Here is a 56,956-nt window from a genome sequence, read left to right as displayed (position 1 = left end):
GAACAGCGCCCCGATGTTGAGGGTGCCGAGGACGGCCGCCTTCCACCACCACGCGCCGCGCGGCAGCACCCGGGTGATCGCCAGGGCGAGGAGTCCGGCGGGCAGGGCGCGCATCAGCCCGGCGAACAGCGGGTGCCCGGAGGGCAGCAGTTCCGTCGTCACCGCGTAGGTGGTGCCCCAGGACGCGGGGGCGAGAGCGGTCAGCGCGACGGTCGCCGCGTGCCGCGCGTACGAGTTCTGCATGTGCGGCAGTCTCGGACCCCAACAGCCATGCATCCAAAGCATGGTTGCGATAGCAGCGATGAACGACAACGATGAATGAGTGGACCTTCAGCAGATGCGCTACGTCGTCGCCGTCGCCGAGACCCGCAACTTCACGCGGGCGGCGGAGCGGTGCTCCGTGGTGCAGTCGTCACTGAGCCACCGGATCGCCGGTCTGGAACGGGAGTTGGGCGTCAGGCTGTTCGCCCGGTCGAGTCGGCGGGTCGAACTCACCAGCGCCGGGGAGGCGTTCGTCGCGCGGGCCCGTGAGTGCCTGGCCGCCGCCGACCGCGCGGCCACCGACGCCGCCGCCGCGGCCGGGGTGGTGCGCGGGCGGCTCGCGGTCGGGGTGATCGTGACCGCCGCCGCGGTCGACGTACCGGAGCTGTTGCAGCGCTACCGCGCACGGCACCCCGAGGTCCGGGTGGTGCTGCGCTCCGGGCGCAGCGACGATCTGGTGACCGCGATCCGGGCCGGTGAACTGGACATCGCCTTCCTCGGACTGCCCGAGGACCAGCGCCCCGCCGAGGTGGAGACGCTGGTGCTCGATCACGACGAGCACGTCCTGGTCGTGCCCGCCGGGCACCGGCTCGCGGGCGCCGACCGGGTCGCCCTGGCGGACCTCACCGGGGAGACCTTCGTGGACTTCATGCCCGGTACCCCGGCCCGCGCCCAGTCCGACCAGGCGTTCGGCACGGCGGGTCTGGTGCGGGACGTGGCGTACGAGGTGGGGGTCGTCGAGCTGATCACCCGGCTCACCGCGCGCGGACTCGGGGTCGCGCTGCTGCCGTCGGCCTTCGTACGGCCGCTGGCGGCGCGCGACCCCGAGCTGGCGCTGGTCCCGGTGACGGACGGGCCGCGCCGGATCGAGGTGCTCGCGTGGAGCCGGTTCAACCCGAGCCCGGCCACCCGCGCCCTGCTGGAGGTGCTCGGGGTGCCCGCCGCGCGGCCGGTCAACGGCCCTGGAGCGCCTTGACGTTGTCGCCGAAGGTCCAGTTCCGCGAGCCGTCCCAGTTGATCGACCAGGTCATCAGGCCCTTGAGTGAGCCGTTGTAGTGCCGCCAGGCCTGGGACACCAGGGACGGTGACATGTAGCCGCCGCCCGCGCCGGACTGGGCGGGCAGGCCCGGGACCTGCTTGTCGTACGGGACCTTGATCGTCGTGCCCTGGATGACGAGGCCCTTGTTGAGGCAGTCGGTCTGGGCGACGAACCCGGCGACGGTGCCGGCGGAGTAGGAATCGCCGGAGCAGCCGTACATGCTGCCGTTGTAGTACTGCATGTTCAGCCACCACAGGCGGCCGTTGTCGGCGTACTTCTTGATGATCGGCAGATACGCGCCCCAGATCGAGCCGTAGACCACGCTGCCGCCGGTGACGTAGGCCGTCTCCGGGGCCATCGTCAGGCCGAAGTTGGCCGGCATCTGCGCCAGCACACCGTCGATGATGCGGATCAAGTTGGCCTGGGACGTGGACGGTTGGCTGATGTTGCCGCTGCCGATCAGGCCCGTCTCGATGTCGATGTCGATCCCGTCGAAGTTGTACTTCTTCAGGATCGGCACGATCGTCGCGACGAACCGGTCGGCCACCGCGGTGGAGTTGAGGTCGATCCCGGCCGTCGCGCCGCCGATCGAGAGCAGGATGGTGCGGCCCGCGGCCTTCGCCGCGCACATCTCCGCGGGGGTGGCCACCTTCACGCCGGTGTCCATGCCGTCCTCCCACAGCGCGGTGCCGTCGGAGCGGATGACCGGGAAGGCCGCGTTGATCACGTTGTAGCCGTGCGCGGCGATCCGGGAGTCGGTGATCGGGGTCCAGCCGAACGGCGGGTGGACTCCGTTGGCGGCCCCGTCCCAGTTCTCCCAGTAGCCCTGGAGGACCTTCCCGGCGGGCTTGGACTTCACGGCGCAGGTGTCGGCGGCGGTGGCGGTGGGGGCGGCGGGCAACTGGACGAGACAGGCGGTCGCGACCGCTGCGGTGAGCAGGCCGATGACTCGGCGGATCATGCGGGGCCTCCCGGTGGGGGTGCGGTGAGGTGACATGAGTGTCGTAGGCATGACAGTGCGCGTGGTCCAGACCTCCAGTCAATAGGTCTGGACCAAAGTCCGGTCAGGCGCGTCTGGCGCGTGACAGATATGGAATGACAGATATTGAAATCTGTCAGCTGTCATGTCATGCTGAATCCATGACCACCACCACACAGACCCGCACCCTCGGAACCACCGGCCCCCAGGTCTCCGCCCTCGGCCTCGGCTGCATGGGCATGTCCGCGCTGTACGGCGACGCCGACCGCGCCGAGTCCATCGCGACGATCCACGCCGCCCTGGACGCGGGCGTGACCCTCCTCGACACCGGCGACTTCTACGCCATGGGTCATAACGAGATGCTGATCGGCGAGGCCCTGCGCACGGCCCCCGCCGAACGGCGCGAACAGGCGCTGGTCAGCGTGAAGTTCGGCGCGCTCCGCGCCCCGGACGGCGGCTGGAGCGGCTACGACGGCCGGCCCGCCGCGGTGCGGAACTTCGCCGCGTACTCCCTCCAGCGCCTCGGCGTCGACCACATCGACGTCTACCGGATCGCCCGGCTCGACCCGCAGGTCCCGATCGAGGAGACCGTCGGCGCCATCGCCGAACTCGTCGAGAAGGGGTACGTCCGTCACATCGGCCTGAGCGAGGTCGGCGCCGACACCATCCGCCGGGCCGCCGCCACCGCCCCGGTCGCCGACCTCCAGATCGAGTACTCGCTGATCTCCCGGGGCATCGAGGAGGAGATCCTGCCGACCACCCGCGAACTGGGCATCGGCATCACCGCCTACGGAGTCCTCTCCCGCGGCCTGATCTCCGGCCACTTCACCCGCGACCGGCAGCTCGCGGCCAACGACTTCCGGTCCCTCTCGCCCCGATTCCAGGGCGAGAACCTCCAGCACAACCTGAACCTGGTCGACGCCCTGCGCAAGATCGCCGAGCAGAAGGGCGTGACCGTCGCGCAGACCGCCATCGCCTGGGTGCTCTCCCGCGGCACCGACATCGTGCCGCTGGTCGGCGCCCGCACCCGGCAACGGCTGACCGAGTCGCTCGGCGCCCTCGACATCACCCTGGACGCCGCCGACCTCGCCGCGATCGAGCGGGCCGTCCCGGCGGACGCGGCGGCGGGCGACCGCTACCCGGCCGCGCAGATGGCCCACCTCGGCAGCAAGTAGCACCCGAAGGTACGGTCTCCTCCATGGCACCGACCTCCGAAGCCCTGACCGCCGAGCGCATCCTCGAAGCCACCGAGGAGGTGCTGCGCCGCCACGGCCCGGCCAAGGCCACCGTGGTCGACGTGGCCCGCGCGCTCGGCGTCAGCCACGGCAGCGTCTACCGCCACTTCCGGACCAAGGCGGCGCTGCGCGAGGCGGTGACCAAGCGCTGGCTGGACCGTACGTCCGAGGCGCTGGCCGGGATCGCCGCCGAGGCCGCGCGGGGCCCGGAGGGCCGCTTGCGGGCCTGGCTGCTGGCCCTGTTCGACGCCAAGCGGCACAAGGCCGGGGACGACCCCGAACTGTTCGCCACCTACACCACGCTGGCCGCGGAGAACAGCGACGCGGTCGACGAGCACCTGGCCGACCTCACCGGTCAGCTCGCCGGCATCGTCCGCGCCGGAGTGGAGTCGGGCGACTTCAGCTCCGCCGACCCCGTCACCACCGCCCGTGCCGTCTTCCAGGCCACCGCCCGCTTCCACGACCCCGGCTATCACCGGGAATGGGAACTCCCGGGGGTGCAGGACGAGTTCGAGGCCGTGGTGGACCTGCTGACGCGCGGGCTGCGCTCGGCCTGACGGCTCAGTCCTCCTCGGTCGCCCGCCCCAGGTAGGCGACCGACCCCGGCTCCGGCACGTCGAGCTCATGGAAGCCCATACAGTCGTAGAAGGCCCGGGCCCGGGTGTTGGCCCTCGACATGACCAGGTGGACGGCCGGAACCCCGCTCGTGTGCAGGGCCCGGAGGAAGGTCCGCATCAGGGCCCGCCCGTACCCCCGGCCCTGCCACTCGGGCAGCAGATCGATGTGCAGATGGGCCGGATGGGCGATCAGCTCGGGCACGACCATCCGCTCGGGGCGGTGGAGGAGATCGGCGATCGTCTCGTCGGGGGTCGAGGGCCGGCCCTCCGGCGCCGGGTACCGCTCGGCAACGGTCGGCAGCCACTTCGTACGGAAGTCGGCGGCGAAGCGAGGGGTGTCGGCGGTACCGACGATGTACCCCACGGCCTGCCCGTGCCCGTCGTCGAGCACGAAGGCGAACTCCGGCTCCAACTCGACGTAGGGACTGGCGAAGGCGGCCGGGAAGACGGCGGGATCCGAGTAATGGGGGCGACTGTCACCGCCGTTGTGGGCGGTGCGGATGCAGATGTCTTCCACCGCAGGGAGGTCGGCGGGGCGGTAGCCGCGTACGGCGGGTGGCTGGGTCACTCATGCATACTGAGCCTCTGGGAGCGCTCCCACAAGTATGCCTCAGGGGCGCGGGGAACTGCGCGACCAGCCCCCACCGGCCGACAGACATCAAGTGACGGACGGATCCACTGTCGCCTGATGCGCCTCGGCCAAATGCTCCTCCGCCTTCAGCCACGGCAGGAACTGCACCGAGATGCGCCACCCGCAGGTGTCGCATCTCACCGTCCGCTGCACCCCCGTTCGCCGTACCTGGACGACATGTTCGCGTCCGTGCTGGTCCCAGCGGGTGACCTTGCTCGTGTTGAGCTGCGGCATGACGCCTCCAGAGTCCTGGGAAAGCCCGAGGAGGAGTGTGCAGCAAGACCAACATCAACAGGGGATCCTTCACAGCGAGTTGTCCAAGCTGTGCCCTGTCCGAACCGCTGGACGCGGGCCGTTTCCGAGGTCGCTGACGTCGATGCCTGTACTGGCGAGGTCACTTCTTCACTGCTCGAACGAGTGAGGGTGCGGCGACCGAGCCACCCACGGACTCCAGCCGCTCGGCCGTCCGCTCGGCGGTCCGGCGCGCCCACGGCCCGCTCGTCACGACCCCCAGCACCAGCACCGCCGCCCCGCAGCCCGTGAGGATCCACCACCCGGGCACGGCGGCGGAGACGAAGGCGTCGCCGTACGACGAGGAGCCGATGCCCGCCGCGAGTACGGCGCCCACCACGGCGACGCCGAGGGTCTGGCCCAGTTGGCGGCTGGTGGAGGCGACCGCCGCCGCGACGCCGGCCTGTGCTCGGGGCATTCCGGACACCGCCGTGTTGGTGATGGGCGCGTTGACGAAGCCGAAGCCGATGCCGAACAGGACGTATCCGAGGAACAGGGTGGTGTTGGAGGTCTCCGCGTCGAGGGCGGCGAAGAGGAGGGCGCTTGTCGTCATGGTCACACCCGCGATCAGGAGCGGGATTCGGGGGCCGCGGGTGCCGATCAGGCGGCCGGACAGCGGGGCGCAGAGGAACGTCGGTACGGCCAGTGGCAGCATCCACAGGCCGGCCTGCAGGGCGCTGAGGCCCCGGACGTTCTGGAGGTACAGCGTCGACAGGAACAGGAAGCCGCCCAGTGCGGCGAACGCACTGATCGCGATCACCGTGGCGCCGCTGAAGGGCGCTGAGCGGAAGAAGCGCAGGTCGATGAGGGGGTCGGCGCGGCGCGGTTCGTAGCGGAGCAGACCCGCCAGGGCGGCCGCCGCCAGTACCGCGAAGGGGATCACCGAGGTCAGGGACGTCGGCGCCTCGATGATCGCGTATGTCAGGGAACCGAACAGCGTGATCACCAGCACCTGTCCGACCGGATCCACCCGGCGGGGCTGGGGGGCCCGGGACTCCGGCACGTACCGCAGGGTCAGGGCCAGTGCGGCCATGCCCACCGGCAGGTTGAGCCAGAAGATCGAGCGCCAGCCGACCGTGTCCACGAGCAGCCCGCCGACCAGCGGTCCCGCGGCCATCGAGATGCCGACCACCGCACCCCACACGCCGATCGCCCGGGCGCGTTCCCGGGAGTCCGTGAAGGTGTTGGTGATGATCGACATGGCGACCGGGTTGAGCATGGACCCGCCCACCGCCTGCACCATCCGAGCCGCGATCAGCAGGTTCAGGTCGGGGGCGAGGGAGCAGAGCAGGGAGCCGAGCGAGAACACGACCAGGCCCGCCATGAAGACCCGCTTGCGGCCGATCCGGTCGGCGGTGGAGCCCGCGAGCATCAGCAGGGACGCCAGGACCAGGGTGTAGGCGTCGATCGTCCACTGGAGACCGGCGGTGTCGGCGTGCAGATCGCGCTGCATCGACGGCAGGGCCACGTTCAGGACAGTGTTGTCCAGACTCACGATCAGCAGGCTCAGGCAGCAGATCGCGAGCACCAGCGTGCGGCGGCGTGGACTGAGCTCGGGCATGGGTTCATCGTACGCAGATTTCGATAGTGTGGCTAACTAATGAATTTTGCCAACTCATTGCACGGCACAATGGAGGAATGCCCACGACCCCCTCGCCCCTGCGGATCGGCCCGCACACCGTCCAGCCGCCCGTCGTCCTCGCGCCCATGGCCGGGATCACCAACGCGCCCTTCCGCACGCTGTGCCGGGAGTTCAGTGGTGGCAAGGGGCTGTTCGTGAGCGAGATGATCACGACTCGGGCGCTGGTCGAGCGCAACGAGAAGACCATGCAGCTGATCCACTTCGACGAGAGTGAGAAGCCGCGGTCCATCCAGCTCTACGGCGTTGATCCCGCCACCGTAGGCAAGGCCGTGCGCATGATCGCCGAGGAGGGGCTCGCCGATCACATCGACCTGAACTTCGGGTGCCCGGTACCGAAGGTGACCCGGAAGGGCGGCGGGTCCGCGCTGCCGTTCAAGCGGAACCTGCTGCGGGCGATCCTGCGGGAGGCGGTCAGCGGGGCGGGCGAGCTGCCGGTCACGATGAAGATGCGCAAGGGCATCGACGACGACCACATCACCTACCTCGACGCCGGACGGATCGCGGTGGAGGAGGGCGTGACGGCGATCGCGCTGCACGGCCGCACCGCCGCCCAGCACTACGGCGGCACCGCCGACTGGGACGCCATCGCCCGGCTCAAGGAGCATGTGCCGGAGATCCCGGTGCTCGGCAACGGCGACATCTGGTCGGCCGAGGACGCGGTGCGGATGGTGCGGGAGACGGGCTGCGACGGTGTGGTCGTGGGGCGCGGGTGCCTGGGGCGGCCGTGGCTGTTCGCGGATCTGGTGGCGGCGTTCGAGGGGCGGGACGACTTCCGGCGCCCTGTGCTGCGTGAGGTCGCCGAGGTCATGGTCCGGCACGCCACGCTCCTCGGTGAGTGGATCGGCGACGAGGCCCGCGGGGTCATCGACTTCCGCAAGCACGTCGCCTGGTACCTGAAGGGCTTCGCCGTCGGCTCCGAGATGCGCAAGCGCCTCGCCATCACCTCGTCCCTGGACGAACTCCGTTCCGGCCTCGACGAGTTGGACCTCGACCAGGCCTGGCCGGTCGGGGCGGACGGTCCGCGTGGGCGTACGTCGGGGAACAACCGGGTGGTTCTTCCGGACGGTTGGCTGAAGGACCCGTACGACTGCGCGGGCATCAGCGAGGACGCGGAGCTGGACACCTCCGGCGGTTAGGGCCTGTCCCTAATCCTTGGTGGGGTGCGGGGTGGAGCCGTAGGCCGTCAGGAAGCGGTCTCGGAAGGTGTCCATCTTCCAGACGGGGGCGTCGGGAGCGGGCTGTAGACCGTCGGTCCAGTTCCAGCCGGTGATGTTGTCCAGGACCTTCGGGTCCTTCGCCACGATGGAGACCGGGACGTCCCGGCTCGCCTTGTCGCCGCTGACCCGGGCGATCGGCTGGTGGTCGCCGAGGAAGACCAGGACCGTGTCCTCGGTGCCGTAGCGCTCCAGCCACTGGGTCAGGGACGTGACCGAGTACTCGATCGACTTGCCGTATTCCTCGCGGGACTTGGTGGTGTCCGTGATGATGTCCTGCGGCTTCTTGCCCGCCTTCTGGATGGGGCCGAAGAAGGAGCCGTCGCCGAGGTCGTCCCAGTCGACCAGTTCCGGGATGGGGGCCCAGGGCTGGTGGCTGGAGGTCAGGATGATCTCCGACATCAGGGGCTTGTCGCGCTTCTTGCCGTGGACTTGGCGCTGGAAGGCTTCGAGCGCGTACTGGTCGGGCATGGTCGACCAGCTGAACTTCGGTCCTTGGTATCCGAGTTGGAAAGCGTCGTAGACCTTGTCCAGGCCGTAGAAGCCGGCCTCCGGCCAGCCCTTCTGGATGCCCGGCATGATGCCCACCGTGTCCCAGGCGCCGGTCTTCTGGAACGCCTTGGTGAGGGTCAGGTGGTCGCCCGAGGTCACCGTGCGGTAGCGCTGCTGGTTGTCGATCCACAGGCCGGAGAGGAACGTGGAGTGGCCGAGCCAGCTGCTGCCGCCGTAGGTCGCCGAGGTCAGCCAGCCGCTCTTGGCCTTGTAGCCCGCCTGGTCGAGGGACTCGGTGCTCGCTTCCAGGGTGCTGGTCACTCCGGGGGCCATGACCGGGTCCTCGATCGCGCTGCGGCCGTAGCTCTCGATGAAGGTGAAGATGACGTCCTTGCCGCGCAGGTCGGGGAGAAGCTGGGCCGCGGGGGTCGCGCCGAAGCTGTCCTCCTTGGCCTCCTTCGCGAAGGCCGCCTCGTCCCTGAGGGTGTCCTGTACGCGCTTCGCCTGGATGGCCAGTGCGGAGACCGCCCGGTCCGAGGCGATGGGCAGTCCGGCGAGCTGGAGGCCGAGGGCGGAGCAGGTGATCCAGACGGTGCCGGCTATGAGGGTGGCCTTGGCCGCCCTTTCCTTGTGGTCGGCCAGGACGTTTCCGAGTCGGACCGTGGCCAGGGCGGTGACCACGAGGAGGAGTACGGCGAGGAGTACCGCGGCGATGGTGGCGGTGAGGGTGGTGGCCTCGCCCATCGAGTCCTTCATGTACGACTGGGCGTCGTCCAGGAGGGACCAGTCGAGGACGAGGTTGAAGCCTCGGCCGAGGTACTCGCGGAAGCCCATGTCCAGGAAGTTGAGGATGGTCAGGGTGCCGAGGAGGGTGCCGGCGAGGGCCGCGGCGATGGTTCTTGGGCGGCGGGGGAGGGAGAGCAGGATCGCGGCGCCGACGATCGCTTCCGCGGGGATGCGGGTGAAGCGGTTGGGGCGTAGGGCGGCGAGGCTGTTGGGGAGGAGGAGGGTGGCAAGGACCAGGGCGGCGGAGAGGGCGGTGACGGTCCAGCGGAGGGTTCGTCGGCTTCCGGCCTCGGCTTCGCCTTCGGCCAGATCTTCGTTTCCAACCGCACCACCGGTGCTGCTCTCGTCGTCGGGTGCGGGTGGCCCCGGTGGCGGGTTCTCGCCGTCGGCGGCTGCGGGATCGTCTTCCTGCGCCTCCGGCTCGGCTGCGGGTTCGTCTTCCTGCGCCTCCGGCTCGGCTGCGGGTTCGTCCCGCTCGGCCTTTGTCGGTTCGTCGGGTGTCGGCTCTTGGGGTGGTGTGCCCTCGGGGTGGCTTAGGCGCGTGGAGACAGGCACCCGGTGGTCCTTCCGTGCGGCCCTGGCGGGGTGGGCTGGGGGTTCGGGCCCGCCGTAGGTTCGTACGGGCCCGTTCCCGTCGCTGTTCAGCCCTGCCGGACCAGCGCTCGGCAAACACCGGGCAAACGGTCGGCCAACCGGGTCTTCACGCCCCGCCCACAGCCGTCAGCAGCGCCAACGGGGCCGTCGCAGAGCGGGACTCGCGGACGCAGGCGTGGGGGTACGGGACCGGCTCGGAGTGCGATTCGCGGCCGTAGCCCGCCAGGACCTCCGGCAGGCGGTGGCCCGTGGTCGTCGCCGCGTCCACCAGCGCGTGTGCCACCGTGCGGGCCTCGTCGTGCAGGCCGTAGCGGGCCAGGCCCAGGGTGATCAGGGCGTTGTCGTGCGGCCAGACCGAGCCTCGGTGGTACGAGAGGGGGTGGTACGCCGGTTGGCCGGCGGCCAGGGTCCGGACGCCCCAGCCCGAGAAGAAGTCCGGCTCCAATAGGCGGCGGCCCACCTGTTCGCCGTACTCCTTGTCCAGCAGGCCGGACCAGAGCAGGTGGCCCGCGTCCGACGCCAGCGCGTCCACCTGGCGGCCCTCGCCGTCCAGCGCCAGCGCGGGGAAGGAGCGCTCCGGCATCCAGAAGTCCCGTTGGAAGCGGTCCCGCAGGTCGCCCGCCGCTTGCTCCAGCAGGGCCGCGTATGTCTCGTCCTCCCACACCGTCCGCGACAGCCATGCCGTGCGGCGCAGGGCGTCGTACGCGTAGCCCTGCGCGCCCGCCGCCATCACCGGGCCGCTCGCGCGGGTGCCGTCGGACCAGCAGATCGCGCCGGGGGAGTCCTTCCAGTTCTGGTTGGCGAGGCCGCCGCGGTCGGCCCGGTAGACCAGGTAGCCGCGGGAGGTCAGGCCGCCGTGGTCCAGCATCCAGGCGACGGCCGCTCGGGCGTGCCGTTCCAGGCGGCGGGCGAGCTCCGTTTCGCCGGTCTGTTCCACGTACGCGCCCAGCAGGACCAGGAAGAGGGGGGTCGCGTCCACCGAGCCGTAATAGCGGCCGTACGGCACCTGGCCGAAGTGGGCCAGCTCGCCGTGCCGGACCTCGTGCACGATCTTGCCGGGCTGGGCCACGGCGCCCGCGCCGGTCTCGGTGGCCTGGGTCGCGGCCAGCGCGGGGAGGGTGGCCGCCGCCAGGCCGGGGCGGTAGGGGAGGGCGAAGAGGGAGGTGAGCAGGGCGTCCCGGCCCAGGAGGGTGAGGAACCAGGGGGCTCCCGCGGCGGGGACGCGGACCTCTTCGCCGTCCGGGCCCGTCGCCGGGATCTGGAGCGAGGCCAGGTCCGCCAGGCCCCGGGCACAGGCCGCGGCCAGTTCCGGCCAGCCCGTCGGGAAGGGGACGCCCTCTACGAACTCGCCTTCCAGGGCCAGTAGTTGCTCGTTGAGGGCGGCGGGGGAGCGGGGGACCCGCAGGGCTCGTTTGTCGCCGTGGGGGCGGGCCATTACGCGTAAGGCCAGCTCCGTCGTGCCGTGCGGGGCCAGTTCCAGGGTCCATACGAGGCGCCTGGCGCCGGTGCCGGTCTCCTCCACCGCGTCCGGCGCGGGCTCGGCCGTCACCGTGGTGCACGAACGCCATTCGCCCCGCTGGTAGGCGAACTCCACGCCGTGGTCGAGGACTTGGCGGGAGCGGACGGCGCCCGACTTGGCGTAGGTGCGGTGGTCGGAGCGGAGTTCGAACTGGTCCGTGAAGTCGGCGTCCGCCGTGATGGCCAGCCGGACCGTGGTGGGGGTCGGCAGGTTGCTGGTCACCCGCAGCGACTCGACGAACGAGCCGTCCCCAACGGCCTGTTCGCGGAAGAGCGTGTACGCCGGTGGCTCCTGGCGGCCGCCCCGGGGGACCAGGACGCAGCGCGCCGTGTCCCCGTCGGCCACGGGGGACAGTGCCTCCGGCACCGCGCCGTCCAGCGTCAGCTGCCAGCGGCTCAGATGGCGGGCGTCCCGTGTGAACAGGCCGTCCGGGGAGCTGCCGGCGCCCCGGACACCGCTGATGTCCCCGCCGTCGCCCACGGCGGCGAACGTCTCTCCGTGCACGAGTAGATGATGGCGGTCCGTCATCCCCGGTCCCCTCCCTTGATGTCCTTGATTTGCTTGGTTTCCCCGATGTCGTGCGTGTCCTGCGCCGGCTCGTCGTGCAGCAGGTCCAGCGCCAGCGCGGCCGTCCAGCTGAAGTCGGTCGTGCCGCAGGCCGCGCCCGTGTACGGGTCGACGTACTCGGCGAATCCCGACGACTCGGCCAACTCCAGTACCGAGCTGCGCAGTCCGTCCGCCAGATCCCGCTCACCGTGGGTGCGTAGGCCGCGCTCCAGCAGCCAGGCGGTGTTGAACCAGGCGGGGCCCCGCCAGTAGCGCTGCGGGTCGAAGGCCTCGCCGAGCAGGTCGTAGCTCGGGACCAGGCGGGTGGTGTCGTCGAGCGAGAAGTGCGGTCCGCGCGCGGTGCGGACGAGGGCGGCCGTGATCTCCCTCGGGAGCGTGGGCAGCAGGAGCGGGATCAGGCCGGACACACCCCGCTCGGGGATCAGGCCACCGCCGCGCACATCCCGGCAGAAGAACATCCCGCGCTCCGGGTCCCACAGCCGGTCCAGCAGCGCCGTCGTCAGGCGCTCGGCGCGCGCGTGGCGGGCGGTGCCGGTCGCGCCCAGTTCGCAGGCGATCCGGGCCAGGGCGTGCTCGGAGGCGATGAGCAGGGCGTTGAACGCCGGGTCCTCCACCGCGAAGGCACCCTTGCCGTCGGCGTACCCGGCGTCCCGGTAGTCCGTCGCCAGCCGTACGTACCGCCCGTAGTCCAGATCCGTCGGCCGGTCCTCGGGGGCGCCGTGGTCGAGGTCGGCGCGGCGGAAGGAGCGGGCCGGGGCGGGCAGGACGCGGGCCAGCGGGGCGTCCCAGCAGGGGCTGTTGTCCATGCCCTGCTCCCAGGGGTGGACGACCGAGGCCAGACCGCCGCCGCCCAGGTCCCGCCGGTGCAGCAGATAGCGGTGCCAGGCGGCCAGTCGCGGGTAGATCCGGGCCAGGAAGCCGCGGCCGCGGGACAGCCCGGGGTCCGCGCGGTGCACCAGCCAGGCGGCCAGCGCGTGCACCGGTGGCTGCACGATGCCGGACGTCTGTACGGTGCGCGGGGCGCCCGCAGCGCGCCCCGCGGTCGAGGAGCGCCAGAAGTCGGGGCTCGGGAAGTACGCGTCCAGCGGGACGGAGGGGTTGAAGACGATGTGCGGGACGCGTCCGTCGCCCCACTGGGCGGTCAGCAGCGTCTCCAGCTCCGTCTGGGCCCGTAACGGCGACAGGTGCCGCAGTCCGATCGCAATGAACGCCGAGTCCCAGGACCACTGGTGCGGATACAGGCCGCGCGAGGGGACCGTGGAGGCGCCCGTCCAGTTGGACTCCAGGACCCGGGCGGCCCTGGTGTGCATGGACGACGACCGGTCGGCCGGGTCGTATGCAATGGTCCGCTGCGCTGGGCGGGCGACGAGCTGGGCGGTGCGTTCCACGCGGGACTCCCCGGGAGACGACTGGGCTGAACGGTTCGGTGGTAGCCGCAGTGGGGTTACGTCTATTTAACACGCAAAACTCAATATGTAAGGCAAACTTGAGAAACACAAGGGGGTGCGCATGACGAGTCGAGGTCAGGTCAGCGCCGGCGATCTGCTCGAACTGGTCCGCAGCGGCCGGGCCACGACGCGCGGTGCCCTGCAACAGGTGACGGGGCTCTCCCGGGCCACCGTCGGTCAGCGCCTGGACCGGCTCTTCCGCGCGGGCTGGCTGCGCGAGGGCGCCGGCGGGCCGGTCGACTCCCCGCTGGGCGGACGCCCCTCCATCACCCTGGAATTCGACGACGCGCACGCCGTGGTCCTCGCCGCCGACCTCGACACCCGGCACGCCCGCGCCGCCGTCCTGTCGCTGACCGGCGAGATCCTCGCCGAGCACGGCGGCACGCTGATCGTCGAGGACGGGCCGGAGGTCGTCCTCGGGGAGCTGGGACGCTGGTTCGCCGAGTTGCTGGAGAAGGCCGGACACCGGGCGGACGAGGTCTGCGGCATCGGCGTCGCCGTCCCGGGGCCGGTCGACAGCGAGACCGGCCGGGTCGTCCAGCCGCCGATCATGCCCGGCTGGGACGGCTACGACATCAGGGGCCGCCTCGCCCGATCCCTCACCGAGCACACCGGCGCACCCCGGGTACCGGTCCTGGTGGACAACGACGCCAACCTCATGGCGTACGGCGAACAGCGCGTCGGTTACCCCGACTGCTCCGCGTTCGTCCTGGTCAAGGTCTCCACCGGCATCGGCGCGGGCGTCGTGGTCGACGGCTCGCTCTTCCGGGGCATCGACGGCGGCGCCGGGGACATCGGCCATATCCGGGTGGGCGCCGACGTCCTGTGCCGCTGCGGGTCCTACGGCTGTCTCGCCGCCGTCGCCAGCGGCGGTGCCGTGGCCCGGCGGCTGGCCGAGGCCGGGGTGCGGGCGGCCTCCGGCTCGGATGTGCGGGACTTGCTGGCGTCCGGGCATCCGGAGGCGGTCGGGCTCGCCCGGGAGGCGGGACGGCAGGTCGGGGATGTGCTGGCGACGGTGGTGACCCTGCTGAACCCCGGGGTGCTGATGATCGCGGGCGATCTGGCCGGAACGCCGTTCCTGACCGGCGTACGAGAGCTGCTCTACCAGCGGGCGCTACCGCGCTCCACCGCTCATCTGGAGGTCGTCACCTCACGGCTGGGGGAGCGGGCCGGGCTGGTCGGGGCGGGTGCGCTGGTCGTGGAGTACCTGTACGCCCCCGAGCGGGCCGAGGAGCGGCTCCTCGCGCTCGGCGTATGACCGTCGCGTTTCCGTCCCAAGTCACGTCCGCATGGTGAAATCCCGTCGCCTGTGACAGCGTGATTCTCGCCACCCTTGATAAGGGTTGCGCTCAGATGAGCGAATCTTGGGCTACTGCACTTCTCCAAGGGGTGGCACTCGGTGCCACCCCCTGATCGTTCATCGATCGAACTCAGACGTGTGGATAGGCGCTCATGTGAGCGGAATTAGGGGTCCGTGAGGGTGTATTCGTTCAAGAACTGAACACATCACGGCGCGCTTCCTTGCCAAGCTTTGACTTTCGATCCTCTGGCTGACGACTGGTTACAGGCGCATGACGCACAAGTGGACGTACCCAGGCGCCTTCGATCTGGGTATGTTCCTCGCCGTCAGGGCAGCCACCGAGTCCTCGAGGAGTTGGGACCCGTGTCGGAAAACAAAAAGTTCGTTTACGACTTCACCGAGGGCAACAAGGAGCTCAAGGACCTTCTGGGCGGTAAGGGTGCGAACCTCGCCGAGATGACCAACCTGGGCCTCCCGGTACCTCCCGGCTTCACCATCACCACCGAGGCCTGCAAGGTCTACCTGGAAAGCGGCGAGGAGCCGGCGGCACTGCGTGACGAGGTGAGTGCGCACCTCGACGCCCTTGAGGCCAAGATGGGCAAGAAGCTCGGCCAGGCCGACAACCCCCTCCTTGTGTCGGTCCGCTCCGGTGCCAAGTTCTCCATGCCCGGCATGATGGACACGGTCCTGAACATCGGCCTCTCCGACAAGTCGGTGCAGGGCCTCGCCAAGCAGGCCGGCGACGACCGCTTCGCCTGGGACTCCTACCGCCGGCTGATCCAGATGTTCGGCAAGACGGTCCTCGGGGTCGACGGCGAGCTGTTCGAGGACGCGCTGGACGCGGCGAAGGCGGCCAAGAAGGTCACGGTCGACACCGAGCTGGAGGCGGCCGACCTCAAGCGGCTGGTCACCAAGTTCAAGAAGATCGTCAAGACCGAGGCCGGCCGGGACTTCCCGCAGGACCCGCGCGAGCAGATGGACCTCGCCATCGAGGCGGTCTTCAACTCCTGGAACACCGACCGCGCCAAGCTCTACCGCCGCCAGGAGCGCATCCCCGGCGACCTGGGCACCGCCGTCAACGTCTGTTCCATGGTCTTCGGCAACCTGGGCCCGGACTCCGGCACCGGTGTCGCCTTCACCCGTGACCCCGCCTCCGGCCACCAGGGCGTCTACGGCGACTACCTCCAGAACGCCCAGGGCGAGGACGTGGTGGCGGGTATCCGCAACACCGTCCCGCTCGCGGAGCTGGAGTCGATCGACAAGACGTCGTACGACCAGCTCATGCAGATCATGGCGACGCTGGAGAACCACTACAAGGATCTCTGCGACATCGAGTTCACCATCGAGCGCGGTCAGCTGTGGATGCTCCAGACCCGTGTCGGCAAGCGCACGGCGGGCGCGGCCTTCCGGATCGCCACGCAGCTCGTGGACCAGGGCCTGATCGACGAGGCCGAGGCGCTCCAGCGCGTCAACGGCGCCCAGCTCGCGCAGCTGATGTTCCCGAAGTTCGACGAGGAGGCCAAGGTCGAGCAGGTCGGCCGGGGCATCGCCGCCTCGCCGGGCGCGGCGGTCGGCAAGGCGGTCTTCGACTCCTACACCGCGGTGAAGTGGTCGCGCTCGGGAGAGAAGGTCATCCTGGTCCGCCGGGAGACCAACCCCGACGACCTCGACGGCATGATCGCGGCCGAGGGCATCCTGACCTCGCGCGGCGGCAAGACCTCCCACGCGGCCGTGGTCGCGCGCGGCATGGGCAAGACCTGTGTCTGCGGCGCGGAGGAGCTGGAGGTCGACACCAAGCGCCGCCGGATGACCGTCCCCGGCGGGCATGTGGTGGAGGAGGGCGACGTCATCTCCATCGACGGCTCCTCCGGCAAGGTCTACCTGGGCGAGGTCCCGGTGGTCCCGTCTCCCGTCGTGGAGTACTTCGAGGGCCGGATGCACGCCGGTGCGCAGGACGCCGACGAGCTGGTCGAGGCCGTGCACCGCATCATGGCGTTCGCCGACCGCAAGCGCCGGCTGCGAGTACGCGCCAACGCGGACAACGCCGAGGACGCGATGCGCGCCCGTCGCTTCGGCGCCCAGGGCATCGGGCTGTGCCGCACCGAGCACATGTTCCTCGGTGACCGGCGGGAGCTGGTCGAGCGGCTGATCCTGGCCGACACCGAGGCCGAGCGCCAGGAGTCCCTGAAGGCGCTGCTGCCGATGCAGAAGCAGGACTTCGTGGAGCTGTTCTCCGCGATGGACGGCCTGCCGGTGACGATCCGTCTGCTCGACCCGCCGCTGCACGAGTTCCTGCCCGACATCACCGAGCTGTCGGTGCGCGTGGCCCTCGCGGAGTCCCGTCAGGAGCCGCACGAGAACGAGCTGCGACTGCTCCAGGCGGTGCACCGGCTGCACGAGCAGAACCCGATGCTGGGTCTGCGCGGCGTACGCCTGGGCCTGGTCATCCCCGGCCTGTTCACGATGCAGGTCCGCGCGATCGCGGAGGCGGCCGCCGAGCGCAAGAACGCCAAGGGCGACCCGCGTGCCGAGATCATGATCCCGCTCGTCGGCACGGTCCAGGAGCTGGAGATCGTCCGCGAGGAGGCCGACCAGGTCATCGCGGAGGTCGAGGCCGCGACCGGCGTCAAGCTCAAGCTGTCGATCGGCACGATGATCGAGCTGCCGCGTGCCGCGCTGACCGCGGGGCAGATCGCGGAGGCGGCGGAGTTCTTCTCCTTCGGTACGAACGACCTCACCCAGACGGTGTGGGGCTTCAGCCGGGACGACGTGGAGGCCTCGTTCTTCACGGCCTACCTGGAGAAGGGCATCTTCGGCGTCAGCCCGTTCGAGACGATCGACAAGGACGGCGTGGGCTCACTGGTCAGGGCCGCCGCGAAGGCGGGCCGTGAGACCCGCCCCGACCTCAAGCTCGGCGTCTGCGGCGAACACGGCGGCGACCCGGAGTCCGTCCACTTCTTCCACGAGGTCGGCCTGGACTACGTCTCCTGCTCCCCGTTCCGCATCCCGGTCGCGCGGCTCGAAGCCGGCCGCGCGGCCTCCGAGTCCGAGGGCAGCGACCACCGCTGACCTCACCGACTCCGGAGCCGCTGTGGGTCCCCGACCCTCAGTACCGATCCACGGCGGCTCCGGATCGCCAGAAGAGGGGCGGCACCCGTGCGGGGGGCCGCCCCTCGGCGTTGTCCTACCGCACGGCGGCACGGCGCCGTCGTACGGCGAGCAGGACGCCCCCTCCGGCGAGCAGCACCGCGGCGCCACCGCCCGCCAGATAGGGGGTGGCGCCGTTGCCGCCGGTGGCGGCGAGGTCGGTGCTGTCGTCGGTGCTGTCATCGGCCGAGTTCTCCGCGCCCGCGCCGTCCGCGACCGGCTCGAAGTCCGCCGGCGGCTGGTCGCAGCCGATGCCGTCCTGGTCCCGGTCCAGATGACCGCCGTAGTGCTCGTCCCCCTCGGCGATGTTCGCGTACCCGTTGGCGTACGCCTCGGAGCAGTTCGCGAACGGATGATCGCCCTCGTGGGCCTGGGCGACGCCGGGCGCCAGGGCCAGCGCGAGCGCCGCCGCGGCCAGAGCGGTGGATGTACGGACATGCCTCATGTGGCAACCCCCCAAAGGATGTGAGGTGTTGACGGTATTGAGGGGCCCGTGGGGGCGCGGCGGTTGAGCGGACCTGTGATGCAAGCGTGACGTGACCGGACGGTAGCTCTCCGCTACCGGAAGGGGGGAGTCAGGCCCTGAACGGCCCCCGCACCTCGTACGTGATGCCGCCCGACGAGCTGCCGCTGGTGCCCCGCTGGCTGGAGAAGTACAGGCGGGTGCCGTCGGGGGAGAAGGCCGGGCCGGTGATCTCCGAGCCGGACTGGCCGTCGATGCGCAGGAACGGGGCGATCACGTCGTCCGGGGTGATGACGCAGATCTCCATGTTGCCGCCGTCCTCGGCGACGAAGAGGTCACCGGAGGAGGCGCCGGTGATGTTGTCCACGCCGGTGAGGGGCGCCGAACCGCCGACCACCAGGGAGTCGTCGTACGCCAGCTCGTAGGTGTTGTTGGTCAGGTTGAGCTGCCAGACCCGGTTGTCGCCCTTCGTGGTGAACCACACCGTGTCGTCGGCGTAGTGGCAGCCCTCGCCGCCGTTGAAGGACTTCGAGCCGGAGACCTGGGTGCGGGTGGAGGTCGGGGAGCCGTCCGGGTCGGGGACGTTGGCCCAGGTGAAGGAGCCGGAGGTGGCCGAGCCCGCGACCAGCACCTGGAGGGTGCCGGAGGAGAGGTTGCCCCACGTGGCCGGCACGAAGCGGTAGAAGCGGCCGTTGGACTCGTCCTCGGTCAGGTAGATCACCTGGCGCACCGGGTCCGCGGCCGCCGCCTCGTGCTTGAAGCGGCCCATCGCGTCCCGCCGCACCGCCGCGTTCACCCCGAACGGGTCCGTCTCGTAGACGTACCCCAGGGACACCTCCTCGCAGGACAGCCAGGTGTTCCACGGCGTCTTGCCGCCCGCGCAGTTCTGGCGGGTGTTCGACAGGATGCGGTACGCCCCCGTGACCGTGCCCGTGGACGAGAACTTCACCGCGCTCGCGCCGCCGGAGGGGTTGATCTCCGAGTTGGAGACATAGATCCAGCCACTGCCGTTGGTGTAACAGGCGCCGCCGTCAGGGGCGTTGTGCCAGGTGTAGGACGTTCCGGAGACCGTCTGCCCGGACCGGGCGATGATCCGGCTGGTGAAGCCGCTGGGCAGTCTGATGCCGTTGGCGTCGGGCGAACCGAGCGCCCCGTACGGGCCGGTGCCGGGCTGTGCGGGCGCGGCGTACGCGGCGCCGCGCCACAGGGTTCCGCCGAAGACGGCGGAGGATCCGCCGAGGACGGCCGCACGCAGGACAGTACGACGTTCCACTCTCGCTCCAGGGGTGGAGACCGCCCCGCCACCGGTCGGCGACGGGGTCGTGCGGACACGGAGGCTAGGGCTCCGGGGTTACCGCGCCCGGTAGCACTGGGTTGACGCGTTATGGACAGGTTGTGACGGGGCCGTATGCCTGGGCGCATCGCCTAGGCGGGGAGCGCCGGAGCCTCGCGGCGGCGGGTGCCCTGCCTGCCGATCGCGTTGACGCCGGCCGAGACCTCCGCGGACGGCAGCCGCACCACCGCGTCCAGCCCGCCGGTCGCCGCCGCGTGCAGGCTCGCCGCCCCACCGCTCGCGACCGAAAGCCGCTGGACCAGGGAGAGACCGAGCCCCGTGCCGCCCTTGGGCGCACCCGGCGCGCGCCAGAAGCGGTCGAAGGCACGCTGCCGCTGCTCCGGGGTCATGCCGGGGCCCTCGTCGGTGACATGCAGGTCCACCCAGCACGGTCTGGCGTCGCGCAGCGCACGCTTGGCGGGCACGTACAGCCGCAGCTCGATGGTCACCGTGCTGTCGGCTGGGGAGGCCCGCAGGGCGTTGGAGAGCAGGTTGTCCAGGATCTGCTCGACCGCCCCCGGCACCGCGAGCACCGGGCCCACGCTGCCCGCGAACAGGACCAGGGCGACACCTTCGCGCTCGAACAACGGCAGCCAGGTCCCGTGCCGTTCGACACAGACCGCGCCGACGTCCACCGGGCCCGGGGTGGCCGCGTCCTCCTCCAGGCGGGCCATCGCCAGCAGGCCCTCGACCATTCTGGCGAGCCGGTCGGTCTCGGTCACGGCGGCGGCGAGGCTGCCCTGGCCGGGCCCGCACACATCGGGCTCCAGGTTCTCCAGGCGCAGCCGCAGCGCCGCGAGCGGCGTCTTCAGCTGGTGCGAGGCCTCGCCCGCGAACGCGTGCTGGGAGGCGAGCAGATGGGCGAGGCGGGCGGCCGTACGGTTGAACGCGGCCGCCAGCCTGCGGACTTCCGGCGGACCCTTGGTCACCGGCACCGGGGCCGTCACCTCGCCCTCCGCCAACGCGTGGGTGGCGCGCTCCAGTTCCCGGATGGGGCGGCCGGCCCAGCGGGCGAGGGCGAGGCAGACGACGGAGACCGCGGTGAGCACCCCGAGCCCGCCGGCGCCGAGCAGCAGCCAGGCGCGGTCGATCCGCTCCCGCGCCGCCTGGGTGGGCACCATGAGCCAGACGGCGCCCCCGGCTCCTTCGGCGACTGGCGCGGTGACGGACAGGTGTTCCGCCCCGCCGACCACGGCCATGCGCACATCGCTCGTGGCCGAGCCCTTCAGCGCCGCCGCGATCCCGGGGCGCGCGGGCAGGGCGCGGGCCGCCCGGCGGGACACCGGGTGCGAGGCGGCGAGCACCCCGCCCGAGCTGTCGACGATCACCACCTTCCCGCCGACGCGTTCGGCGCAGTGGGCCGCGCGTTCCGTCAGGTCGAGTCCGGCCCGGCCGGTGGCCAGGGACAGCGCGGTGTAGGACGCCGCCGACTCGGCCTCGTCCCGGGCCGCGTCGGCCGCCCGGTCCCGTTCGTCGGCCGCGTAGCGGAAGCCGAGCGGGATCTCCAGGCAGAGCAGCACCAGGGCGGTCAGACAGAGATAGCTGGACAGGAGGCGACGGGTCACGGGAAGTCCACCTGCTGCGGCGGTCCCGGATCCGTCTGCACCGCCAGCCGGAACCCCACTCCGCGCAGGGTCTGGATCCACGCCGAGTGCCCCAACTTCCGTCGCAGCGCGGCGACATGGACGTCCAAAGTCTTCGTCGGCCCCTCGTAGTGCGGGTCCCACACCCGGTCCAGGATCTGCTGCCGGGAGTACACCGCGCCCGGGTCCTCGGTGAGCAGCGCGAGCAGCTCGAACTCCTTGGGGGTCAGGGCCAGCGGCACCTCACCGACCCAGACCTGCCGGGTACGGCGGTCCACGACCAGCGGGCCCGGTTCGTACGGTGGCCCGGGCGCCGTCTCCTCCACGGTGAGCGTGGCCTCCACCGGCCCCCGGGGGCGCTGGGTGCGCCGGGTCACCGCCCGGACCCGGGCCACCAGCTCCCGTACGCTGAACGGTTTCGCGAGATAGTCGTCGGCTCCCAGCTCCAGGCCCAGCACCCGGTCGGCCTCCTCGCCGCGCGCGCTGAGGATGACGATGGGGACGTCGGAGACCTGCCGGATGCCCCGGCAGACGTCGATGCCGTCCATGTCCGGCAGCCCCAGGTCGAGCAGGACGACATCGCCGTACGGACCTCTCAGTCCCTCGGAGCCGGTGGCGACATGGTCGACCGTCAGCCCGAAGTGTCCGAGCCCTTCGGTGAGTGGTTCGGCGATCGTCTCGTCGTCCTCGATGAGCAGCACTCGTACGCCCATACGTCCTGTCTCTCCGTGAAATCCGGACAACACGAATGACGTGTCGTGGAGTTGCCAACCTACAAGCAGTTTCAACGCCGCGTCGCGCAAAAGAGGCCCGGTGTGACGAGCCGCTCAGAAAGCGATTTCTCAGATGTGTCGTCCGGTGTTTCGGGCAAGAAATGTCCGCCCCCTGTCCGGGCTCTGGTGTTCTCTTAACCTTCGTCTGGTGTGCGCCCTCATACGCTGTGGTCATCTGGCCGAACTCGCCTTGGAGGAGACTGCGTTGAAGGCATTGCTGGACCGCGCCCGTGCGTTCGGGCGACGGGTCGATTTCGAGAGCGATGAATATCGGAAACTGGCCGAGGGGCAATATCCCGAGGCACTCTTCATTACCTGCTCGGACTCACGGGTCATACCCGCACTGATCACCGGCGCCCGGCCCGGAGAGATATTCGAGCTGCGTAACGCGGGAAATATCGTGCCGCCCTACGGGCAACCGGGAGCCTCCGGCGAGGCCGCCACCGTCGAATACGCGCTCGACGTGCTGGAGGTTCAGGACATCGTCGTGTGCGGTCACTCACACTGCGGCGCGATGGGCGCGCTCTCCTCGGGCGACGACCTGTCCGCGCTGCCCGGCGTGGACGCCTGGCTGGAGTCGGCCCGGCCGGGACTCGCCGAGGTGCTCACCACCGGCGGCGCCGATCCGTCGCTGTCCGGCGTGGCCCAGCGCAACGTCGTCAACCAGCTCGCCGCGCTGCGCAGTCACCCGGTGGTACGGCGCCGCCTGACCCGGGGCGACCTGCGGCTGCACGGCTGGTACTACGAGGTCGACACCGGCCGGCTGCACGAACTCGACGCCGACGACAGCTTCCGGGTGCATTCCGGATGAGCGGGGCGCATGCGAGGGGACGCGGGTCGGGACGGGGGCCGGGACGGGGTCGGGGGACCGCCCGGGGAGGGGGCGGGCGGTCCGGGGGCACCGTTCGGGTCGAGGGCGGCGGGGGCATCGAGCCGGGTGGGGCGGCCGCTCGGGCGGGGGGCGGCGGGCAGGCCGGTGATGCCGCCGGGGCCGGAGATGCCCCCGGGGCCGGTGGTGCCGTCCGCTCCGGTGGTGCCGTCCGGGCCGGTGCGGGGAAGGGCGGGAAGGTCGACATCGGCACCGAGATCACGGCCTCCCTCGTCGTGTTCCTCGTCGCCCTGCCGCTGTGCATCGGCGTGGCCGTCGCCTCGGGGGTCCCGGCCGAGCTCGGGATCGTCTCCGGGGTCATCGGCGGGCTGGTGGTGGGCGCGATCCGGGGCAGCACGCTCCAGGTCAGCGGGCCGGCGGCGGGACTCGCCGCGCTGGTCGCGGAGACCGTCGCGGAGCACGGACTGGCCATGCTGGGCGTGATCGTGCTCTTCTCCGGCATCCTCCAGATCGTCCTCGGTCTGGTCCGGCTCGGCCGGATGTTCCAGGCGATCTCGCTCGCCGTGGTCCAGGGCATGCTGGCCGGCATCGGACTGCCGCTGATGATCGGCCAGCTCTACCCGATGACCGACGCCAAGGCCCCGGGCACCCCGATCGAGAACATGAGCGGCCTGCCCGGTCTGCTGGGCGACGTCCTGGCGGACCGGCAGGCCCTGACCGCCGCCGGGCTCGGTGTCCTCACCATCGTGCTGGCCTTCGTCTGGAAGAAGGTGCCGGGGCCGCTCGGGAAGTTCCCGGCCGCGCTGATCGCCGTCGGCATCGGCTGCGCGGTCGCCGCGCTGCCGGGCGTCGAGGTGAAGACCCTCCAGGTCGGCGATCTGACCGCCGCCGTACAGATGCCGGGCGCCGGGCAGTTCGCGGGTCTGGCCGACGCGGCGATCATCACGTCGATCCTCACCTTCACGGTCATCGCCTCGGCGGAGAGCCTGTTCACCGCGGCCGCCGTGGACCGTATGCACAGCGGTCCGCGCACCCGCTACAACACCGAGCTGATCGCCCAGGGCACCGGCAACACCCTGGCCGGGCTGCTGGGCGCGCTGCCCATCACGGCGGTGGTCGCCCGCAGTTCGGCGAACGTCCAGGCCGGTGCGCAGACCCGGATCTCCCGTACCCTGCACGGCCTGTGGCTGCTCGCCTTCGCGCTGCTGCTGCCCCAGGTCCTCGCGCTGATCCCGATCTCGGTGCTCGCCGGGGTCCTCGTGCACAGCGGCTGGAAGCTGTTCGCGCCCGCGGAGTTCCCGAAGATGTGGCGGCAGGACCGGGGCGAGTTCGCGGTGATGACCGTGACCACGCTGGTGATCGTCGCGACGGCCCTGCTGGAGGGCGTGATCATCGGGCTCCTCGCCGGGATCGTGCTGGCCGCGCTGCGCATGTCGCAGACCGTGATCCGGCAGCACCTGGAGGAGGACACCGCCAAGGTCGTCATGGCGGGCAACGCCACCTTCCTGCGGCTGCCCCAGGTGATCGAGGCGCTGGAGGCCGCCGCGGCGGCCGGCAAGCCGCGGATCCGCCTGGACCTGACCGCGGTGACCCATCTCGACCACGCCTGCCGCGGCCAGGTCGAGGAGTTCACCGCCCAGCAGCGGGCGCAGGGACTGCGGGTGGAGCTGCTGATGCCGGGCAAGCCGTCCGGCACCGGCAAGGCTCCGCTCTCCGCCCCGGCACCCGTCCCGGCCCCGGTCGAGAGCCTGCCGCAGCCGGACACCCTCCCGGGCCCCGGCGCCGAATGGTTCTACCTGGACACCCGCCCCCTTCCGGACGGCTACCCGCAGGGCTCCCCGCTCGTGGGCTGAGTCCGGGCCCCGGCGCAAGGGCTCCGCTGTGACGTGCCGGGCGCCATGCCCACGCCGTGCGCGGGGCCACCGCAGCCGGCGCCCCGGCCCCGTCGCCGCCGCGACGGGGCAACCACTCCGGGGCGCGTCGGAGCGGCCGGCCAGGAATGTCGTACCTCGCCCCGGCTCGTGAGGTTCAGTCCTTGCGGCCGGTCACGGCGACCGTGACGCCGAGGCCGATCATGGTCATCCCGCCGACTCCGCCCACCGCGGACAGACGGCGGGGGGACCGGGCGAACCAGCCCCGGGCGGTCGCCGCGACCAGGCCCCACACGCTGTCCGAGGCCAGCGCGATGACGTTGAAGACCAGGCCGAGCAGCAGCATCTGGGCCGTCACATGTCCCGCGCCCCGGTCCACGAACTGAGGCAGCACCGCGGCGAAGAACACGATCGTCTTGGGGTTGGTCACCCCGACCGCGAACCCTTCCCAGAAGGTGCGCAGCCCGCCCTGCGCCGCCGCCCCGGCCGCGTCCTCGGCGAACGCGGCCCGCAGCGCCCCGCGCTCCCGCCACGCCTTGACGCCCAGGTACACGAGGTAGGCGGCACCGGCGAGCTTGAGCAGCGTGAAGACCAGCACCGAGCGCTCCACGACCGAGCCGACCCCGAGTGCCACCGCCAGGACCAGCACATACGCGCCGACGGTGTTGCCCACCACCGACGTCAGCGCGGCCCGGCGGCCCTGCGCGAGGGCGCGCCCTATGACGAACAGCACGCTGGGCCCGGGGACCACGATCAGCAGGAACGACATGGCCGCGAAGGCGAGAAGACGGTCGGTGGACACCATGTCCGCCATGGAAGCAGCGCCCGCCCCCAATCGGCCAACCGTTTTTCCGGGCCCGTGCCGACCGGCTCAGCGGGAGCAGCCCGTGGACACGCGGACCTTGTTGGACCAGGTGTTCGTGGTGACGTCCAGCGCCATCAGCGTGGAGTCCTTGGCGTAGCCGTAGGCCGTGCAGTCCAGCATTCCGGTCGTGACGTCGAAGGCGCCGCCGTGGCGGCCCGACTTCCAGCGGGCGGTCGTGGTCCGGTACCAGGACGGGACGCCGGGGACCCGGTTGTCCCGGTACAGCACCAGCTTGACCTCGCCGCCGAGCGTGAAGCTCTGGCCGTGCAGCTCGATGCCGTAGACCCCGATCCTGCTGTCCCGGCGGGTGGCCCAGGCGTACGGGTTGTAGCCGTACGCCTTGTTCTCCAGGGCCTGCCCGGAGGCCGCGGACCTCTTGCGGCCCGCGTCGCTCTTGGACGTGGTGCCTCCCGACGAGCCGCACGCCGTGGTCGTGGCCAGTGTCGCGGCGGTGAGGAGGGCGGCGAGGCCGACTGCGGTGGTGCGGCGGTGGGTGCGTGAGCTGCGCATGGTCATCCCCCGATGTCCGGCGGCCGCGACCCTCGTGGGCGGCCGGCAACCCCAGGGACAGCGGGCCCGCGCGGCCGGGTTCCCGGAGCGCGGGAGGACAGGGCGCACGGGGGTGGTGCGGGCCCGCCCGGCGTACCCGGCGCGCCGGGCGGAGCCGCAGGCCGGGGGAGCGGGCCGGGGGGTGGTGCGGCGGTCCGCGCGCGCCGGGGCGTAGCCGGGACCGTCGCGCGGGCGGCATGCCGAGGGCCCGGCCGGGTCGCTCCGGCCGGGCCCGATGCCGTACGTCAGGCCGCGCGCACCGCGTACGTCGCCACCCGCACCGACTCGTCGTCCAGGCACTGCCCGGAGGCGAGGTCGAACCGCTGCTTGAGCAGCGGCGAGGCCACGAACGGGCGGCCCTGGTGGCTGCCGGTGAGCCCGCGGGAGAGGACCCCGGCCCCGCTGAACGGGTCCCGGTTGTCGATGGCGTACAGCGCGCCGGAGCGGTCGCGGAACAGGGCCACCTGGCCGCCGTCCGGCAGCAGGGCCGCCACACCGCGTCCGGGGATCAGCCGGCTCAGGTCACAGACCGTGAACCAGCTGTCCTCCAGCTGGAGTTGGACCTTGAGGTCGGTTACCTCGGGTGCCAGGGTCATCGCTGGGTGCTCCCTTCCAGGGGACGGTGGCCGATCGTCAGCAGCGGCAGGTCGGGCTTGATCTGGTCGCGCTCGGGGACGAAGCCGACGACCGGGTCCGGGGTGTCCGGCGCGTTCACGAAGGACACGAACCGGGCGAGCTTCTCGGGGTCGTTGATGGTCTCGGCCCACTCGTCGCGGTAGTGGTCGACATGGGCCGACATCAGGGACTCCAGCTCCTCGCAGATGCCGAGGGTGTCCTCCACGACCACGTCGCGTACGTGGTCCAGGCCGCCCGGGATCCGGTCCAGCCAGGTCGAGGTGCGCTCCAGGCGGTCGGCGGTGCGGATGTAGAACATCAGGAACCGGTCGATCAGGCGGATCAGTTCGGCGTCGGTGAGGTCCTGCGCGAGCAGGTCCGCGTGGCGCGGGGTGGCGCCGCCGTTGCCGCCGACGTAGAGGTTCCAGCCGTTGGCGGTGGCGATCACGCCGAAGTCCTTGGACTGGGCCTCGGCGCACTCGCGCTGGCAGCCGGAGACCGCCGACTTGAGCTTGTGCGGCGACCTCAGACCGCGGTAGCGCAGCTCCAGGTCGATCGCCATCCGGACCGAGTCCTGGACGCCGTAGCGGCACCAGGTCTGGCCCACACAGGACTTCACGGTGCGCAGCGACTTGCCGTAGGCGTGCCCGGACTCGAAGCCCGCGTCCACCAACCGGGTCCAGATCAGCGGGAGTTGTTCGACGCGGGCGCCGAACATGTCGATGCGCTGGCCGCCGGTGATCTTTGTGTAGAGCCCGAAGTCACGGGCGATCTCGCCGATCACGATCAGCTTCTCCGGGGTGATCTCACCGCCGGGGATGCGGGGGACGACCGAGTACGAGCCGTTCTTCTGGAGGTTGGCCAGGAAGTGGTCGTTGGTGTCCTGCAGCGCCGCCTGCTCACCGTCCAGGACATAGCCGTCGGCGCCGATGGTCGGGGCGAGGGAGGCGATGATCGAGGCCACCGCGGGCTTGCAGATCTCGCAGCCGTCGCCGCCCCGGGCGCCGTCGCGGCCGTGCCGGTCCAGCAGGTCCTGGTACTTGCTGATGCGCAGGGCGAGGACGATCTCGTAGAGCTCCTCGCGGGTCTGCGAGAAGCAGCCGCACAGGCCCTTGTCGACCTCGACGCCGCTGGCCTCCAGCTCGGCGTTGACGAGCTGGCCGAGGACCTTGACGCAGGAGCCGCAGCCGGTGCCGGCCTTGGTGCACTTCTTGACCTCGGGCACGGTGGTGCACTGGTGGTCGGTGACCGCGCCGCGGATCGTGCCCTTGGTGACGTTGTGGCAGGAGCAGATCACCGCCTCGTCGGGGAGGGCCGACGGGCCGAGCTGGACCGGGGCGCCCGCGCCGGCGGGCAGCACCAGGGACTCGGGGGAGACCGGCGGGACCGAGCCGGTGAAGGCGCGCAGGGTGCCGTACGCCTCCGCGTCGCCGACCAGGATGCCGCCGAGCAGCGTGCCGTCCCGGCTGATGACCAGCTTCTTGTACAGGCCCGCGCGGGAGTCGGAGTAGACGACGTCCAGGCAGTCCTCGGTGGTGCCGTGCGCGTCGCCGAAGGAGGCGACGTCCACGCCGAGGAGCTTCAGCTTGGTGGACAGGTCGGCGCCGGTGAAGGCGGCCTCGTCGGCGGCGATGGTCGCGGCGGCCGTCTCGGCCTGCTCGTAACCCGGGGCCACCAGGCCGTAGACCCGGCCGTCGGAGGCCAGCGCGCACTCGCCGATCGCGAAGACGTGCGGGTCGTTGACCGTACGGCACTGCTCGTCGACGGCGATGCCGCCGCGCTCGCCGACCTGGAGGCCGCAGTCGCGGGCGAGCTGGTCCCGCGGCCGTACGCCCGCGCTGAACACGACCAGGTCGGTGGCGAGTTCGGAGCCGTCGGAGAGCTTCATGCCGGTGACGGCGCCCGCCTCGTCGACGACGATCTCCTGCGTGCCCACGCCCGTGTGCACGCTCAGGCCCATGTCCTCGATGGTGCGCAGCAGCGCGGCGCCGCCGCCCTCGTCGACCTGCACCGGCATCAGCCGGGGCGCGAACTCCACGATGTGCGAGGTCAGTCCGAGGCCCTTGAGCGCGCCGGCCGCCTCAAGGCCGAGCAGACCGCCGCCGACCACGGCGCCCGTCGTGGCGTTCTTCGCGTACTCCTCGATCGCGAGCAGGTCCTCGATCGTGCGGTAGACGAAGCAGCCGGTGGCGTCCTTGTTCGGTACGGGCGGCACGAACGGGAAGGAGCCGGTGGCCAGGACGAGGATGTCGTAGTCGTAGACCTGGCCCGACTTGGCGGTGACCTTCTTCGCCTCCCGGTCGACGGTGAGCGCCGGGTCGCCGACGTACAGCTCGATGGAGTGCTTCTCGATGAACTCCATGTCGGTCATCGACAGGTCCTCGGGCGTCTTGCCCGAGAAGTACGAGGTGAGCGCGACGCGGTCATAGGCGGGCCGCGGCTCCTCGCAGAGGACGACCACGCGGTGCGTGGCGGTCAGGCCGCGCTCGGCGAGCGCCTCCAGGAAGCGCTGGCCGACCATGCCGTGGCCGACGAGCACGATCGTGGGGGTGGGCCCCGGGGTGGCGGTCATCAGGAGCCTCCATCGTTGGTGAGCAGGTGGAGCAGGGGAGCGCCGTCAGAGGGGAGCGGCTCTGCTCCCTCCCAGGCGCGGGCGAGCGCGCCTACGGTGCCGAGTTCGCCGACGAGCACCCCGCCGACCACGCGGTCGTCGCGGACGACGACCTTGCGGTAGGTGCCGCGGGTGGCGTCGGTGAGCTGGACGACGTCGTCGCCCGGGAGCGCCTCGGTCTCGCCGAACGCGGCGAGGTCGAAGGGGGTGAGGTCGGCGGCCGTGGTGTTGCCGTTGAGGGTCAGCCGGGTCAGGGCCCGGGTGCCGGTGTAGCGGGCGCCGGAGTCACCGGCGAGCAGCTCCGCCAGCGCCTCGGCCTGTTCGAGGGCCGGGGTGGCGAGGCCGTAGAGCGTGCCGTTGTGCTGGGCGCAGTCGCCGATCGCCCGGATGTGCGGGTCGGAGGTGCGCAGCTCGTCGTCGACGAGGACGCCCTTGTGGACGGCGAGCCCGGCCTCCTTGGCGAGCCCGACCTTCGGGTGCACCCCGCAGGCCAGCACCACCAGGTCGGCGTCGAGGGCATAGCCGTCGGCCATCTCCACCGAGCGGACCGCGCCGCCGACGCAGCGCACGTCGCGCACCCGGCACTCGGTGTGCACCTCGACACCGAGGTCCTTCAGGTGCCGCAGCACCAGCTTGGAGGCGCCCGGGTCGAGCTGGCGCTCCATGAGCCGCTCGGACTGCTGGGCGAGGACGACCTGGGCGCCGCGCACCGCGAGCGCCCGGGCCGCGGAGACCCCGAGCAGCCCGCCGCCGATGACGACCGCGCGCACCCCCGGCCGTACCGCCTTGGACAGGCCCAGGCAGTCGTCCATGGTGCGGAAGGCGTGCACGCCCTCGGGAAGTACATGGTCCGGAGTGAACAGCCCGCGCAGGGGCGGCAGCACCGGGTTGGAGCCGGTGGCCAGGACCAGCGTGTCGTATGCGATCTTCGAGCCGTCCGCGCACTCGACGACGCGCTCCTCCCGGTCGATGTCGGTGACCCGGGTGCGGATCAGGCCCTCCGGGGTGGGCAGCGCGATCACCTCGGGGGCGTATCGCCCGGCCAGCACCTCGGCGAGCAGCACCCGGTTGTAGGGCCGGTGCTCCTCCTCGCCGATCAGCAGCGCGGGCGTGCCGAGCTCGCCGAGCCGCCGGGCGAGCCGTACGCCCGCGAGCCCGGCGCCGATCACCACCACACGCGTATTCGAGGTCATGGCACTGAGCGTGCGGTGCGGGTGTTACCCGGCAGCATCACGTCTGTTTCGCGCGGGGAACTCTGCCCTCAGCGGGGCCGCCGGGTGAGTGTGAGGGTTCCGGGTGCCGGGCGGGGGCGGGCTGTGAGGGCGGGGTGCGGCGCGCCGGGAACCTCAGAAAGCGCTCAGGTACATGGACAGGGCATGTATCCCGTCCCTAGGGTCGCGATCATGCCCGACATATCGCTGACCATGATCGTCGTCCTCTGCCTCGCCGCCCTCGCGGCCGGCTGGATCGACGCCGTGGTCGGCGGCGGCGGGCTCCTGCTGCTCCCCGCGCTGCTGCTGGGACTGCCCTCGCACACGCCCGCCGCCTACGCGCTGGGCACCAACAAGGCGGTGGCGATCGTCGGCACGACGGGTGCGGCGGTCACCTACGCCCGCAAGACCCCGGTCGACGTCCGCCTGGCCGTCCGCATCGGCCTCGCGGCGCTGGCCGGATCGTCCGGCGGGGCCTTCCTCGCGGCCGGGATGAGCACCGAGGTCCTCAAGCCGGTGATCATGGTGGTGCTGATCACGGTCGGCGCCTTCGTGATCCTGCGCCCGGCCTTCGGCACCGCCCCGGCGACCGGCCCCGCCACCCGCCGTCAGATCCTCACCGCGATCGGCCTCGCGGGCGTGGGCATCGGCTTCTACGACGGACTCATCGGCCCCGGCACCGGCACCTTCCTCGTCCTGACCCTCACCGCGGTGCTCCATCTCGACCTGGTCGCCGCCTCCGCCACCGCCAAGATCGTCAACTGCTGCACCAACGCCGGCGCGCTCGCCACCTTCGCCTGGCAGGGCACGGTCCTGTGGCAGCTCGCCGCCCTGATGGCCCTCTTCAACCTGGCGGGCGGCACGCTCGGCGCGCACACGGCCCTGAAGAAGGGCAGCGGCTTCGTCCGGATCGTGCTGCTGACGGTGGTGTTCGCGCTGGTGGCGAACATGGCGTACGAGCAGTGGGTGGCCTGATCCAAGTGGAACGTCCTGGGGTCACCGGCTGCCGGTGAGGTGCGCGAAGACGACGACATTGCCCTGATAGCCGGTGGCGCGCGAGTAGCCCCCGCCGCAGGTGATCACCCGCAGCTCGGGGCGGCGGGCCGCGCCGTAGACCTTCTCGTCGGGGAAGTCCCGGGCGTCGTACACCTCGACGGCGTCGACCGTGAAGACGGCCGTGGAGCCGTCGCGCCGGTCCACCTCCACCGCGCTGCCCTTCTTCAGGGCGCCGAGGCGGTAGAAGACGGCGGGGCCCTCGGCGTTGTCGACATGGCCCGCGACGATCGCGGTGCCCTGCTCGCCCGGGGTGGTGCCGGACTCGTACCAGCCGGCGAGGTTCTCCCGCTCGGCGGGCGGGACGTCGAGGCTGCCGGACGGGGTGAGCCCGAGGCCCATGAGGGGGGCGTCGACCCGGATCGACGGGATGCGGACATGGTCCGGCGGGGAGGGCGGCAGTGCGGGCGCGGCGAACGGCTGCCGGTCGGCGGGGTCGGCGTGCGCCTGGGCGGCGGAGGGCTGCGGCGGGGCGTGCCCCTCGGCGCCGCTGTGCAGCAGCCAGGCACCGGAACAGAGGGCCACCGCCGTGACGGCCGCTATCGCGGTGTTGCTGTACCTGCGCACGCGAGCCTCCTGGACGGACCCTGTTCCCCCTCCGGGCCGCGAGGGGCGTCGGACCCGGAGGGGGAGGGGACATGCGGTACCGGCGGGACGGACAGCGGAGGGTGTCCGTCAGATCCCGTCGCCTCTCGCCCGGCGATGCAGGAGCCAGGTACCGCCCGCGGCGGCGACGGCGAGAGCCGCCACGCCGGCCGCGGTCTGCACGGGGTCGGGGCCGAGTGCGCCGCCGACCCCCGTCTTCACACTTCCTCGCGGATGCACCTGCCCGCGCTGCGAGGTCAGCGTCACCACCAGGTCGCCGGTCACCTTCGGCCCGCCCTCGGCGCAGGTCGCGGTGATCTCGTACGTCCCCGGCTGCGCGCTCGGCGGCACCCGGAACTGTCCGATCGCGTCCCGCTCATGGGTGCTGGGCGTCAGCGTGAACCGGCCCGCGCCCACCGCGCTGGCGTCGCCTGTCGCGGTACCGCCGTCCGCGCAGGCCGAGGTGTTCACGGTGACCTGTCCGCCCGGCACCACCGAGGAGGGACGGACCTCCAGGTTCGCGGCGCCCGCGCCGTACGCCGGTGCGCAGACCGGCCCGACAGCCGCGACGGCGAGCGCGCTCCCGGTCAGCAGACGGGCGGTACGGCGCATCGATGCTCCCTGGGGATCAGCGGTGGTCACTGCCCTTCAGAGGTAAGGGGCTGCGGGCCGGGGCCGCTTCCTGAGAGAGCGTCAGAATTGGGGTGAATGGGTGTCAGGAAGGCCGGTGGCGCGGCGCGTTTTGGCAGGTCAGGACCGCCCTGCGCGGGCGTCGGGCAAGTGGCTGCGCGGCGCGTGTGAACGGGTGACCCGATGCGGCGCTTGACCTCGACAAAGGTTGAGGTATCACGCTGTCGTCATGACTTCCGCCATGGAACCCCTGAACGTCACCGTCGTCATCGGCAGCAACCGCCACGGCCGCTTCGGCCCGGTCGTCGCCGACTGGATCCTGGAGCACGTGGAGCGCCGCGAGGACCTTGCGGCCGAGGTCGTGGACGTGGCCGGGATCGAACTGCCCACGTCCTTCGCCCGCACCGAGGAGGCGACCGCGGCCCTCGCCGACGTGAGCCCGAAGCTGGCCCGCGCTGACGCGTTCATCGTCCTGACCCCCGAGTACAACCACTCCTTCCCGGCGGGCCTGAAGAACCTCATCGATTGGCACTACGCGGAGTGGCGCGCCAAGCCCGTGGCTCTGATCTCCTACGGCGGCCTTGCGGGCGGTCTGCGCGCCGCCGAGCACCTTCGCCAGGTCTTCGCCGAACTCCATGCCGTCACCGTCCGCGACACCGTCTCCTTCCACAACGCCGGCGCCTCCTTCGACGACTCCGGCCGCCTGAAGGACCCCTCGGCCCCGGACGCGGCGGCGAAGACGATGCTGGACCAGCTGGAGTGGTGGGGGACGGCCCTGCGGGAGGCGAAGGAGAGGCGGCCGTACGGGAGTTGAACGGCCCCGTGGGCTACATCCCGCCCGCACTCCCGGGGTGCTCCGCGTCCCAGGCGGTCCGGGCCGCCGCGATGGCGGGTTTGTGATCGCGGGACCAGTCGGCAAGCCCGGAGATCACGGCCGAGAAGCCGCGGCCCATCGGCGTCAGGCGGTACTCGACCTGGGGCGGGAGGGTCGGATGCACAATCCGTTCGACCAGCCCGTCCCGGCCGAGCCGCTTCGTGGTCAGGGAGAGCATGCGCTGCGAGATACCGGGTATCGCACGCTCCAACTCGCCGTAGCGGCGGCTGCCCTTGGTGAGCTCCACGACCACCAGCACGGTCCACCGATCGCCCAGCCGGTCCAGCACATCGCGGATCCCGCAGTCGTCATCGCCACACGGCCCTTCCGGCAGAGCGCCGTTGGCCTGGGAACTTACGGCGGTGTTCGGGCCTGACACGAAAGTGCCTCCTTATGGAACCGCCGAACTCGGCGGATGCTCGGTGCTGTTCACAAGGGATCAACACAAGGGGCGCTCGAATGATTCTCGTGACCGGGGTCTCAGGAGGACTGGGCCGACTGGTGCTCCAGGGCCTGTCCGCGCTGTCCGCGCCGGGCGGGGCCGAGGTCGTGGCAGGCACCCGGGGCGGCGACGGAGCGACCGCGCGGCGCATCGACTTCGACGACCCGGGGAGCCTCGCGGAAGGCCTCACCGGGGTCGACGTCCTGGTGATGATCTCCGCCGGATACGCCGAGGACGACATCGTGCTGGCCCGCCACGGCGCGGTGGCCGACGCGGCGGCAGCGGCGGGCGTCCGCCACGTCATCTATACGAGCCTGGCCGCATCGGGCGAGCGCACCACCCTCGCCCTACCGCACCGCTGGACCGAGAACCGCCTGGCCCAGGGCCCGTACGACACGACGATCCTGCGCAACGGCCTGTACGCCGAACTCCTCGGCGGCCTCTCGACGGCGGCCGCCGGACCGGCCGCCGGGACCGGTGTCTTCTCGGCCGCGTACGGCACGGGCCGGATGTCGGTCGTGGCCAGGGAGGACCTCGCGGACATCACGGTACGAGTGGCGGCCGAGGCCGACGGCGCCCTGACCTCAGGGGGCCGCAGCCGCCACGCGGGCCGGACGTACGAACTGGAGGGCGTCACCGCGCTCGGCGGCGCCGACCTGGCCGACCTGCTGACCGAGCGGTACGGCAGACCGGTCGCGTACCGCCCCACCTCCCTCACCGACGCGCGCACCGCACTGGCGGGCCACGGCCTGGAGGACTACCAGATCACCCACACCCTGTCGCTGCTCTCCAACATGGCGGCGGGCTTCCTGGAGGCGAAGGTCTCCGACGTACCGGAGCTGCTGGGAAGGGCCGAGCCCCGCCCGGTGCGCGACCTGGTGACCGAGTCCGCCACGGCAGGCGGCTGAACTCACCCGCACTCCGCCAGCACTTCAGCCACGGCCCGCCGTCCCACCTCCGCCAGCACCGGGTTCATGCCGTTGCCGAAGGCGTCCCCGTAGTAGTGCTCGGCCATCAGGCCGAAGCACAGGGCCCACCCCCGTCCCCGTTCCCAGGTGACGTCGTCGAGCTCGGCGGCGGCGCGGAACGCCTCGCGGGCATCGGCGCCGAACACGGTCCACGCGGCCATCAGATCAGCTGCCGGATCCCCGGCACCGAGGCAGCCGAAGTCGATGACGGAGGTGAGCCGGCCGTCGACGGTGAGGAGATTGCCCGGCAGAAGATCACCGTGCAGCCAGACCGGCGCGCGGTCCCATCCCGGCAGCCCCAGCGTCTTCTCCCACACCTCGGTGGCCAGCACCGGATCGATCGTCCCGTCGGACCCGAGATCACGGATGGCGCCGCGCACGTAGTGATCGTGGTGTCCGGGCGGCGAGCCCCGATAGGACGGCGGCGCGCCGCTCGCGTCGGCCTGCCGCAGGGCCGCGACGAACCGCCCCAACTGCACGGCGGCCTCGGCGGGTCGGGCGAGCGGCGTGTCATGGGCGTTGGCCCCCTCCAGCCACTCGTACACCCCCCAGACCAGCGGATACCCGCCCCCCGGAGCCCCCACGGCCACCGGCACCGGCACGGACAACGGCAACTCCGGCGCCAGCCGGGGCAGCCACTGATGCTCCCGCTGGATCTGCCCCTCCCCACCGCGCAACCGGGGCATCCGCACGACGAGTTCGTCCCCGAGCCGGTACATCGCGTTGTCGGTCCCGGCCGACCGCACCGGCCGGACCCCCAGCCCCGCCCACTCCGGAAACCGCCGGGCAATCAGCCGCCGCACCAACTCCACGTCGATGTCGAGCTCATCGGGACGCATCTTGCGCGGCGAGGACGGCACAGCACTCCAATGTCGTGGGCGGCACGGGAGCGTAACCGGGGCTTGGGGGCGACTGCCATGGCTTTTGTGGTCGGCTCACGGTTGATATCTTCTTTTGGAAACGTATATACGACGGGAGGGTGTCATGTCCCGCACCGTGATCGACCTGGATGACGAAGCGCTCGCCGACGCCGCTCGTCATCTGGGCACGACGACGAAGAAGGACACGGTCAACGCTGCGCTCCGGGAGGTCGCGGACCGGCGGAAGCGTGCCGCCGCGGTGGAGCGGATGCGGCACATGGTCGCCGAGGGCGAGATCGACTTCTCGATCATCGAGGAACCGGCGGACGCGGCACGTGCTGATTCCGCGTCCCCGCGCGACGGGAAGCACGACGCGGCGTGAGCGAGGCCTTCCTCATCGATACCAGCGCCCTGATCCGGTTCTATCGCCGCCAGACGGGTCCGCAGTGGGACCAGCTCGTCGAGTCCGGCCTGGTGGGTCTCTGCGAACCCGTGCGGCAGGAGTTCCTGCGGGCCGTCGGCGGGCGCCCGGCGTACTACGAGGCGGACGGGCTGTTGCGCGAGACCTTTCCCCACCACGCGATGCGCGACCGTGCCTGGGAGGACACGGCCGCGCTGCAACAGGGGCTCGCCGATCGCGGCCGGCACCAGTGTGCGAGCCCCGTGGATCTCCTGGTGGCCGTGACCGCCCGGCATCACAAGCTCACCGTGCTGCACCAGGACTCCGACTTCGAGACCATCGCCCAGCTCACGGGGCAACCGGTGCGCCGCATCATCGACTGAGCTCAGCCCACGCCGACCGCGCGCCAAGCCGCAGCCACCGCCGCGTACTCCGAACTCCCCGCCCCGTACAGGTCCTTCGCCGCGCTCAGGGTCGCCGTGCGCGCGCCCGCGTAGTTCGTCGACGACGTCATGTAGACCGTCAGGGCCCGGTACCAGATCGCCCCCAGCTTGGCGCGGCCGATGCCCGTCACCGAGGAGCCGTCGCAGGTGGGGGAGTTGTGGGCCGTGCCGTTGATGGACTTCGCGCCGCTGCCCTCCGCCAGGAGGTAGGCGAAGTGGTTGCCGACGCCGGAGGAGTAGTGGACGTCCAGGTCGGCCGTCCCCGTGGTCCAGCAGTCGACCGAACTGCCGTCCTTGCTCGGCTTGTCCATGTGGCGCAGCGCGTCCCGCCCGAAGCCGTCCCGGACGATCTTCTCGCCGATCAGGTAGTCACCGGGGTCGGAGGCGTTCGCCGCGTGGAACTCGACCAGCGTGCCGAAGACGTCCGAGGTCGCCTCGTTCAGGCCCCCGGACTCACCCGAGTACGTCAGCGCCGCCGTCTTGGACGTCACCCCGTGCGACATCTCGTGCCCCGCCACATCCAGCGACACCAGCGGTCCGAGATTGGTCCCGTCCCCGTCGCCGTAGGTCATGCAGAAGCAACTGTCGTCCCAGAAGGCGTTGTTGTACCGCGTCCCGTAGTGCACCCGGTTGAACGACCCCTTGCCGTCGCCCGCGATGCCGTTACGGCCGTGCACGCCCTTGAAGTAGTCCCAGGTCATGTCGGTGCCGTACTGCGCGTCCACGGCGGCGGTCGCACGGTCGGTGGTCGCGCCCGTGCCCCAGTGGTTGTCGGCGTCCGTGAACACCGTCGACGGCGCCCGGGTGAGGCAGATGGTCCCGAGCAGGCACAGGTCGCTCTTGCCCGCCGCGTCACCCGTGTAAGTACCCCCGCGCGAGGCGTCCTTGAGCTGGTACGTGGATCCCGAGAGGGTGGTGTCCAGCGGGACCGTTCCGCTGTACAGCGACTTTCCGTCGCCGCCCACCGTCTCCAGGGTGTCCCACGCGTCGATCTGCGCTCCGGTGCGGGCATCGGTCAGCACCGTCCGCCCGACCGGGTTGCCGAGCGAGTCCCGGGCCACGACATTCGTTCGCCAGGCCAGCTTCGGCGCGCCGTGCAGGGCGTCCACGACCAGCTGGGGCTTGGCGGTGAGTTGACGGAGGGCCTCGCCGAGGTTGGTGGCGCGCAGGGCGTTCACGGCGAGGTCGGCGGCGCGGGTCGCGGGGAGCGCGGGGGTGACGCCGGCTGCCGGGGCCACGGATCCGCGAACGGCCCGCGAGGTGCTGCGGTACGTCCCGTCCTTCGCCAGATGGACCACGAAGTCACCGCCGAGCACCGGCAGTTGACGATACGTCCGGTCGTAGCGCACATGCTGCGTACCGTCCGCGTCCACGATCACGTCCCGGACCTTCGTCTCCTGCGCGGAGGTCAGGCCCAGGGCGGCCGCGTGGTCGGCCAGCGCGGCGGCGGCGTTCTCCACCGCGAGCGCCCGCGTCGGCTTGTTCGCGGCGCCGGCGCTCGGCGTGAGCGTCGCGGCGAGCAGCCCGGCGGCGGTGACGGCCACACCGGCGGTGGCGAGACGGGAACCTCGGATGTGCGGCCGTATCCGGCTCATGGATCTCCTCGGGAGAGCGCGTGGGGGGCGCCTGGGGACGGGGCGACGATCTTGTGCTGCGATTTAAGGGGCCATGACAGGTCGATGGCCAGAGCCGTCCCGTGGAGATGTGTGAGGGGACAGAATCGTTTCTGTGAGCCCTGTGACCCTTCCGTTCTTCGTCTACGGCACGCTGCGCCCCGGCGAGCCGAACCACGACGCCTTCCTGCGCGGCCGCGTCCTCATGGAGCAACCGGCGGTGTTCGGCGGGGGCGTGCTGTACGACGGTCCGGGCTATCCGTACGTCGTGGAGGAGCCGGGAGAGGTGGTGCGCGGTGAGCTGGTCACCCCGCGGCCCGAGGAGTACGGCGCGCTGCTCGCCGTACTGGACCGGCTGGAGGAGTACGCCCCGGGCGACCCGCGCAACCTCTACGAGCGGGTCGAACGAGAGGTGACCCGGGTCGCCGACGGGTCAGGCGTCCGCGCCTGGGTGTACGTCGCCGCACCCGCCGTCGCCGCCCGACTGCGGGCCCGGGGCACGCTCATCGAGGGCGGCGACTGGACGGCCCGCCGCTGATCAGCCCCGTACCGTCTCCACCCGCACCGCGCACGACTTGAACTCCGGCATCCGTGACGTCGGATCCAGCGCCGGGTTCGTCAGGGTGTTCGCGCGGCCCTCGCCCGGCCAGTGGAAGGGCATGAAGACCGTGTCGGGGCGGATGGAGTTCGTGATGCGGGCCGGGGCCACCGCCCGGCCGCGGCGGGAGACGACCGCGATCGGGTCGCCCTCGGCCGCCCCCAGCCGGGCCGCCAGCCGCGGATGCAGCTCCACGAAGGGCCCTGGCGCGGCGGCGTTCAGCTCGTCCACGCGGCGGGTCTGGGCGCCCGACTGGTACTGGGACACCACCCGTCCCGTCGTCAGCAGCACCGGGTACTCCTCGTCCGGCTCCTCCGCCGTGGCCCGGTGCGCGACCGGCGCGAACCGGGCCCGCCCGTCCGGCGTCGCGAACCGGTCGTGGAAGAGGCGCGGCGTCCCGGGGTGGACATCCTCGGCGGTGTCACCGTCCGCCGGGCACGGCCAGAACACCCCGTTCTCCTCCGCGAGCCTGCGGTAGGTGATCCCCGAGTAGTCGGCGACGCCGCCCGCGCTGGCCCGGCGCAGCTCCTCGAAGACCTCCTCCGCGTCCGTCGGGAAGCCCTTCTCCACGCCCAGCCGGTCGGCGAGTTCGTGCATGACCTCCAGGTCGCTGCGGACCCCCGAGGGCGGGGTGATCGCCTGCTTGCGCAGCAGCACCCGCCCCTCCAGGTTCGTCGTCGTGCCCGTCTCCTCCGCCCACTGCGTCACCGGCAGCACGACATCCGCCAGTGCCGCCGTCTCCGACAGCACCACGTCACAGACGGCGAGGAAATCAAGGGACCTGATCCGCTCCTCGATGTGCGCGGCACGCGGCGCCGACACCACCGGGTTGGAGGCCATCAGCAGCAGCGCCCGGATATCCGTACCGAGCGCGTCCAGCAGCTCGTACGCGCTGCGCCCCGGACCGGGCAGCGAGTCGGGGTCCACGCCCCACACCTCGGCCACGTGCTGCCGCGCCGCCGGGTCGTCCAGCTTGCGGTAGCCGGGCAACTGGTCGGCCTTCTGGCCGTGTTCGCGGCCGCCCTGGCCGTTGCCCTGCCCGGTGAGGCAGCCGTAGCCGGACAGCGGGCGGCCCGCGCGGCCGGTCGCCAGGCAGAGGTTGATCCAGGCGCCGACGGTGTCGGTGCCCTTGGACTGCTGCTCGGGTCCGCGGGCGGTCAGCACCATCGCCGACTCCGGCTCGCAGAACATCCGTACCGCCTCCCGGAGTTCGGGCACCGAAACGCCCGTGATCCGCTCGACGTACTCGGGCCAGTGCGCCAGCGCCTCCGCGCGGGCCTCCTCCCAGCCGGTCGTCCGCTCGCGGATGTACTCCTCGTCCGTGCGCCCCTCGGCGACGACCAGGTGCAGCATGCCCAGCGCCAGCGCCAGATCCGTCCCCGGCCGGGGCGCCAGATGCAGATCGGCCTGCTCGGCGGTCTTCGTGCGGCGCGGGTCGATGACGATGAGGGTGCCGCCGTTCTCCCGCAGCTCATTGAAGAACCGCAGCGAGGGCGGCATGGTCTCCGCGAGGTTGGAGCCGACGAGGATCACACAGCCCGACTTCGGGATGTCCTCCAGCGGGAACGGCAGCCCCCGGTCCAGGCCGAACGCCTTGATCCCGGCGGCCGCCGCCGAGGACATGCAGAACCGGCCGTTGTAGTCGATCTGCGAGGTGCCGAGCACCACGCGCGCGAACTTGCCGAGCGTGTACGCCTTCTCGTTGGTCAGACCGCCGCCGCCGAAGACCCCGCACGCGTCCGGGCCATGTTCCGTCCGCGTGCGGCTCAGCCCCTCGGCGATCCGGTCCAGCGCCTCCTCCCAGGAGGCGGGCACCAGCTCGCCCCCGGAGCGCACCAACGGCGAGGTCAGCCGGACGCTCGTCGAAAGGACCGCCGGCGCCGTCCGCCCCTTGCCGCACAGCGCACCCCGGTTCACCGGGAAGTCCGCCCGCTCGCTCACCTCGACCGTCCCGTCGGGGGCGGGCGTCAGATTCATCCCGCACTGCAGGGCGCAGTACGGACAGTGCGTGGGCGTGACGGTGTTCTGCATGCCCTCCAGCGTGCTTCGGCCGTGTTACGTGCCGATACGGCGGATTGTTACGCCGAGCGCACACCGACCTCCCCGCCGGGCCTCGCGATCGGTGAGGCACCGTTCACCGTCCGGCGGCGAGCGCCTCCGTCACCCCCGGCTCCCGCGGCCCGAGGAAGTGCGGATCCGGCTTGAACACGGCGTCCAGCGCCGCCTTCCCCGCCGCGAAGACCTCCCGGGTCCCCCCGTAGTACCAGGTGGAGTCATGCAGCTCATCGACGCCGACCCCGTACGACGTCACCCCCGCCGCCTCGCACAGGGCGACCGCCCGCCGGATGTGGAAGCCCTGGCTGATCAGTATGGCCTCGTCGACGCCGAAGATCTTCTTCGCGCGCACGCAGGAGTCCCAGGTGTCGAAGCCCGCGTAGTCGCTGACGATCCGCGCGTCGGGCACCCCGTGCCGGGTGAGATAGGCGCGCATCGCGTCCGGCTCGTCGTAGTCCTCCCGGCTGTTGTCGCCGGTGACCAGGACGACCTCGACCCGCCCCGCGCGGTACAGCTCCGCCGCCGCGTCCAGCCGGTGGGCGAGGTACGGCGACGGCTCGCCCTGCCACAGTCCCGCGCCGAAGACCACGGCCACATCGGTGCGGGGCGCGTCGGAAAGGGTGCGCAGCCGGTCCTGCGTGGACACGTACATCCAGGTCGACGGCAGCAGCGCCAGCACGCACGCCGCCATCAGCGCCTGCACGAGACGTCGCTGTCCGGTACGGGTACGGGGCAGGCGCGGGCGGCGGATCCTCATGCCCCGAAGGACGCCCAGAACCGGGTCCCGGTTGCGTGACCAAGGTCACTCCGAGGGTCGAAACCGCAGGTCACGCCGCCTCACAGCGACTGGGTCCCGCATCGTGAACCTGCGGAAAAAACCCGTGACGCCCATGCAACGGGGCGGCAACCTCCGCCCACCACCATCGGTTCATGACGGCGTCGCAAGCCCTTCACGACGAGTCCACGTCCCTCGACAGTACGGCGCATCTCATGAACCGGATCAGCAGCCAGCTCGCCAGCCAGCTCAGCCTCGTCGCGCTCGACGGCCGGCGCCGCCCCACCCCGCCCGCACTGGTGGTCGTGGCCCACGGCAGCCGGGACCCGCGCGCCCTGAGCACCGTGCACACCCTCCTGGACCGGGTCCGCGAACTGCGCCCCGGTCTCCCCGTCCACCTGGGCCACATCGAACTGAACGCCCCGCTGCTCCCGGACACGCTCGCCGCCCTGGACACGGACGAGGCCGTCCTGGTCCCGCTGCTCCTCAGCCGTGGCTACCACGTGAAGCGGGACATCCCCGAGATGGCGGCCGAGTCCGGCGTACGCGCCCGTGTGGCCAAGGCGCTGGGCCCGCACCCGCTCCTGGTGGAGGCCCTGTACGACCGTCTGATGGAGGCGGGCTGGGCCGACACCCCCGGCACGGCGGTCGTCCTGGCGGCGGCGGGCTCCCGCGACCCGGAGTCCAAGGTGGACGCGGGCCGCACGGCAGGCGCCCTGTCCGAGCGCCTGGGAGTCCCGGTCGTCCCGGCCTACGCGACGACGGCGGCCCCCAGGGTCTCCGACGCGGTCCAGGCCCTGACGGCGAGGGGCCACCACCGCATAGCGGTGGCGTCGTACTTCACGGCCCCGGGCCGCTTCGCGACCGAGTGCGCGGCGACGGCCCCCTGGATGGCATCGGCCCCCCTGGGCCCGCACCCGGCAATGGCCCGCCTGATCCTCCACCGCTACGACCAGTGCATGGCGACGAAGGGTGCGGCCACCTTCCTCAGGGGCGCGGGGAACTGCGCGGCCAGCCACCAACAAGCCGCACTCGCGACGTAACACAGCCAGGCGGACGATGGGGCGCCTACTGTCGATGCATGGCGCACGAGAACCACATCCCACCCCCCGGCTACGACCCGCCCTCCGTGGAACGCTGGTCCAAGGAACCGGACAAGCGCCCAGGGCGGACGGCGTTCCAGCGGGACCGGGCCCGAGTCCTCCACTCCTCGGCGCTGCGAAGACTCGCCGGAAAGACCCAGGTGGTCACCCCCGGCACCTACAGCCAGGCCTGGGACGCCAGCCCCCGCACCAGGCTCACCCACTCCCTGGAGTGCGCCCAAGTAGGCCGCGAACTCGGCGAGGCCCTCGGCTGCGACCCCGACCTGGTCGAAGCCGCCTGCCTCTCCCACGACCTCGGCCACCCCCCGTTCGGCCACAACGGCGAACAGGCACTGAACGAGTTCGCCAAGGACGTAGGCGGATTCGAGGGCAATGCCCAGTCCCTGAGGCTCCTCACCCGCATCGAGCCCAAGCGCTTCACCCCGGACGGCTCCGTCGGCCTCAACCTCACCCGAGCCGCCCTCGACGCGGCCACCAAGTACCCCTGGCCCCGCGGCGCCCACCCCACCGACCCCAAGTCCCCGAAGTTCGGCGTCTACGAGGACGACCGGCCGGTCTTCGACTGGGTCCGCAAGGGCGCCCCCGGCCCCCGCGCCACCTTCGAGGCCCAGGTCATGGACTGGTCCGACGATGTGGCGTATTCCGTGCACGACGTGGAGGACGGGCTGCACGCGGGCCACATCGACCCCAACCTCCTGCACGCCGAACCCGAACGCCAGGCCGTCTTCGCGGTGGCCGTCGGACGCTATGTCCCAGAGGACACCGACCCCGCCGAACTCGCCGAGGCCCTCGACCGGCTCCAGGAGGAAGCCTGGTGGCCGCACGGCTACGACGGCACCGCGGTCGCCCAGGCCCGGCTGAAGGACGCCACCAGCCAGCTCATCGGCCGCTTCTGCCTCGCCGCCGAGGCCGCCACCCGCGCCGCCCACGGCACCGGCCGGCTCACCCGCTACGGCGCCGAACTCGTCGTACCGCACGAGACCCGGCTGGAGTGCGCCGTACTGAAGGCCGTCGCCGACCGGTACGTCATGCAGCGGGCCGAGCAGGAGCGGCTGCGGGCCGATCAGCGGATCGTGGTGGCCGAACTGGCGGAGGCGCTCACCGCGCGGGCGCCGGAGGGGCTCGACCCGCAATTCCGGGCGCTGTTCGACGCGGCACCCGACGACCGGGCGCGCAAGCGGGTGATCGTGGACCAGATCGCGTCCCTCACGGACGCCTCCGCCCGTTCGCTTCACGTGCGGCTGACGGGGCACTCGTGAGCGCGTGGTGACAGGAGTGCAGTGAAACACGCCCGAATGTGACCCTCCGTGGCCTGATCGGGCCACTCCCTCTTCCCCCATCACACTCCGTGCGGGACGCTCCCATGTGGCGGCACCCTTACGAGGAGGCATCAAGTGGTCGACGCGGATCAGACATTCGTCATCGTCGGAGGCGGACTCGCCGGTGCGAAGGCGGCCGAGACGCTGCGGGCGGAGGGCTTCACAGGCCGCGTGATACTGATCAGCGACGAGCGTGACCATCCCTATGAGCGGCCGCCGCTCTCCAAGGGCTATCTGCTCGGCAAGGAGGAACGCGACAGCGTCTTCGTGCACGAGCCCGCCTGGTACGCGCAGAACGACATCGAACTCCACCTCGGCCAGACCGTCGACGCCATCGACCGCACGGCGAAGACGGTCCGCTTCGGGGAGGACGGCACGGTCGTCCACTACGACAAACTGCTGATCACGACCGGCGCCGAGCCCCGTCGGCTGGACATCCCGGGCACCGACCTCGCCGGCGTCCACCATCTGCGCCGGCTCGCCCACGCCGAGCGGCTCAAGGGCGTCCTGACCGCGCTCGGCCGGGACAACGGCCACCTGGTGATCGCCGGGGCCGGCTGGATCGGCCTGGAGGTCGCGGCGGCGGCCCGGGAGTACGGCGCCGAGGTCACCGTCGTCGAGCCGGGGCCGACCCCGCTGCACGGCGTCCTCGGCCCCGAACTGGGCGGGCTCTTCGGCGAGCTGCACCGGGAGCACGGGGTGCGGTTCCACTTCGGCCGGCGGCTGACGGAGATCGTCGGCCAGGACGGCATGGTGCTGGCCGCGCGCACCGACGACGGCGAGGAGCACCCCGCGCACGCCGTGCTGGCCGCGATCGGGGCGGCTCCCCGCATCGGCCTCGCGGAGGCGGCGGGTCTTGAGATCGCCGACCGCGAGGGCGGCCGGGGCGTCGTGGTCGACGAACAACTGCGCACCTCCGACCCCGACGTCTACGCCGCCGGTGACGTCGCCTCCTTCCCGCACGCCCTTTTCGGCACCCGGCTGCGCGTGGAGCACTGGGCCAACGCCCTGAACGGCGGCCCGGCCGCGGCCCGCGCCATGCTCGGCCGGGACGCCGTCTACGACCGCGTGCCCTACTTCTTCTCCGACCAGTACGACTTGGGGATGGAGTACTCCGGCTGGGCGCCCGCCGGCTCCTACGACGAAGTGGTGATCCGGGGGGACGCCGGGAAGCGGGAGTTCATCGCGTTCTGGCTGAAGGAGGGCCGGGTGCTGGCCGGGATGAACGTGAACGTGTGGGACGTCACAGACCCCGTCCAGCGGTTGATCCGGTCGAGGGCACAGGTGAACGCGGAGGCGCTGGCGGACCCGCACGTAGCGCTGGAAAGCCTCATCCCTTAGCCGCCAGGAGCGTCCAGGAGTGTCAGTCCACCACCGTGCTGCAATTCCCGGGGGCAACCCCCGGACCCCCGGCCGGGGCCGGTCACCTTGCCCCAGGAGTGTCAGATCTGCCCCGTAGAATCACCTCGTGGCAGGACGGATCAACGACGAGGACGTGAAGGCGGTACGGGACGCGGTCCCGATCGACGCCGTGGTCTCCGAGTACCTCCAGTTGCGCAACGCCGGGGGCGGAAACCTCAAGGGGCTGTGCCCCTTCCACGACGAGAAGTCGCCGTCCTTCCAGGTCAGCCCGAGCAAGGGGCTCTTCCACTGCTTCGGCTGCCAGGAGGGCGGCGACACCCTCACGTTCGTGATGAAGGTCGACCACCTGTCCTTCTCCGAGGCGGTCGAGCGGCTCGCCGCCCAGGCCGGCATCACGCTGCGCTACGAGGAGGGCGGCTACAACCCCGCCCACCAGCGCGGCGAGCGGATCCGGCTGGTCGAGGCCCACAAGATCGCCGCCGACTGGTACGCCGAGCAGCTCGCCGTCAGCCCCGAGGCCGACACCGGCCGGGTCTTCCTCGCCGAGCGCGGCTTCGACCAGGCGGCCGCCGTCCACTTCGGCGTCGGCTACAGCCCGCAGGGGTGGGACCACCTCACCCGCTTCCTGCGCGGCAAGGGCTTCACCGACAAGGAACTGATCCTCTCCGGCCTCTCCCAGGAGGGCCGCCGCGGTCCCATCGACCGCTTCCGCGGCCGCCTGATGTGGCCGATCCGCGACATCGGCGGCGACGTCGTCGGCTTCGGCGCCCGCAAGCTGTACGAGGCCGACAACGGCCCCAAGTACCTCAACACCCCCGACACGGCGATCTACAAGAAGAGCCAGGTCCTGTACGGCATCGACCTCGCCAAGAAGGACATCGCCAAGGCGTCCCGCGCGGTCGTCGTCGAGGGCTACACGGATGTCATGGCCTGCCATCTCGCGGGCGTGACCACCGCCATCGCCACCTGCGGCACCGCCTTCGGCGGCGACCACATCAAGATCCTGCGCCGGCTGCTGATGGACAACGGCTCGGCCCGCGTGATCTTCACCTTCGACGGTGACGCGGCCGGGCAGAAGGCGGCCCTGCGCGCCTTCGAGGACGACCAGAAGTTCGCCGCCGAGACCTACATCGCCATCGCGCCCGACGGCATGGACCCCTGCGAGCTGCGCCTGGCCAAGGGCGACGAGGCCGTCGCCGAACTGGCCGAACCCCGCACCCCGCTCTTCGAGTTCGCCCTCCGCCAGATCGTCGTGCGCTACGACCTGGACACCCCGGCGGGCCGCGCCTCCGCCCTCGACGAGGCCGCCCCGATCGTCGCCCGCATCAAGAACAGCGGCGCCCAGCACGAGGTCGCCGTCCAGCTCGCCGGGATGCTCGGCATCCTCGACACCCAGTTCGTGGTCAAGCGGGTCGCCCAGCTGGCCCGGTGGGCCCGCGACCGCGGCGGCAAGGGCCCGGCCCCGGCCCGCGGCCCGCAGCAGCCGTACGACGCCGCCCCTCGGCCTTCCGCGGCCGGACCGGCGCTCAATCTGCGCAACCCCGTCTACGCCACCGAGCGCGAGCTGCTCAAGCTCGCCCTCCAGCGCCCCGAACTGGTCTCCCCGGCCTTCGACGCGTACGGCATCGACGAGTTCACCGCCGTCCCCTACGCCGCCGTACGCCTGGCCGTGATGGAGGCGGGCGGCGCCGAGTACGGCGTCCGGGACGGGCAGGAGTATCTGCTCCGGGTCCGGGACGCCGCCCCCGACGACGCGGTCCGCGCGATGGTCACCGAGCTGGCCGTCGAGGCGATCATGCGCCGCACCGTGGACGAGAACTACGCGGGCGAACAGCTCGTCACCGTCCGCCGCCGTGCCGTCGAACGCCGCATCCGGGACATCCAGTCCCAGATGACCCGACTCTCCGCGGGCGGAGATCCGGCCCAACTCGCCGCTACACAGAACGAACTCTGGGTACTCCAGCAGTACGACCAGGCCCTGCGGGAGCGCGGAGCCGCAGCTCTGTAGCCTGCCGGGCCCGGCGCGGTCACCACGCGGTCACGGACCGGACGCAAAAAGTCACCGCACGCCCCTCGTGGCGGCGATGTGTCGTACTCCACACTGGGTTCCGGTGCCTGAGTCCTCGGAGCGCGGCCGACCCGTCCCCCACGGGTCCCACACCCCCGCGATTCCGCTCATCGCGTACGGGACGGACAGCGGCGAGGCCGCCGACTCCGCCCTCGAAGCCGCGCTGCCGCACACCTCAGCAGCGATCATCCTGGAGGTCGCCCCCGTGCAGACCCAGACCCTCACCCAGACCGAGAAAAGTACGGACGGCACGGAACCGGACGCCGAGTCCGACGTTCTCGTCGCGGTGCCCCCACAGAACCGTGCCGCGCACCACCCCGAGACGGAGCCGGAGACCCAGCCCGACACTCCGGCCGTCCTCGAGGAACCGCCCGAGCCGGTGCGCGCCCCGCGTGCCGACACCGGCGGGCCGTCCTCGGACCTGTTCCGCCAGTACCTGCGGGAGATCGGCCGGATCCCCCTGCTCACCGCCGCGGAGGAGGTCGAACTCGCCCGCCGGGTCGAGGCCGGGCTGTTCGCCGAGGAGAAGCTGAGCAGCACCCCCGACCTGGACAGCGAGTTGGCGCTGGACCTGGACCGGCTGGTGGTCATGGGCCGGATGGCCAAGCGCCGCCTGATCGAGGCGAACCTCAGGCTGGTCGTCTCCGTGGCCAAGCGGTACGTGGGCCGCGGTCTGACCATGCTGGACCTGGTCCAGGAGGGCAACCTCGGCCTGATCCGCGCCGTCGAGAAGTTCGACTACGCCCGCGGCTACAAGTTCTCCACCTACGCCACCTGGTGGATCCGCCAGGCCATGTCCCGGGCGCTGGCCGACCAGGCCCGCACGATCCGCGTCCCGGTCCATGTCGTGGAGCTGATCAACCGGGTCGTCCGTGTCCAGCGCCGGATGCTCCAGGAGCGCGGCTACGAGCCGACCCCGGAGGAGGTGGCCGCCCATCTCGACCTCCCGCCGGAGCGCGTCAGCGAGGTCCTGCGGCTGGCCCAGGAACCGGTCTCCCTGCACGCCCCGGTGGGCGAGGAGGACGACGTGGCCCTGGGCGACCTGATCGAGGACGGCGACGCCGCCAGCCCCGTCGAATCGGCGGCCTTCCTGCTCCTTCGCGAGCACCTGGAGGCCGTGCTCTCCACCCTCGGCGAACGCGAGCGCAAGGTCGTCCAGCTCCGCTACGGCCTGGCCGACGGCCGCCCCCGCACGCTGGAGGAGATAGGCCGCATCTTCGGCGTGACCAGGGAACGCATCCGCCAGATCGAGTCCAAGACCCTGAACAAACTGAGGGACCACGCTTTCGCGGACCAGCTGCGGGGCTACCTGGACTAGCAGGGGGGCCGCCTGACGGCGGCCCCCGCGGTACCTAGTCGACCTCGGCCACCGCCTCCGCGAACTGCGCCTTGTACAGCCGCGCATACGCCCCGTCGGCGTCCAGCAGCTCACCGTGCGCGCCCTGCTCCACGATCGAGCCGTTCTCCATCACGAGGATCGTGTCGGCGTCCCGGATGGTCGACAGACGATGCGCGATGACGAACGACGTCCGCCCGTGCGCGAGCTTCGCCATCGCCTTCTGGATCAGCACCTCGGTCCGGGTGTCGACCGAGGACGTCGCCTCGTCCAGCACCAGGATCACCGGATCCGACAGGAACGCGCGGGCGATGGTGATCAGCTGCTTCTCACCGGCACTGACCCCGGAACCCTCGTCGTCGATCACCGTGTCGTAGCCGTCGGGAAGCGTACGGATGAACCGGTCCGCGTGAGCCGCCCGCGCCGCCTCCTCGATCTCGCCCCGGGTGACCTCACGCGCCGCGCCGTACGCGATGTTCTCCGCGATCGTGCCGCCGAACAGCCACGTGTCCTGGAGCACCATGCCGATCCCGGCGCGCAGCTCGTCCCGGGACATCGTCGCGACGTCCACCCCGTCCAGCGTGATCCGCCCGCCGGAGACCTCGTAGAACCGCATCAGCAGGTTGACCAGCGTGGTCTTCCCGGCGCCGGTCGGGCCGACGATCGCGACCGTCTGGCCGGGCTCCACCGTCAGCGAGAGGTCCTCGATGAGCGGCTTGTCGGGGTCGTAGCGGAAGGACACCCGCTCCAGGGCCACCCGCCCGCGCAGCTCCTCCGGCCGCACCCCGGGCACGGGGTCCGCCGACTGCTCCTCCGCGTCGAGGAGCTCGAAGATCCGCTCGGCGGAGGCGACCCCGGACTGCACCAGGTTCGCCATGGACGCCACCTGCGTCAGCGGCATGGAGAACTGCCGTGAGTACTGGATGAAGGCCTGGACGTCACCGATGGACAGCGACCCCGACGCGACCCGCAGACCGCCCACCACGGCCACCAGGATGTAGTTGATGTTCGACACGAACATCATCAGCGGCTGCATGACGCCGCTGTTGAACTGCGCCTTGAACCCGGCCTCGTACAGCGCCTCGTTCTGCTCGGCGAACTGCTCGGCCGACTCCTCCTGCCGCCCGAACACCTTCACCAGGGTGTGCCCCGTGTACATCTCCTCCACATGTGCGTTCAGCTTGCCCGTGGAGCGCCACTGCTGGACGAAGTGCGGCTGCGACCGCTTGCCGACCCGGGTGGCGACGACGAACGACACGGGCACCGTCACCAGCGCCACGAGCGCCAGGATCCACGACACCCAGAACATCATCGCGAGCACCCCGATGATGGTGAGCACCGAGTTGATGAGCTGGCCCATCGACTGCTGGAGCGTCTGCCCGATGTTGTCGATGTCGTTGGTGGCCCGGGAGAGGACCTCGCCGCGCTGCCGCTTGTCGAAGTAGGACAGCGGCAGCCGCGACAGCTTGGTCTGCATGTCCTCCCGCAGCCGGTACATCGTCCGGTTCACGGCCCGGTTCACCAGCCGCGTCGCCACCGCCATCAGCAGACCCGCCACGGTGAACACGGCGAGCGCCAGCAGCAGCACATGCCCGACGGCGGTGAAGTCGATCCCCTCGCCGGGCGTGAAGTCGGTGGAGCGGAGCATGTCGGCGACGTCACCGTCGCCCCGGTCCCGCATGCCCTCCAGGACCTGTTCCTTGGTCGCCCCGGGTTCCATCTCGCGGCCGACGATGCCCGCGAAGACCAGGTCGGTGGCCTTGCCGAGGATCTTCGGTCCGATGACCGACAGACCCACGCTGAGCACGACACAGAGCAGCAGCACATAGATGGTGAGCCGCTCCGGCTTGAACCGGGCGACCAGCCGCCGGCCCGACACCTTGAAGTCCAGCGAGCGGTGCTCCGGGCCGGTGCCGGCCATCATCCGCCCCATCGGCCCGGCCATCAGGCGGCCTCCGCTTCCGTCAGCTGGGAGAGCACGATCTCCCGGTACGTCTCGTTGTCCGCCATCAGCTCCTGATGGCGCCCGGTGCCGACGACCCGCCCCTCGTCGAGGACGACGATCCGGTCGGCGTCCCGGATGGTCGCCACCCGCTGGGCGACGATCACCACGGTCGCCTCGGCGGTCTCCTGGGACAGCGCGGCGCGCAGGGCCGCGTCGGTGGCGTAGTCGAGCGCGGAGAAGGAGTCGTCGAAGAGATAGATCTCCGGCCGCTGCACGAGGGTGCGGGCGATGGCGAGCCGCTGCCGCTGGCCGCCGGAGACATTGGTGCCGCCCTGCGCGATCGGCGAGTCGAGCCCGTTCTCCAGGCCCCGCACGAACTCCTCGGCCTGCGCGACCCCGAGTGCGTGCCACAGCTCCTCGTCGGTGGCGTCCGGATTGCCGTAGCGAAGGTTCGTCGCCACCGTCCCGGCGAACAGATACGGCTTCTGCGGCACCAGGCCGACCGTCCTGGCCAGCACCTTCGGGTCGATGCCCGCCACGTCCTCGCCGTCCACCAGCACCCGGCCGTCGGTCGCGTCGAAGAGCCGGGGGACCAGGCCCAGCAGGGTGGACTTGCCGCTGCCGGTCGAGCCGATCACGGCCGTGGTCTCGCCGGGCAGCGCCATCAGGTCGATGCCCTTGAGCACCGGCTCCTCGGCACCCGGGTAGCGGAAGCCCGCACCGCGGATCTCCAGCTGCCCGTGCCGGCGCAGCTCCAGCACCGGCGCCTTCGGCGGCACCACGCTGGACTCGGTGTCGAGCACCTCCTGGATCCGCTCGGCGCACACCTCGGCGCGCGGCACCATCATGAACATGAAGGTGGCCATCATCACGGACATCACGATCTGCATCAGATAGGCGAGGAACGCCGTCAGATCACCGATCTGCATGCCGCCGCTGTCGATGCGATGGGCGCCGAACCACACCACCGCGATCGACGACACGTTCACCACGGTCATCACGATCGGGAACATCAGGGCGAGCAGATTGCCGGTGCCCAGCGACATCGCGGTGAGGTCGGTGTTGGCCTTGCGGAACCGCTGCTGCTCGTACTCGTCGCGGACGAAGGCGCGGATCACGCGGTTGCCGGTGATCTGCTCGCGCAGCACCCGGTTCACCGTGTCCAGGCGCTCCTGCATGGACCGGAACAGCGGCCGCAGCCGCCGCACGATCAGGGTCACGCAGATGCCCAGCACCGGCACCACGGCGACCAGTACCGCCGACAGCGGCACATCGAGGCCGAGGGCCAGCACGATCCCGCCGACGCACATGATCGGCGCCGACACCATCAGCGTGAACGTCATCAGGGCCAGCATCTGGACCTGCTGCACGTCATTGGTGGTCCGGGTGATCAGCGAGGGCGCGCCGAAGTGGCCGACCTCACGCGCGGAGAAGGACTGCACCCGGTCGAAGACGGCGGCGCGCATGTCCCGGCCCAGCGCCGCGGCGGTCCGGGCGCCGTAGTACACGGCCCCGATGTTGCACACGACCTGAGCCAGCGAGATGCCGATCATCAGGGCGCCGTATCTGAGGATGTAGCCGGTGTCTCCGTGGACGACACCGTTGTCGATGATGTCCGCGTTGAGGGTCGGCAGGTAGAGCGTGGCGCAGGTCTGCAGGAACTGGAGCAGCACCAGCAGGGCGATGGGTTTTCGGTAGGGCCTGAGGTAGGTCCGCAGGAGTCGTATGAGCACGCTGTGTCTCTCGGAGTCGGCGGCGGGGCGGTTGGTTGCCCCTGGCCCCTATCGTCGGACACTCCACCCGCGTTACCTCAACTGATTAACCCAACGAGGGTGCGCTACGAGCGAAAGGCCCCCGGATGGGTCTGCTCCCGCACCGACACGAACTGCTGTCGCACCGCCTGCCCCACCGCCAGCTCCTCACCGGGATCCAGTACCTGGGCCGCCGGGCCCTGCCAGAGCGGCGGGGTCCGCGCGTCGAGCATGCCCTGCGACGCGCCGAGCGCCCAGGCGGCCTGCCGGGCGGCACCGATCGCCGCGTAGTCCGCGGGCTGCGGTACGACGACCTGGGCGCCGAAGATCGACGGCGCGGAGGACTGCACCGCGGGCAGCTCGGCGGCCGCCCCCAGCAGGAAGACCCGCCGCACCTCGACGCCCCGGCCGCGCAGTACGTCGAGCGCGTCCGCGAGCCCGCACAGCATGCCCTCGAACGAGGCCCGCGCCAGGTGCTCCGGCCGCATCGCCTCCCGCCTGAGCCCGGCCAGCGTGCCGGCGGTGTGCGGCAGGTTCGGCGTCCGCTCGCCCTCCAGATAGGGCAGAAACACCAGCCCGTGCGACCCGGGCGTCGACTTCATCGCCAGCTCGGACAGGCTCTCCAGATCGGGCACCCCGAGCAGCTCGGCGGTCCCGCGCAGGGTCCGTACGGCGTTCAGGGTGGTGACCACCGGCAGATGCATGCCGGTCGCGTCGGCCAGCGAGGTGATCATCCCGGTCGGGTCGTGCAGGGCCTCGGGGTGGATGGCCATGACCGAGCCGGAGGCGCCCAGCGACACCACGGCGTCCCCGAACCCGAGTCCGAGCCCGAACGCGGCGGCCATCGTCTCGCCGGTCCCGGCGGAGATCAGCAGCCCCTCGGGCGTCGTACCGGCCGCCTCGGCGGGGCCGATGACCTCCGGCAGCATGGCCTGGTGACCGAGCGCCAGCTCGACGAGGTCAGTGCGGTAGCCGCCGGTGGCGGCGGACCAGTACCCGGTGCCGGAGGCCCCGCCGCGGTCGGTGGTACGGCGCACCGGGCGCCCGAGCAGCTGCCACACCAGCCAGTCGTGGGCCTGGAGCAGGACGGCGGTGCGCAGGGCGTTGTCCGGCTCGGTCTTGTTCAGCCAGCGCAGCTTGGTCACCGGCTGCGCGGCCTGCGGAACGCATCCCACGGCCTGCGCCCACGCCTCGCGCCCGCCGAGCGCGTCGATGAGATCGGCCGCGGCGACCTGGGCCCGCTTGTCGCCGCCGACCATCGCGGGGCGGGTGGTGTTGCCCTGGGAGTCCAGTGGCACGACGGCGTTCTGCTGCGAGGAGACGCCGATGGCCTGCACGCCCTCCAGCAGGCCCCCGCCGGCGGCCTCCCCGAGGGAGAGCAGCCAGGCCTGGGGATCGACGTCGGAGGGCCGCCCTTCGACCGGATGCGGCGCATACCCCTGCCGGAGCACGGCTCCGCTGTCCGCGTCGCAGACGACGATTCGAGTGAACTCGGGCGAGCTGTCCAACCCGGCGACTATCCCCATGGCGAAAATTCTATGGGTCACAGGTCGTAGGGGCGTGCGTGCCGGGGCACGCTGTCGTCCCGGGGGGCGTTCAGGTGTTGCTCGTGCCCCAGTCGTCCTCGACCGCACCGTTGGGGTGGCGGTCGCGCAGGTGCCGCACGCGCTGGCTCACGGACTGCGGGACGTGGTCGCCGACCTTGTCGCTGACCGCGTGGTAGGCCTTGCCCGCGTACACCCGGCCCTGCTGGGCCGCCGTCTCCGCGGTGTTGCGGACCGCCGGGTTCTGCGCCACCTGACGCGCCGACTTCTTCAGCTGTTCGTAGCGTTCGCGCCCGGCGCGCGTGCCGAGCACGTAACCCAGAGCCAGCCCGACGACGAACGTGAGCTTGTAGCGCATGGCGGCCAGCCTTCCCTCGTGGGAGTACCGATTGGCGGAGCACCCCCCTGCTTGCGCTAATGTATGTGTCGCAGCGAGCGCCCGCCCCCTGGCGAATACCCAGGTAGGTACGTTCGATGCAACGAGGCATTCCTCCGTAGCTCAATTGGCAGAGCAGCCGGCTGTTAACCGGCAGGTTACTGGTTCGAGTCCAGTCGGGGGAGCTCGGTCCTCCGTAGCTCAATTGGCAGAGCAGCCGGCTGTTAACCGGCAGGTTACTGGTTCGAGTCCAGTCGGGGGAGCAGGTTGAAGAGGACCCTCCGGGGTCCTTTTTCATGTCCTGTTTCAGCCGTCCCGGAACCGCTCGGGGCGCGCTGAAGTCCTTCAGGGCATGCGTAGTCGACCATCCGAAGCAGGAGATCGTATGAGCGGCTATGCTGCGGCAGACGGCGCGTACAAATGTGCGCGACACGCCGCTATGGGGCGGTAGCTCAGCCGGTTAGAGCAGCGGACTCATAATCCGTCGGCCGTGGGTTCGAGTCCCACCCGCCCCACCACGCACCCTTCGTGCAGAAACGATCTGACCTGTGGCGCAGGTCTCAGATCGCAGTCCTGGGGGACGGGGGCCCGGTGAGTGCGTTCAGGTTTCGGCTGCTCGTCACCTCCTACGCCGTGTCCGCCTACGGCAATTACCTCAACCTCATCGCGCTGAGCCTTTTCTCCTACGAAGTCACCGGCACCGCCTTCGGTATCGGGGCCGTGATGGCGCTCAGGCTGCTCGCGGGCGTCGTGGCCGGGCCGGCCGCCGGAGCGGTCATGGCGCGGCTCGGGCGGCGTGGCGTGATGATCGGCGCCGATGCCGCGCAGGCCGGCGCCATGACCGTGCTCGCGGTGTGCGGGGCGCGGACGCCGTTATGGGTGCTCGGGTGCGCCGTGGTCGTGCTCGGGGCCGGGAACACCTGCTTCAGCGTCGCCCTGCGCAGCGCGGTCCCCGTCATGGTCGGGCAGGAAGGCCGGGCGCACGCCAACGGGCTGCTGGTCACCGCCCGTTCCCTCGCCACCGTCCTCGGCTTCGCCTCCGCCGCCCCGGTCATCGCCCACGGCGGCTACGGCACCGCGTTCGCCGTCAACGCCGCCAGCTTCGTGGTGTCCGGGGCGGCCCTGTTGGTGCTCCGGCCGCGCACCGAGGAGGAGTCCCCGGGCGAGGCGGCCGAATCCTCGCCGGGGCTTCCGTGGTGGCGGGCCTGGGCCGGGGTGCCCGCGCTGCTGCTCGGGCTCATCGCGCTGCGCGGCACGGACGCGCTGGCCTCCTCCTCGCACAACGTTGCCCTGCCCGTCGTGGCCGAACTCGCCGAGGCGTCGGATCCCGCGCTGTACATGAGCCGGTTCTGGGCCGCCTGGGCGGTCGGCACCGTCCTCGCCCACCAGGTGCTCAAGCGGGGCGGGACGGCGCGCGGCGAGCGGGCCTTCGCGCTCGGCACCTGCGCGATGTCCTGCTCCTTCGTCCTCGCCTTCACCGGACTGCCCGCCGTGGGGCTGATGCTGGCCGCCGCCGCTGCCGGCTTCGCCGACGGCTGGACCGAGATCGTCTACACCTCGCGCCTCCAGGCCACCGGGGACCGGGAACGCGGGCGGCTGTTCGGGCTGTCCGCCACGGCGGAACAGGCCGGCTTCGCGCTGGGGACCGTCGTCGCCGCCGCGGCCCTGGAGTCCCTGTCGCCGCTGACCGTCGTCGCGCTCTTCCACGGAACCGCCGTGTGCGGGGCGCTGGCCCTGCTGTTCGCCTCCCGCGCGGGGCGCGTCGACCGGAAAACCACCGGCATGCGCTACACGAGAGACGAACCGATGTGCCAGGCACCGACAGAGGAAGAGGGGACGCATGGAACGCGTACGGGGGACGGCCGTCTGCCAGGGGCCTGAGCCGGAGCGGGACGCCTCGGATCCACGGGACGCGGTGGCGGCGCTGCTGCGGGCGGCGGAGACCGCGGCGGGCGCCGGGGTCGTCACCGTCGCCGCCGACGGGTCCACCAGCCGCCTCAGCTACCCCGAACTCCTCCTGCGCGCCCGCCGGCTGCTCGGCGGGCTGCGCGAGCGCGGGGTGGGCCGCGGGGACGTCGTCGTGCTGTGCGGGCTGCCGCTCGCCGACTTCTTCCCCGCCTTCTGGGCCTGTGTCCTCGGCGGGATCCGGCCCGTCACCATCGCCGAGCCGCCCCTCGCGGGCTCGCCCGCGCGCGAACGCCTGCGGCACGCCGTCGCGTTACTGGACGACCCGCTCGTCCTCACGGAGGTGCACGAGCTCGCGGACGCCGCGCCCGCGCACGAGTACGCCGAACCCGACGGCTCCGACGTCGCCCTGCTGATGCTCTCCTCCGGCAGCACCGGCGCGCCCAAGGCCGCCCGGCTCACACACGAAGGGCTCGCCGACTTCGC

At 71.4% G+C, this 56,956-nt stretch carries 49 protein-coding genes and 3 tRNA genes (2 of these 52 cut by a window edge); 24 read left to right on the top strand and 28 right to left on the bottom strand.

What is annotated here, in order from left to right; all coding sequences use genetic code 11:
* Positions 1–243 carry the 5' end (the start) of an EamA family transporter gene (locus STRCI_RS13845; protein ID WP_269659232.1) on the bottom strand. It extends 1,293 nt beyond the left edge of the window, so the window shows 243 of its 1,536 coding nt (coding positions 1–243); its start codon is at positions 241–243; the stop codon falls past the left edge of the window.
* A gap of 79 nt (positions 244–322) precedes the next feature.
* On the opposite strand from STRCI_RS13845, the gene STRCI_RS13840 reads away from it, so the two are divergent.
* A complete protein-coding gene (locus tag STRCI_RS13840; protein WP_269659231.1) occupies positions 323–1,237 on the top strand; it encodes a LysR family transcriptional regulator in 915 nt (304 codons plus the stop codon).
* Here STRCI_RS13840 and STRCI_RS13835 read toward each other — a convergent pair.
* Positions 1,215–2,261, bottom strand: coding sequence for a chitinase (locus STRCI_RS13835; RefSeq protein ID WP_269659230.1), 1,047 nt, complete (start codon positions 2,259–2,261; stop codon positions 1,215–1,217). The two genes, STRCI_RS13840 and STRCI_RS13835, sit on opposite strands and share 23 nt — an antisense overlap.
* 179 nt (positions 2,262–2,440) lie before the next feature.
* Between STRCI_RS13835 and STRCI_RS13830 the strand changes: the two genes are divergently transcribed.
* Both STRCI_RS13830 and STRCI_RS13825 read left to right on the top strand, forming a co-directional pair.
* Positions 2,441–3,454 carry an aldo/keto reductase gene (locus STRCI_RS13830; RefSeq protein ID WP_269659229.1) on the top strand — a complete coding sequence of 338 codons (1,014 nt, stop codon included), beginning with the start codon at positions 2,441–2,443 and terminating at the stop codon, positions 3,452–3,454.
* A 23-nt stretch (positions 3,455–3,477) separates the two neighbouring features.
* Positions 3,478–4,071, top strand: coding sequence for a TetR/AcrR family transcriptional regulator (locus STRCI_RS13825; protein ID WP_269659228.1), 594 nt, complete (start codon positions 3,478–3,480; stop codon positions 4,069–4,071).
* A gap of 4 nt (positions 4,072–4,075) precedes the next feature.
* On the opposite strand, the gene STRCI_RS13820 is transcribed toward STRCI_RS13825, so the two are convergent.
* The 3 genes from STRCI_RS13820 to STRCI_RS13810 form a co-directional block, all read right to left on the bottom strand.
* Positions 4,076–4,699, bottom strand: a complete 624-nt coding sequence (locus STRCI_RS13820; RefSeq protein WP_269659227.1) for a GNAT family N-acetyltransferase — start codon at positions 4,697–4,699, stop codon at positions 4,076–4,078.
* Positions 4,700–4,789: 90 nt separating this feature from the next.
* Positions 4,790–4,996: a hypothetical protein gene (locus STRCI_RS13815; protein WP_269659226.1), complete on the bottom strand. Its 207-nt coding sequence runs from the start codon at positions 4,994–4,996 to the stop codon at positions 4,790–4,792.
* A 160-nt stretch (positions 4,997–5,156) separates the two neighbouring features.
* Positions 5,157–6,614, bottom strand: coding sequence for an MFS transporter (locus tag STRCI_RS13810; protein ID WP_269659225.1), 1,458 nt, complete (start codon positions 6,612–6,614; stop codon positions 5,157–5,159).
* A 77-nt stretch (positions 6,615–6,691) separates the two neighbouring features.
* Here STRCI_RS13810 and dusB point away from each other — a divergent pair, with 77 nt between their 5' ends.
* Positions 6,692–7,831 (top strand): tRNA dihydrouridine synthase DusB, encoded by a 1,140-nt coding sequence (gene dusB / locus STRCI_RS13805; protein ID WP_269659224.1) that lies wholly within the window; start codon positions 6,692–6,694, stop codon positions 7,829–7,831.
* A gap of 9 nt (positions 7,832–7,840) precedes the next feature.
* On the opposite strand, the gene STRCI_RS13800 is transcribed toward dusB, so the two are convergent.
* The 3 genes from STRCI_RS13800 to STRCI_RS13790 all read right to left on the bottom strand — a co-directional run bounded on the left by STRCI_RS13800 (position 7,841) and on the right by STRCI_RS13790 (position 13,255).
* Positions 7,841–9,496 carry an alkaline phosphatase family protein gene (locus STRCI_RS13800; RefSeq protein ID WP_269664546.1) on the bottom strand — a complete coding sequence of 552 codons (1,656 nt, stop codon included), beginning with the start codon at positions 9,494–9,496 and terminating at the stop codon, positions 7,841–7,843.
* A gap of 391 nt (positions 9,497–9,887) precedes the next feature.
* Positions 9,888–11,828, bottom strand: a complete 1,941-nt coding sequence (locus tag STRCI_RS13795; protein WP_269659223.1) for an amylo-alpha-1,6-glucosidase — start codon at positions 11,826–11,828, stop codon at positions 9,888–9,890.
* Positions 11,825–13,255: an MGH1-like glycoside hydrolase domain-containing protein gene (locus tag STRCI_RS13790; protein WP_269659222.1), complete on the bottom strand. Its 1,431-nt coding sequence runs from the start codon at positions 13,253–13,255 to the stop codon at positions 11,825–11,827. The genes STRCI_RS13795 and STRCI_RS13790 overlap by 4 nt, the downstream gene beginning before the upstream one ends.
* 121 nt (positions 13,256–13,376) lie before the next feature.
* Between STRCI_RS13790 and STRCI_RS13785 the strand changes: the two genes are divergently transcribed.
* Entirely contained in the window at positions 13,377–14,573 is a 1,197-nt protein-coding gene (locus tag STRCI_RS13785) for an ROK family protein (RefSeq protein ID WP_269659221.1), read from the top strand.
* A 396-nt stretch (positions 14,574–14,969) separates the two neighbouring features.
* A complete protein-coding gene (gene ppdK / locus STRCI_RS13780; RefSeq protein ID WP_418953335.1) occupies positions 14,970–17,684 on the top strand; it encodes a pyruvate, phosphate dikinase in 2,715 nt (904 codons plus the stop codon).
* Between the two features lie 115 nt (positions 17,685–17,799).
* On the opposite strand, the gene STRCI_RS13775 is transcribed toward ppdK, so the two are convergent.
* The 4 genes from STRCI_RS13775 to STRCI_RS13760 form a co-directional block, all read right to left on the bottom strand.
* The gene (locus STRCI_RS13775) at positions 17,800–18,207 is read right to left on the bottom strand and encodes an excalibur calcium-binding domain-containing protein (protein ID WP_269659219.1); all 408 of its coding nucleotides are present in this window, start codon (positions 18,205–18,207) and stop codon (positions 17,800–17,802) included.
* 130 nt (positions 18,208–18,337) lie between these two features.
* Entirely contained in the window at positions 18,338–19,498 is a 1,161-nt protein-coding gene (locus STRCI_RS13770; RefSeq protein ID WP_269659218.1) for an alkaline phosphatase PhoX, read from the bottom strand.
* 152 nt (positions 19,499–19,650) lie between these two features.
* Positions 19,651–21,123: a sensor histidine kinase gene (locus STRCI_RS13765; RefSeq protein ID WP_269659217.1), complete on the bottom strand. Its 1,473-nt coding sequence runs from the start codon at positions 21,121–21,123 to the stop codon at positions 19,651–19,653.
* Positions 21,120–21,854 (bottom strand): response regulator transcription factor, encoded by a 735-nt coding sequence (locus STRCI_RS13760; RefSeq protein WP_269659216.1) that lies wholly within the window; start codon positions 21,852–21,854, stop codon positions 21,120–21,122. The genes STRCI_RS13765 and STRCI_RS13760 overlap by 4 nt, the downstream gene beginning before the upstream one ends.
* A gap of 265 nt (positions 21,855–22,119) precedes the next feature.
* Between STRCI_RS13760 and STRCI_RS13755 the strand changes: the two genes are divergently transcribed.
* Both STRCI_RS13755 and STRCI_RS13750 read left to right on the top strand, forming a co-directional pair.
* The gene (locus STRCI_RS13755; protein ID WP_269659215.1) at positions 22,120–22,725 is read left to right on the top strand and encodes a carbonic anhydrase; all 606 of its coding nucleotides are present in this window, start codon (positions 22,120–22,122) and stop codon (positions 22,723–22,725) included.
* Positions 22,722–24,596: a SulP family inorganic anion transporter gene (locus STRCI_RS13750; RefSeq protein WP_269659214.1), complete on the top strand. Its 1,875-nt coding sequence runs from the start codon at positions 22,722–22,724 to the stop codon at positions 24,594–24,596. Before STRCI_RS13755 ends, STRCI_RS13750 begins: the two co-directional genes overlap by 4 nt.
* Positions 24,597–24,771: 175 nt before the next feature.
* Here STRCI_RS13750 and STRCI_RS13745 read toward each other — a convergent pair whose 3' ends face one another.
* The 5 genes from STRCI_RS13745 to STRCI_RS13725 all read right to left on the bottom strand — a co-directional run bounded on the left by STRCI_RS13745 (position 24,772) and on the right by STRCI_RS13725 (position 30,447).
* Complete coding sequence (locus STRCI_RS13745; protein ID WP_269659213.1) at positions 24,772–25,419, bottom strand: LysE family translocator; 648 nt, start codon at positions 25,417–25,419, stop codon at positions 24,772–24,774.
* A gap of 66 nt (positions 25,420–25,485) precedes the next feature.
* The gene (locus tag STRCI_RS13740; protein ID WP_269659212.1) at positions 25,486–26,328 is read right to left on the bottom strand and encodes a hypothetical protein; all 843 of its coding nucleotides are present in this window, start codon (positions 26,326–26,328) and stop codon (positions 25,486–25,488) included.
* Positions 26,274–26,624 (bottom strand): nitrite reductase small subunit NirD, encoded by a 351-nt coding sequence (gene nirD, locus STRCI_RS13735; protein WP_269659210.1) that lies wholly within the window; start codon positions 26,622–26,624, stop codon positions 26,274–26,276. Before nirD ends, STRCI_RS13740 begins: the two co-directional genes overlap by 55 nt.
* Positions 26,621–29,215: a nitrite reductase large subunit NirB gene (nirB, locus tag STRCI_RS13730; RefSeq protein WP_269659209.1), complete on the bottom strand. Its 2,595-nt coding sequence runs from the start codon at positions 29,213–29,215 to the stop codon at positions 26,621–26,623. Before nirB ends, nirD begins: the two co-directional genes overlap by 4 nt.
* The gene (locus STRCI_RS13725) at positions 29,215–30,447 is read right to left on the bottom strand and encodes an NAD(P)/FAD-dependent oxidoreductase (protein ID WP_269659208.1); all 1,233 of its coding nucleotides are present in this window, start codon (positions 30,445–30,447) and stop codon (positions 29,215–29,217) included. The genes nirB and STRCI_RS13725 overlap by 1 nt, the downstream gene beginning before the upstream one ends.
* Positions 30,448–30,657: 210 nt before the next feature.
* Between STRCI_RS13725 and STRCI_RS13720 the strand changes: the two genes are divergently transcribed.
* A complete protein-coding gene (locus STRCI_RS13720) occupies positions 30,658–31,440 on the top strand; it encodes a sulfite exporter TauE/SafE family protein (RefSeq protein WP_269659207.1) in 783 nt (260 codons plus the stop codon).
* Between the two features lie 21 nt (positions 31,441–31,461).
* Here STRCI_RS13720 and STRCI_RS13715 read toward each other — a convergent pair whose 3' ends face one another.
* A complete protein-coding gene (locus STRCI_RS13715; protein WP_269659206.1) occupies positions 31,462–32,085 on the bottom strand; it encodes a class F sortase in 624 nt (207 codons plus the stop codon).
* A 108-nt stretch (positions 32,086–32,193) separates the two neighbouring features.
* Complete coding sequence (locus tag STRCI_RS13710) at positions 32,194–32,715, bottom strand: hypothetical protein (protein WP_269659205.1); 522 nt, start codon at positions 32,713–32,715, stop codon at positions 32,194–32,196.
* A gap of 247 nt (positions 32,716–32,962) precedes the next feature.
* Here STRCI_RS13710 and STRCI_RS13705 point away from each other — a divergent pair, with 247 nt between their 5' ends.
* Positions 32,963–33,547 carry an NADPH-dependent FMN reductase gene (locus STRCI_RS13705; protein WP_269659204.1) on the top strand — a complete coding sequence of 195 codons (585 nt, stop codon included), beginning with the start codon at positions 32,963–32,965 and terminating at the stop codon, positions 33,545–33,547.
* 13 nt (positions 33,548–33,560) lie between these two features.
* Here the strand turns inward: STRCI_RS13705 and STRCI_RS13700 are convergent, their stop codons facing one another.
* A complete protein-coding gene (locus STRCI_RS13700; protein ID WP_269659203.1) occupies positions 33,561–33,986 on the bottom strand; it encodes a winged helix-turn-helix transcriptional regulator in 426 nt (141 codons plus the stop codon).
* A gap of 80 nt (positions 33,987–34,066) precedes the next feature.
* On the opposite strand from STRCI_RS13700, the gene STRCI_RS13695 reads away from it, so the two are divergent.
* Positions 34,067–34,957 (top strand): NmrA family NAD(P)-binding protein, encoded by an 891-nt coding sequence (locus STRCI_RS13695; RefSeq protein ID WP_269659202.1) that lies wholly within the window; start codon positions 34,067–34,069, stop codon positions 34,955–34,957.
* A 2-nt stretch (positions 34,958–34,959) separates the two neighbouring features.
* Here the strand turns inward: STRCI_RS13695 and STRCI_RS13690 are convergent, their stop codons facing one another.
* On the bottom strand, positions 34,960–35,856 hold the full coding sequence (locus tag STRCI_RS13690) for an aminoglycoside phosphotransferase family protein (protein WP_269659201.1): 897 nt from the start codon (positions 35,854–35,856) through the stop codon (positions 34,960–34,962).
* 145 nt (positions 35,857–36,001) lie between these two features.
* Here STRCI_RS13690 and STRCI_RS13685 point away from each other — a divergent pair, with 145 nt between their 5' ends.
* The gene (locus STRCI_RS13685) at positions 36,002–36,259 is read left to right on the top strand and encodes a type II toxin-antitoxin system VapB family antitoxin (protein ID WP_269659200.1); all 258 of its coding nucleotides are present in this window, start codon (positions 36,002–36,004) and stop codon (positions 36,257–36,259) included.
* Positions 36,256–36,660, top strand: coding sequence for a PIN domain nuclease (locus tag STRCI_RS13680; protein ID WP_269659199.1), 405 nt, complete (start codon positions 36,256–36,258; stop codon positions 36,658–36,660). Before STRCI_RS13685 ends, STRCI_RS13680 begins: the two co-directional genes overlap by 4 nt.
* Positions 36,661–36,662: 2 nt before the next feature.
* On the opposite strand, the gene STRCI_RS13675 is transcribed toward STRCI_RS13680, so the two are convergent.
* Positions 36,663–38,315: a M4 family metallopeptidase gene (locus STRCI_RS13675; RefSeq protein WP_269659198.1), complete on the bottom strand. Its 1,653-nt coding sequence runs from the start codon at positions 38,313–38,315 to the stop codon at positions 36,663–36,665.
* 142 nt (positions 38,316–38,457) lie between these two features.
* On the opposite strand from STRCI_RS13675, the gene STRCI_RS13670 reads away from it, so the two are divergent.
* Positions 38,458–38,871 (top strand): gamma-glutamylcyclotransferase family protein, encoded by a 414-nt coding sequence (locus tag STRCI_RS13670; protein WP_269664545.1) that lies wholly within the window; start codon positions 38,458–38,460, stop codon positions 38,869–38,871.
* Here the strand turns inward: STRCI_RS13670 and STRCI_RS13665 are convergent, their stop codons facing one another.
* Both STRCI_RS13665 and STRCI_RS13660 read right to left on the bottom strand, forming a co-directional pair.
* On the bottom strand, positions 38,872–40,962 hold the full coding sequence (locus STRCI_RS13665) for a molybdopterin oxidoreductase family protein (RefSeq protein ID WP_269659197.1): 2,091 nt from the start codon (positions 40,960–40,962) through the stop codon (positions 38,872–38,874).
* A gap of 103 nt (positions 40,963–41,065) precedes the next feature.
* Positions 41,066–41,743, bottom strand: a complete 678-nt coding sequence (locus STRCI_RS13660; RefSeq protein WP_269659196.1) for a SanA/YdcF family protein — start codon at positions 41,741–41,743, stop codon at positions 41,066–41,068.
* A gap of 173 nt (positions 41,744–41,916) precedes the next feature.
* Here STRCI_RS13660 and STRCI_RS13655 point away from each other — a divergent pair, with 173 nt between their 5' ends.
* The 5 genes from STRCI_RS13655 to STRCI_RS13635 all read left to right on the top strand — a co-directional run bounded on the left by STRCI_RS13655 (position 41,917) and on the right by STRCI_RS13635 (position 48,931).
* Entirely contained in the window at positions 41,917–42,804 is an 888-nt protein-coding gene (locus STRCI_RS13655) for a sirohydrochlorin chelatase (RefSeq protein WP_269659195.1), read from the top strand.
* Between the two features lie 38 nt (positions 42,805–42,842).
* Positions 42,843–44,123 carry a deoxyguanosinetriphosphate triphosphohydrolase gene (locus tag STRCI_RS13650; protein WP_269659194.1) on the top strand — a complete coding sequence of 427 codons (1,281 nt, stop codon included), beginning with the start codon at positions 42,843–42,845 and terminating at the stop codon, positions 44,121–44,123.
* Between the two features lie 135 nt (positions 44,124–44,258).
* Positions 44,259–45,524 carry an NAD(P)/FAD-dependent oxidoreductase gene (locus STRCI_RS13645; protein ID WP_269659193.1) on the top strand — a complete coding sequence of 422 codons (1,266 nt, stop codon included), beginning with the start codon at positions 44,259–44,261 and terminating at the stop codon, positions 45,522–45,524.
* 127 nt (positions 45,525–45,651) lie between these two features.
* On the top strand, positions 45,652–47,553 hold the full coding sequence (gene dnaG / locus STRCI_RS13640; RefSeq protein WP_269659192.1) for a DNA primase: 1,902 nt from the start codon (positions 45,652–45,654) through the stop codon (positions 47,551–47,553).
* A gap of 103 nt (positions 47,554–47,656) precedes the next feature.
* Positions 47,657–48,931: an RNA polymerase sigma factor gene (locus tag STRCI_RS13635; RefSeq protein WP_269659191.1), complete on the top strand. Its 1,275-nt coding sequence runs from the start codon at positions 47,657–47,659 to the stop codon at positions 48,929–48,931.
* A 34-nt stretch (positions 48,932–48,965) separates the two neighbouring features.
* Here STRCI_RS13635 and STRCI_RS13630 read toward each other — a convergent pair whose 3' ends face one another.
* The 4 genes from STRCI_RS13630 to STRCI_RS13615 form a co-directional block, all read right to left on the bottom strand.
* The gene (locus STRCI_RS13630) at positions 48,966–50,894 is read right to left on the bottom strand and encodes an ABC transporter ATP-binding protein (RefSeq protein WP_269659190.1); all 1,929 of its coding nucleotides are present in this window, start codon (positions 50,892–50,894) and stop codon (positions 48,966–48,968) included.
* Complete coding sequence (locus STRCI_RS13625) at positions 50,894–52,627, bottom strand: ABC transporter ATP-binding protein (RefSeq protein WP_269659189.1); 1,734 nt, start codon at positions 52,625–52,627, stop codon at positions 50,894–50,896. The genes STRCI_RS13630 and STRCI_RS13625 overlap by 1 nt, the downstream gene beginning before the upstream one ends.
* A 104-nt stretch (positions 52,628–52,731) precedes the next feature.
* Positions 52,732–54,171 (bottom strand): xylulokinase, encoded by a 1,440-nt coding sequence (locus STRCI_RS13620; protein ID WP_269659188.1) that lies wholly within the window; start codon positions 54,169–54,171, stop codon positions 52,732–52,734.
* Positions 54,172–54,241: 70 nt separating this feature from the next.
* Complete coding sequence (locus STRCI_RS13615) at positions 54,242–54,547, bottom strand: YtxH domain-containing protein (protein WP_269659187.1); 306 nt, start codon at positions 54,545–54,547, stop codon at positions 54,242–54,244.
* A gap of 130 nt (positions 54,548–54,677) precedes the next feature.
* Here STRCI_RS13615 and STRCI_RS13610 point away from each other — a divergent pair.
* From STRCI_RS13610 to STRCI_RS13590, 5 genes are all read left to right on the top strand, one after another.
* Positions 54,678–54,750 (top strand) — tRNA-Asn (locus STRCI_RS13610).
* 5 nt (positions 54,751–54,755) lie between these two features.
* Positions 54,756–54,828 (top strand) — tRNA-Asn (locus tag STRCI_RS13605).
* Positions 54,829–55,006: 178 nt separating this feature from the next.
* Positions 55,007–55,083, top strand: a tRNA-Ile gene (locus STRCI_RS13600).
* A 73-nt stretch (positions 55,084–55,156) separates the two neighbouring features.
* Complete coding sequence (locus tag STRCI_RS13595; RefSeq protein WP_269659186.1) at positions 55,157–56,446, top strand: MFS transporter; 1,290 nt, start codon at positions 55,157–55,159, stop codon at positions 56,444–56,446.
* Positions 56,406–56,956: the start of a non-ribosomal peptide synthetase/type I polyketide synthase gene (locus STRCI_RS13590; protein ID WP_269659185.1), read on the top strand. The gene runs 9,721 nt beyond the window's last position; only the first 551 of its 10,272 coding nucleotides appear in the window; it begins with the start codon at positions 56,406–56,408; its stop codon lies beyond the right edge, outside the window. Before STRCI_RS13595 ends, STRCI_RS13590 begins: the two co-directional genes overlap by 41 nt.

This window comes from Streptomyces cinnabarinus (genome assembly GCF_027270315.1).
GTDB lineage: Bacteria > Actinomycetota > Actinomycetes > Streptomycetales > Streptomycetaceae > Streptomyces > Streptomyces cinnabarinus.
This window is presented reverse-complemented; position numbering and strand designations above follow the sequence as displayed.

Excerpts from the sequence above, each read along its gene's own strand:
- STRCI_RS13825 (WP_269659228.1), top strand. The coding sequence starts at position 3,478 with ATGGCACCGACCTCCGAAGCCCTGACCGCCGAGCGCATCCTCGAAGCC.
- STRCI_RS13690 (WP_269659201.1), bottom strand. The coding sequence starts at position 35,856 with ATGCGTCCCGATGAGCTCGACATCGACGTGGAGTTGGTGCGGCGGCTG.
- STRCI_RS13720 (WP_269659207.1), top strand. The coding sequence starts at position 30,658 with ATGCCCGACATATCGCTGACCATGATCGTCGTCCTCTGCCTCGCCGCC.
- nirB (WP_269659209.1), bottom strand. The coding sequence starts at position 29,215 with ATGACCGCCACCCCGGGGCCCACCCCCACGATCGTGCTCGTCGGCCAC.
- STRCI_RS13615 (WP_269659187.1), bottom strand. The coding sequence starts at position 54,547 with ATGCGCTACAAGCTCACGTTCGTCGTCGGGCTGGCTCTGGGTTACGTG.
- STRCI_RS13785 (WP_269659221.1), top strand. The coding sequence starts at position 13,377 with ATGACGAGTCGAGGTCAGGTCAGCGCCGGCGATCTGCTCGAACTGGTC.
- STRCI_RS13830 (WP_269659229.1), top strand. The coding sequence starts at position 2,441 with ATGACCACCACCACACAGACCCGCACCCTCGGAACCACCGGCCCCCAG.
- STRCI_RS13795 (WP_269659223.1), bottom strand. The coding sequence starts at position 11,828 with ATGACGGACCGCCATCATCTACTCGTGCACGGAGAGACGTTCGCCGCC.
- STRCI_RS13815 (WP_269659226.1), bottom strand. The coding sequence starts at position 4,996 with ATGCCGCAGCTCAACACGAGCAAGGTCACCCGCTGGGACCAGCACGGA.
- STRCI_RS13660 (WP_269659196.1), bottom strand. The coding sequence starts at position 41,743 with ATGAGGATCCGCCGCCCGCGCCTGCCCCGTACCCGTACCGGACAGCGA.
- STRCI_RS13620 (WP_269659188.1), bottom strand. The coding sequence starts at position 54,171 with ATGGGGATAGTCGCCGGGTTGGACAGCTCGCCCGAGTTCACTCGAATC.
- STRCI_RS13810 (WP_269659225.1), bottom strand. The coding sequence starts at position 6,614 with ATGCCCGAGCTCAGTCCACGCCGCCGCACGCTGGTGCTCGCGATCTGC.
- dusB (WP_269659224.1), top strand. The coding sequence starts at position 6,692 with ATGCCCACGACCCCCTCGCCCCTGCGGATCGGCCCGCACACCGTCCAG.
- STRCI_RS13650 (WP_269659194.1), top strand. The coding sequence starts at position 42,843 with ATGGCGCACGAGAACCACATCCCACCCCCCGGCTACGACCCGCCCTCC.
- STRCI_RS13705 (WP_269659204.1), top strand. The coding sequence starts at position 32,963 with ATGACTTCCGCCATGGAACCCCTGAACGTCACCGTCGTCATCGGCAGC.
- STRCI_RS13710 (WP_269659205.1), bottom strand. The coding sequence starts at position 32,715 with ATGCGCCGTACCGCCCGTCTGCTGACCGGGAGCGCGCTCGCCGTCGCG.
- STRCI_RS13695 (WP_269659202.1), top strand. The coding sequence starts at position 34,067 with ATGATTCTCGTGACCGGGGTCTCAGGAGGACTGGGCCGACTGGTGCTC.
- STRCI_RS13675 (WP_269659198.1), bottom strand. The coding sequence starts at position 38,315 with ATGAGCCGGATACGGCCGCACATCCGAGGTTCCCGTCTCGCCACCGCC.
- STRCI_RS13665 (WP_269659197.1), bottom strand. The coding sequence starts at position 40,962 with ATGCAGAACACCGTCACGCCCACGCACTGTCCGTACTGCGCCCTGCAG.
- STRCI_RS13725 (WP_269659208.1), bottom strand. The coding sequence starts at position 30,447 with ATGACCTCGAATACGCGTGTGGTGGTGATCGGCGCCGGGCTCGCGGGC.
- STRCI_RS13750 (WP_269659214.1), top strand. The coding sequence starts at position 22,722 with ATGAGCGGGGCGCATGCGAGGGGACGCGGGTCGGGACGGGGGCCGGGA.
- STRCI_RS13745 (WP_269659213.1), bottom strand. The coding sequence starts at position 25,419 with ATGGTGTCCACCGACCGTCTTCTCGCCTTCGCGGCCATGTCGTTCCTG.
- STRCI_RS13630 (WP_269659190.1), bottom strand. The coding sequence starts at position 50,894 with ATGGCCGGGCCGATGGGGCGGATGATGGCCGGCACCGGCCCGGAGCAC.
- STRCI_RS13655 (WP_269659195.1), top strand. The coding sequence starts at position 41,917 with ATGACGGCGTCGCAAGCCCTTCACGACGAGTCCACGTCCCTCGACAGT.
- STRCI_RS13835 (WP_269659230.1), bottom strand. The coding sequence starts at position 2,261 with ATGATCCGCCGAGTCATCGGCCTGCTCACCGCAGCGGTCGCGACCGCC.
- STRCI_RS13775 (WP_269659219.1), bottom strand. The coding sequence starts at position 18,207 with ATGAGGCATGTCCGTACATCCACCGCTCTGGCCGCGGCGGCGCTCGCG.
- STRCI_RS13760 (WP_269659216.1), bottom strand. The coding sequence starts at position 21,854 with ATGGGCGTACGAGTGCTGCTCATCGAGGACGACGAGACGATCGCCGAA.
- STRCI_RS13685 (WP_269659200.1), top strand. The coding sequence starts at position 36,002 with ATGTCCCGCACCGTGATCGACCTGGATGACGAAGCGCTCGCCGACGCC.
- nirD (WP_269659210.1), bottom strand. The coding sequence starts at position 26,624 with ATGACCCTGGCACCCGAGGTAACCGACCTCAAGGTCCAACTCCAGCTG.